The organism is Salinifilum ghardaiensis (assembly GCF_054491345.1).
Genome location: NZ_CM137101.1, coordinates 2,974,056 through 3,031,050, shown reverse-complemented (window position 1 = coordinate 3,031,050; position 56,995 = coordinate 2,974,056). Strand labels below are relative to the sequence as shown.

Sequence of the window (56,995 nt, the reverse complement as noted above, 5' to 3'; positions counted from 1 at the left end):
AGTCCCGTCCGGACGTCGCCTTCGACTCCGAGCACATCGACGCGCTGTGCGCCAAGGTCGTGCTCGACCCGGCCCGGTTCGACGTGATCGTCGGCTCGAACCTGTTCGGCGACATCCTCAGCGACCTGTGCGCGGCCGTCGCCGGCAGCATCGGCATCGCCCCGTCGGCCAACATCAACCCCGAGCGGGAGTTCCCGTCGCTGTTCGAACCGGTGCACGGCTCCGCCCCGGACATCGCCGGTCGGGGCGTGGCCAATCCGCTCGGTGCCATCTGGACGGTGGCGATGATGCTCGAGCACCTCGGGCACCCGGAGGCGGCCGCGGAGGTCGAGCGGGCGATGGCCGCGGTGCTGGCCCGCACATCGGTGCGCACGCCCGACCTCGGCGGTTCGGACGGCACCGCTGCGCTCACCGAGGCCGTCGTGGAGCACCTCGGCGCGTGACGGCGGCGCCCGCGCGCCCGCCGCGGCGGGCGCGCGGGAAGACCACTTCGGACAGAGGGCGGGCCTCCGGTGCCCGCCGTCCGCTCCGTTGGAACCGGCCGCTACTCGGACGACGGCGCCTCGGCGCGGGCGAACGTCAGGGTCTCGCCCCTGGCCCCGCCCATCCAGAGGTCTTGGCAGGCCTCGGCCATCTCCTCCAGGCCGCGCACCACCGCGCCGAACACGTTCCCCGGGACCCAGCCCTGGTCGCCGTTGATGAGCAGGTTGTTGCGCCCGTAGAACAGCGCGAGGTCGACGATCTGCGAGCTCGTCGGACCCGTCGATTCCTCGTAGCCGTAGGCCGGGTTGCCCAGGTCGTCGGAGTCGAAGGTGAAGTAGCACAGGTCGCCGGGGATCGGCGTGACGGTGGTGTTCTCCTTGCCGACGGGTGCCTCGGCGAAGGCCGGGACCAGGTGGTAGATCTCGTTGCGCGCGTACTTGCCGTGGAACACCTGGCTGGACAGCGGTAGCGCGTCCCAGACCGCGCCGGCCGTCCGCGGGGCGACGTCGTCGAGCAGCCGGGCGAGGCAGCTCACCCCGCGCGCCTCGAGCCGCACCGTGATGTACCGGGCCATGCGTCCCTCCCCGATGAACGGATCCGTGTTGACGTCCTCGAAAACCCGCCGCACTAGCGGCTCTCCTGCGCTCGCGCCAACCGCGGCACCGCAGCGTTCCAGCGCGTGCGCCGCTCGTGGGCGCGGCCTGCGCGCAGCACCGCGCCGTCCGCGTGGCGCGGTCCCACGACCTGCATCCCCACCGGCAGCTCCGAGCTCGTCAAGCCGCACGGCACGCTGAGCGCCGGCTGCTGGGTCATGTTGAACGGGTAGGTGTACGGCGTCCAGCTCGTCCACAGCGCCGACGGCCACCCGTCCGGGCAGGGCTGGTCCGCCGGGAAGGCGGCCACCGGCGTGGTGGGGGTCACCAGCAGGTCGTACTCCTCGTGGAACGCGCCCATCAGCCGCCCGAGCTCCATCCGCACGGCCGTCGCGTCCAGGTAGTCCGCGGCGCTGTACCCGGCGGCTGCCTCGGCCTGCTCGCGCAGCGCCGGGTCCACCTCCTCGAGCGCCTGCGCACCACCGGTGCGGGCGTGCTGCTCCAGAACCTTGGCGGCACCGGAGAACCACAGCACGTGGAAGGCCTCCACCGGGTCGCCGAAACCCGGGTCGACCTGCTCCACCTCCGCGCCCGCAGCGGCGAGCTCCGCCACCGCGGTGCGGACCGCTCGCTCGACCTCGGGGTCGTTGGTGCCGAACCCGAGCGTCGGGGAGAACGCGATCCGCAGTCCTTCCAGCCCGCCGTCCTCATGGTCCAGGTCCTGCAGGAACGACGAGGACGGCTCCGGCAGCGCCGACCAGTCCCTCGAGTCGAACCCGGCGAGCACGTCCAGCAGCACGGCGGCATCGCGCACCGAGCGGGTCATCGGCCCGGCGTGCGCCAGCGTTCCGAACGGGCTCGCCGGCCACAGCGGTATGCGCCCGTACGTCGGTTTCAGCGCCACGGTGCCGGTGAACGCCGCCGGGATGCGCACCGATCCGCCGCCGTCGGTGCCCACCGACCACGTCCCCATGCCGAGTCCGACGGCCGCGGCCGAGCCCCCGCTGGACCCGCCGGCGGTCAGCCCGGCGTCCCACGGGTTCCCGGTCGCCCCGAACCGCTGCGAGTCGGTGACCCCCTTCCAGGCGAACTCCGGCGTCGTCGTCTTGCCGAGGAACACCGCACCGGACTCCCGCAGCCGGGCCACCGCGGGCGCGTCCTCGCGCCACGGTCCGGTCCCGTCGACGAGGCGGCTGCCCCGCAGCGTGGGTGCTCCCCGCTGGAGCAGGATGTCCTTGATCGACGTGGGCACCCCGTCGACGGGCCCCAGCGGTTCGCCGGCGCGCCAGCGCCGTTCCGAGTCCCGCGCCGCTTCCAGCGCGCCGTGCTCGTCGACCCGCACGAACGCGTTCACCAGCGGGTCGTACGTCGAGATCGCCTCCAGCGCCGCGCGCGTGGCCTCGACGGGGGAGAGCTCGCCCTCCCGGTAGCCGGCCACCAGCTCCGCGGCGCCCGCCCTGGCCAAGTCCTCGTTCATGATCGCTCCGTCCCGGTCTCCGCGCCGGACCCCGGCGGGGACGGCACGTACCCCCGTGCGAGGTCGACGACGTTCACCAGCTCCGAACCGTCCAGCCAGCGCAGCGCGTTGTCGGCGAACTGCCGTGCCAGCGCGTCGGTCCACCCGGCGACGTCGCCGGACATGTGCGGGGTGACGACGACCCCGGGAGTGGACCACAGTGGACTCTCGGCGGGCAGCGGCTCGGTCGCGAACACGTCGAGGGTCGCCGCGGCCGGTGAACCCTCGGTCACCGCCCGGATCAGCGCCGACTCGTCGACCACCGGACCGCGGGCGATGTTGACCAGGTGCGCCGAGGGGTGCATCGCGGCCAGCACCTCCTCGCCGACCAGCCCGCGGGTCTGGTCGGTCAGCGGGACGGCCAGCACCACGTGGTCGGCCCACCCGACGTGCGCCACCAGGTCGTCGCTGGCCACGACCTCGCCGAAGTCGCGGTCGTCGGAGCGCGCCGCGCGTCCCGCGCCCCGCACCCGCATCCCCACCGCGGTGAGCAGGCGCGCGATTTCGCGGCCGATCCCGCCGGTGCCGATGACGAGCGCGTTCTTCCCGCGGATCGTCTCGGTCTCGCGGTGCCGCCAGGTCCGCGACCGCTGCAGGTCGTAGTTCTCGTGCGTCCGCTTGGCGCGGTCCAGGACCGCGGAGAGGACGTACTCGGCGATCGGCCGGTCGAAGACGCCGTGCGCGTTGGTGACGACGACGTCGGAGTCCACCAGTTCGTCGAACAGCAGCGTGTCCACACCCGCGGCGGCGACGTGGATCCACCGCAGCCGGTCCGCGTGCTGCCACACGTCCTTGACGGCCGTCGAGAAGAAGTCCCAGAGGAACAGCGCGTCGGCACCTCCGATCGCCGCGGCGAGCCCGGCGGAGTCGGTGTAGCGGACCTCGGCGCGCTCCTCGACCGCTTCCATCCGCGGTGGCCGCTCGTCCGCCCGCGTGCACAGCACCGTGATCACTGGACTGGCGTGAGCCCTGGTCATTGCGGCGAGCCTAGAAACACCCAGTCGGATTGTCAACAATCCTTGGCTCCGGGGGGTGCGCGTGCTTACCGTCGCACGATGCGGTTCGTCGAACAGACCGGCATCGGGGTAGTGGTCCCGCACGACATGGCGCTCGACCGCGAGCTGTGGCGGTGGGTGCCCGAGGACGTCACGTTGCACCTCACCCGCACGCGCCGCCACGAGTCCGACGTCGGTGCCGAGATGATCGCGGCGATCAGCGACTCCGAGCTGGTCGCCGGAGCCGTGCGGGATCTCGCCACCACCGAGGCCGCCGTGCACGCCTACGCCTGCACCTCCGGCAGCTTCATCCGCGGGACCCCCGGTGAGCGCGCGCTCGCCGAGGCCATGCGGGCCGCCGGGGCGCCGGCCGCGGTGACCACCAGCGGCGCCGCGGTCTCGGCGCTGAAGCACCTCGGCGTGACTCGCGTCGCCGCCGCCACCCCGTACGACGACGAGCTCACCGACCTGCTCGGCAGCTACCTCCTGGGCAGCGACCTCGACCTGGTGGGGTGCACGAACCTCGGCCTGCGGAGCCACATCTGGCGGGTCCCGCACGAGACGACCGCGGACCTCGTGCGCCGCACCGACCGCCCCGAGGCCGACGGGATCTTCGTCTCCTGCACCAACCTCCCGACCTACGACGTCATCGCCGCGCTCGAGGACGAGCTGGGCAAGCCCGTGGTCACCGCGAACCAGGCCACGATGTGGGCGAGCCTGCGAGCCGTCGGGCGCCCCGCCGTGGGGCCGGGGCAGCGGCTCCTCGCCGACTCCGCTTCCGGATGAGCGGCAGGCTTGCCAGAGCTCCCGGATCATCTCTACGCTCGATTGTTGACAATCCGACTACCGAGAGGCAGGTGCCCTCCCGTGACCCGGACATCTGCGGGGGAGTCCCTCCCCGGTGCCGAGGCCGACGAGCACGAGATCAGGCTGCGGGCGGTGCGCGCGGCGATGGCCGAGCGCTCGCTGTCCGCGCTCGTGGTGACCGAACCGGCGAACCTGTACTACCTCACCGGGTACGACGCGTGGTCGTTCTACACGCCGCAGTGCCTGGTCGTGCCCGCCGAGGGGGAGCTCCAGTTCTTCACGCGCGCGATGGACGCCGGCGGGGCGAGCGCGATCTCGAGCCTCCCGGAGGAGCAGGTCCACGGCTACCCCGAGGGCCTCGTGCACCGCGATGACGCGCACCCGTTCGACTGGGTCACCGCCCGCGCCCGGGAGAGCGGAGCGCTCGTCGACAGCGCCGAGTCGCTGATCGCCGTCGAGAGCGATTCCCCGCACCTGCCGGCGCGGGCCTACCACGCCCTGCAGGAGGGGCTGCCCCGCTGCCGGTTCACCGACAGCCGCGAGCTGGTCAACTGGGTCCGCCTGGTGAAGTCCGAGCACGAGATCGCCCAGCTGCGCGTCGCCGGCAGCATCGCCGAGCGGGCGATGCGGGTCGCGCTCGAGGGCGTCGTCGCCGGGCGCCGGCAGTGCGACGTCGTGGCCGAGGTCATGGCAGCGCAAGCGTCGGGTACCGCGGAGCACGGCGGTGACTACCCCGCGATCGTCCCGCTGCTCCCGACGGGCGACGGTGCCGGGACGCCGCACCTGACCTGGTCCGACCGGACGTTCGTCGAGGGCGAGGCGACGACGGTCGAGCTCGCGGGCGTGTTCCGGCGCTACCACGCGCCGGTGGCGCGGACCGTGGTGCTCGGCGAGCCGCCGCGGCGGCTCGCCGCGACCGCCGGGGCGGTGCGCGAGAGCGTGCGCGCGGCCCTGGACTCCCTCGTTCCCGGGGTGACCGGGAGCGATGTGCACGACGCGTGCAACGCGGTGATCAGCCGGCACGGCCTGAGCAAGGACTCGCGGATCGGCTACTCCATCGGCATCGGCTACCCGCCGGACTGGGGCGAGCGCACCGTCAGCCTCCGCCCGGACGAGAAGACGGTGGTGGTCCCGGGAATGGCCTTCCACATCATCATCGGGATGTGGATGGACGGCTGGGGCTACGAGCTCTCCGAGCCCGTCGTCGTCACCGACTCGGGCGCCGAACGCCTCACCGACCTCCCCCAAGACCTGACCACCAAGAGGTGAGCCACGTGGTGCAGCCCCCGACCGGCCTCCCGACGGCGGCCCGAGCCGAGGATCTCGTCGGCTCGATCATCGACTCGAGCACCTCGCTGCTGAACGAGCGGACGCACGACGTCGTGCGCTTCGCGATGGGCAGCCCGGCGCCGGAAAGCGTCCCCTCGGACGTCCTCGCCGAGATCGGGGGGACGGCGCTGGGGGCCGACGCGGCCGACGCCTTCAACTACGGCGCCACCGAGGGCGATCCGCCGCTGCGCGAGGCCCTGCTGCAGACCCTGGCGGGCACCGGCGACGAGACGACCGCGGACCGGCTGACGATCACCTCCGGTGGCATGCAGGGCCTCGACCTGGCCTTCAAGCTGTTCGTCGACCCGGGCGACCTCGTCGTCGTGGAGTCCCCGACCTACACCAACGGCAGCGCCACCGCCCTGGCCTACGGCGCGAAGCTGCTCGAGGTGCCGGTCGACGACGCGGGGATGGTCGTCGAGAAGCTGCCCGACCTGGTGGAACGGGCCGGGCGCACACCGAAGGTGATCTACACGATCCCCACGTTCCAGAACCCCTCGGGCGCGACGATGTCGCTGCCCCGGCGCCGCGAGCTGCTCCAGCTCGCCCGCCACTGGGGATCGGTCCTGATCGACGACGACCCGTACGGTCTGTTGCGGTTCGAGGGCGAGCCCCTGCCCACCCTGCGCGAGCTCGGCGGCGGTGACCCGCACGTCTTCTCGGTGCGCACGTTCTCCAAGGTCATCGCCCCGGGTCTGCGCGTGGGTTGGGTGGACGCCGACCCGGCGCTGCAGCAGTTGCTGATCCACGCGAAGCAGACGATGGACACCTGCGCGAACCTGCCGGCCCAGCGCCTCGTCGCCGGGTTCCTGGCCGGCGGTCACCTGTGGTCGCACCTGGCGACCCAGCGGGCGGAGTACCGCCGCCGCAAGGTCGCCATGCAGCAGGCGCTCGACGAGCACCTCGGCGACATCGCCCGGTGGACCGACCCCGAGGGCGGGTTCTTCCTCTGGGTGACGTTGGACGAGGACTCGACCAGCGGGATCGACGCGCAGGAGCTGTTCGAGGTCGCGCTGGCCGAGGGCGTCGCGTTCATCCCGGGTCCCGCGCTGTCCCCGGCCGGGTACTTCGGCAACGCGCTGCGGTTGTGCTTCGCCTCGACCACCCCGGAGCGCAGCGAGGAAGGCGTCGTGCGGTTGCGCCGCGCGATCGATTCCCTGGCCGCCGGAGGGGGCCGCCATGCATGAGTCCTGCCCCGAACGCCCGGTGACGCCGGAGGAGCGGGCGGTGCTCGACCTGATCTCCGCCGAGGAGATCACCGAGCTGACCCGGGCGCTCCTCGCCGCGCCCGGCGAGAACCCGCCCGGCGGCGAGTCGGCCACCGCCGCCGTGCTGGCCGAGGCGTGCCGCAGCCGCGAGCTGCCCTGCGAGCTCACCGAGGTCGCGCCGGGGCGGCCGAACGCGTCCGCGCGGCTGGGCGGCACCGGTGAGCCCGCCGGACCGGGGCTGCTGCTGCTCGGGCACACCGACGTCGTCCCGATCGGCGACGGGTGGACCGTCGACCCGCTCGGCGGTGCGGTCCGCGACGGGCGGTTGTACGGCCGGGGAGCCACCGACATGAAGGGCGGTCTGGCCGCGTGCGTCGTCGCGATGTCCGCTCTGCGCGAGGCCGGGGCCGCGCTGTCCGGCCCGGTCGAGCTCGCCGCAGTCGTCGACGAGGAGGAGGACGGCCTCGGCATCCAGCACTACGTGGCCTCCGGCGACCGCGGCGGGTTCACCGGGTGCATCGTCGCCGAGCCCACGGGGTTGCAGACGATCACCGCCGCGCGGGGGGACGCCTACGCCGAGGTGGCGGTCCGGGGGCGCGCCGCCCACGCGGGCCGCCCCAGCGACGGGGCGAACGCGATCTACGGCGCGGCCGCCGTCATCGCCGAGCTCGAGACCTGGCACGAGGAGCTCGGCCGGGCGCCGCACCCGCTGCTGGGGCCCGCGAGCTGGAGCGTGGGGCAGGTGCGCGGCGGCACGGGCACGGCGGTCGTGCCGGCCGAGTGCGTCGTGCAGGCCGACCGCCGCCTGCTCCCGGGGGAGACGGGCGAGGACGTGCTCGCGGCGCTGACCGCGCGGCTGGACGCGCTCGGTCTGCAGGAGCGGGGACTGGGCGCGCAGGCGCGCATGACGATGGAGATGCCGGGGTTCGAGACCTCGCCCGAGGACGGGTTCGTCCTCGCCACCGACGGTGCGCTCCGGGCGGCGGGGGGACCGGGGCATCCGGTGGGCGGCTGGACCGCCGCGTGCGACGGCGGGTTCGTCCAGCGCGACACCGGCGTTCCCGTGGTGGTCCTCGGCCCCGGGTCGGTCGCCGAGCAGGCCCACACCGCCGACGAATCGGTCGGCATCGACGAGCTGCACCTCGCCGCTCGGGCGTACGCGCTCGCGGCGATGCGACTGCTCGCCGGTTGAGGACGAGTACGATTGACGACAATCAGACGAACCGCATCGGTCCGGAGGAGTGATGGCAGACCCGCAAGCGCCCGGCCCGGCAGCGCGACCGAGCGTGGGGCTTCTCTACCCCGGTCACAGCGCCGAGGACGACTTCCCCGCGCTCGAGGAGCGGCTCGGGGGCGGGGTGCGGCTACCGCTGGTGCACACCTCGGTGGGCGAGGACGCCCACCGGATCGACGCCCTGCTCGACCTGGGAAGCGACGTGCGGCTGCACGACGGTGCCCGGGAGCTGGTCACCGAGGGCCCGGGCGCGATCATGTGGGCCTGCACCTCGGGAAGCTTCGTGTTCGGGTGGGACGGCGCGCACGACCAGGTCCGGGGGATCGCCGAGGCCGTCGGCCTGCCGGCCTCCTCGACCTCCCTCGCCTTCGTCAACGCCGCGCGGGCCCTCCGGCTCCGCTCGGTCGCGGTGGCGGCCTCGTACCCCGAGGACGTGGCGGCCCGCTTCCGGGAGTTCCTCGGCCGCGGTGGTATCGAGGTCACGACCATGGTCAGCAACGACATCGTCACCGCCGCCGAGGTCGGCACCCTCGAGAAGGACGCGGTCCGCGCGCTGGTCGCCGCCGTTTCCGGCGACGGGGCCGAGGCCGTGCTGGTGCCGGACACCGCCATGCACTCGCTGGCGTGGTTGGACGAGCTCGAGGCCGCGGCCGGCAAACCGGTGCTCACGGCCAACCAGGTCACCGTCTGGGAGGGGTTGCGCCTGCTCGGACCGGTGCCGGAGCTGCCGGGCACGGGCTCCCTGTTCCAGGGGGGTGCCCGATGAACCGCTCCCGTCGCACCATCGAGCCCCTGGAGCGGGAGTCGACCCCGAGCATCATCGCGGACAAGCTGCGCACCGCGATCGGACGCGGCCACTTCTCCGCCGGTGAGCAGCTCGGGGAGGCGCAGCTGGCGCGCGAGCTCGGCGTCAGCCGGGGGTCGTTGCGCGAGGGCATGCAGCGGCTCACGCAGGAGGGACTGCTCGTCTCCATCCGCAACCGGGGCCTGTTCGTCGTCGACATGACCCCGGAGAACGTCCACGACATGTACGTCGCGCGGGCGGCGGTCGAACGGGCAGCTGCCGAGCAGATCTTCCGGCACGACCCGCGGGAGGCCGGTGACCAGCTGCTCGGGATCACCGAGCAGATGGCGCAGGCGGCCGAGCGCGCGGACGACGGCGGCGTCACCGAGGCCGACATCGAGTTCCACCAGCGGTTGGTGGACCTGGCCCGGAGCCCCCGGCTCGATCGGATCCACATGACGCTGCTGACCGAGACCCGGATGTGCATCCACGCCCTCGAGGAGACCTACAGCCACTCCGATGAGCGGGTGGCCGAACACCGCGGGATCGCGGAGGCGTTCCGGGACGCGAACCCGACGTTGTGCGACGCCCGTCTGGTCGCGCACATGGAGGACGCGGTGGAACGGCTCACCGGGGCTGCGGCCTCCCGACCGGACGCCTGACGGCCGGCGTCGGGGAGAGCGGTCCCGGCGTGCTGCGTCCCGGGGAAATCAGCGGTCCCGCCCGTGTCGCCCCCGCGTCCTGGACCGCTTCTGCCGTTCAATTGTCGACAATCCTACCGAAGGAGTTCCTCATGGCCGAGCTCTCGCAGGTGCTCAAGCAGGCGACCGGCGTCCTCGCCGCCCGCGGCGAAGGCGTCCACCTCTTCGACGAGCAGGAGCGCAGGTACCTCGACTTCACCGCCGGGATCGGCGTGACGAGCACGGGGCACTGCCACCCGCGCGTGGTCGAGGCGGCGCAGCGCCAGGTCGGTACGCTCATCCACGCCCAGTACACGACGGTCATGCACCGGCCGCTGCTGGACCTGGTCGAACGGCTGGGCGACGTGCTGCCGAGCGGGTTGGACCGGATGTTCTTCGCGAACTCGGGCTCGGAAGCCGTGGAGTCCGCGTTGCGGCTGACCCGCCAGGCGACCGGACGCCCGAACGTCGTCGTCTTCCAGGGCGGGTTCCACGGCCGGACCGTGGCGACCGCTTCCATGACGACCTCGGGCACGAAGTTCCGGTCCGGCTTCAGTCCCCTCATGGGCGGCGTTCACGTGGCGCCGTTCCCGAACCCCGCGCTGTTCGGGTGGTCGCAGGAGGAGTCGACCGACTTCGCGCTGCGCCAGCTCGACCACCTGCTGCAGACGGTCAGCGCACCGCAGGAGACCGCCGCGTTCGTGGTGGAACCGGTGCTCGGCGAGGGCGGGTACGTGCCCGGCAGCACCCGGTTCTTCGAGGGGCTGCGGGAGCGCGCGGACCGGCACGGGATCCAGCTGGTGGTCGACGAGGTCCAGACCGGGTGGGGCCGGACCGGGAAGTTCTGGGGCGGTGAGCACTTCGGTCTCCGCCCCGACGTGCTGATCACGGCCAAGGGGCTGGCCTCCGGTTTCCCGCTGTCGGGCATCGCGGCGCCGGCGGAGCTCATGGCCAGGGCCTGGCCGGGCTCGCAGGGCGGCACCTACGGGGCCAACGCCGTCGCCTGCGCCGCGGCGCTGGCGACGCTGGACGTCATCGAGGACGAGAAACTGGTGGACAACGCCGCGCAGCGCGGTGACCAGCTGGCGCGGTCCCTGTCCGAGGTGGCCTCGCGGCACGACCGGATCGCCGACGTGCGCGGACCGGGGCTCATGATCGGGACCGAGTTCCGCGACGCCGACGGCAACCCCGACGGGGCTGCCGCGGCGGCGGCGCAGCAGGAAGCCGCTCGACGCGGCCTCCTGCTGCTGACCTGCGGTCCGCGGGGCGAGGTGGTCCGCTTCGTCCCCGCCCTCGTCGTCCAGTCGGAGCACGTCGACGAGGCCGCCGGCATCTGGGAGGACGCCGTCGCCGCCGTCACGGGTTGACGGGCGACTCGTGCGCGAGCTCTGCCTCGGACTCCGGTGTTCCGGGGCAGTAGCTGCCGCGGATGGACTTCCCGGCCGTCTCCGTGACGAAGGAGATCGCCACCAGCCCGATGAGGCACGAGAAGACCATGTAGTAGGCGGGGAAGATGTTGCTGCCCGTCACCCCGATGAAGTAGTTGCTCACGTTCAACGCGGTGCCGCCGAACAACGACGTCGAGACGTTGTACGTGATGGCGAAGCCGGCGAAGCGGACCGCCGTCGGGAACAGCGCGGGGAAGGCCGAGGAGATGGTGCTCAGCTGGAGGGTGTAGACCAGCCCCAGCACGGCGAACGCCACGATCGCCCAGACGTAGCCCTGCGCCATGAGGGTGTACATGGGGATCGCGAGCACGATCATGCCGATCAACGACATGTACCACATCGGCTTTCTCCCGATCCGGTCGGACAGCGATCCGCAGAACGGGATGAACGCCATCATCACCAGCTGCCCGACCGAGACGAGGACGAGCGCCTCGGTCGCGCTCATGCCGATCTCCTCCTGGACGTACGTCGGCATGTAGGCGATCAGGGTGTAGTTGATGACGTTGAGCGCGATGACCAGGGCGAACAGCTGCGCCATCTGCGGCCAGTAAACGGCGAGGAGATCCTTCAGGCGGGTGGAGGTCTTCTCCTTCGTGAGGCTCTTCTCCTCCGTCTCGCGGAAGACCGGGGTGTCCTCGAGCTTCAGGCGCAGGTAGAAGCCGATGAGCCCCATCGGGCCCGCGAGGAAGAACGGCAGCCGCCAGCCCCACTCGTGCATGGCCCCTTCGCCGAGTCCGGCGAGCAGCCCGAGGCCGATGAGGGACCCGAGCGCGTACCCGCCGAGCGTGCCGAACTCGAGGAAGCTGCCGTAGAAGCCGCGTTTGCGGTCGGGGGAGTACTCCGCGATGAACGTCGCCGCGCCGCCGTACTCGCCGCCGGTGGAAAAGCCCTGGAGGAGCCGCATGCCGAACAGGGCGACGGGAGCGGCCATCCCGATGCTGTCGAACGAGGGGATCAGTCCGATGCAGAACGTGGAGGCCGACATCAGGATGATGGTCAGCGACAGCACCGCGCGGCGGCCGATGCGGTCGCCGAGCGGCCCCCACACCAGCCCCCCGAACGGGCGGGCGATGAACGAGACGGCGAACGCCGCCAGCACCCAACCGATGGTGTTCTCACCCTGGGGGAACAGTGCGGATTCGATGTAGAGGGTGAGAACGGCGTAGATCCCGTAGTCGTACCATTCCGTGGCGTTGCCCAGCGCGGACGCGCCGATCGCGCGCCGCAGCACCCCTTTCGGCAACTCGTCGGTGTCTGCTGTGCCACCGCTGGTTGGTTGTTCGGAGGCCATGATCACGCCCCTTGCGTGAGTCGATCAGCGAGGAAGCTCGTCGGCCGATCCGTGTGTTCACCCGCGATTTTCTGTTGTTTTGTTGACAATCGGACACAGTACAGACGATGGCGGTCGCGGACCAGGGTGCTGCCGATAAACGGTTGGTTGCGACGTTCGGGGGCGACGGGCGCAGCCGGAGCGGTCGAGCGCTACCGCCTCTCCGCGCGGGCGATGCCCGCCTTGCAGGCCTTCGCCACGCGGCGGTGGTGCAGCAGCCGGTCGACCAGCCCGAACGGTTCGGCGGCGCCGGGGACTTCGTCGCCGGAGCGCGGTGCGCCGTCGCCGGCCCAGACGTGCAGCGCTTCGCGGTGCACCGCGCCGCTGCGGTACCAGCGCTCCCAGCGCTCGAAATCGGGGCTGTGCCGGTGCCCGAGCACGAGCGCGGCTTCGCCCCGGCCGTCGAGCGCGGTGCCGTCGCGCGGCCACAGCTCGACGCGGGAGTCCTGCCCCGGGTCCGGCCAGTGCGCGGCGGTGACGACGGTGGTGCGGGGTTCGGTCTCAGCGGTGCCGGACGGTTGCCGCACGAGCAGCGCGTCCTCGGCGCGGGTGCGCGCCGGTAGCGCGGTCACGCGCGCGTTCTCGGCGAGCGTGACCAGCGCGCGCGGGACCCACCACCAGTTCTCCCGGCGGGCCATGATGCTGTCCGCGCGCAGTCGCGTCGGCGGGTGCTTCGCCGCTTCCTGCCCGAGGAGGTGCTCGACGAACTCCGCACCGTCGAGGTCCCACCGGACCTCGACGCGGCCGGTCGCCACCAGCGTCGCCGCGGGTTCGCCGCGCGTGTGGACGGCGAACGCGGCGCAGCGTGGCAGGGAATCCACTTCGTCCAGCTGGGACAGCGGCACGGCGGCGCAGGGCGCGCGCCGCTCGGGCCACGTCAGCGGCACGACGGGCATCCCGCGCGCCCCGCTCGGCGTGGTCCACAGGATCTCCGCCGTGGCGGCCTGAGACCAAGCCGCAACCATCTCCTCGGCCATGAAACCTATGTCTCGGCGCTGTGAGTTGCTACCTTCTCAGGCGAACTCTAGCCGGTCCTCCCAGGACGACTGCGCCGGGCCGAGGCGCGCGAGCGCGGTCCCGGGGGGATTCCCGACAACCGCAGTGCGATACGAGGAATTCCATGCCCGCAGTCGTCGTGCTGGTGGCCGCGATCGCGGCACTGGCACTGGCCTACCGCTACTACTCGGCGTACCTGGCCAAGCGCGTCTACGCGCTCGACCCGAACGCCGTCACCCCGGCCCACACCTACCAGGACGGGGTGGATTTCGTCCCCACCAACAAGCACATCGTGTTCAGCCACCACTTCATCTCGGTGGCGGGCGCCGCGCCGATCGTCGGTCCGGCGACGGCGGTGTTCTGGGGGTGGGGCCCGGCGCTGCTGTGGGTGGTGTTCGGCACGATCTTCGCCGCCGGAGTGCACGACTTCGGCTCGCTGGTGATCTCGGTGCGGCACCGCGCGCGCAGCATCGGCACGTTGACCAGCGAGATCATCACGCGTCGCGCGCGGACGCTGTTCCTGCTGATCATCTTCTTCCTGCTGACGATGGTCAACGCGGTGTTCGCCGTGGTCATCGCGCAGCTGTTCACGGAGAACGCGGAGGCGGTGCTCCCGGTCCTGCTCACCGTGCCGTTCGCGATCGGCGTGGGGCAGTACGTCTACCGCAAGCGCACCACGGCGCTCGTGCCCGCCGTGCTCGCGATGGTGCTGATCTACCTGAGCATCCCCGTGGGGCAGATGTGGCCCATCACGATCGATCCGCTGGCGGGTGCGATCGGCCTCGACGCCGAGACGCTGTGGATCGTGCTCATCTTCGCCTACACCTTCTTCGCCTCGCGGCTGCCGGTGTGGACGTTGCTGCAGCCGCGCGACTACATCAACCAGATGCAGATGGTGCTGGCGCTGGCCGTGATCATCCTCGGCGTCGCCGTCGGTTGGAACAGCATCGTCGCCCCGGCGGTCAACGACGTGCCCGCGGACTCGCCGCCGTGGTTCCCGCTGCTGTTCGTCACCATCGCCTGCGGCGCCGTGTCCGGGTTCCACAGCCTCGTCGGCTCGGGAACGACGGCGAAGCAGCTGAACAAGGAGACCGACGCCCGCTACGTGGGATACCTGGCCTCCTCCGGCGAAGGGCTGCTGGCCCTGTGCGCCATCCTCGCCTGCACGGCGGGCGTGGCGGCGACGACCGGGGAGTGGAACCAGCTCTACGCCAACTTCGACCAGGCCTCCGACGGGGCCACCGGCTACTTCGTCGACGGCGTGGCCCAGTTCGCCACCAACCTCGGCGCGCCGGTGGGCATCGGCACGATCTTCGCCTCGCTGGTGGTCATCAGCTTCGCCGCGACCAGTCTGGACACCGCGGTGCGGCTGCAGCGCTACATCGTCCAGGAGATCGCCGAGCTGGCGCGGATCCGGCCGTTGACCCGCAACCTGACCGCGGCGACCTTCGTCGCGGTGCTGCTTCCGCTGGTGATCGCGCTGCTCCCGGGGGATTTCGCGTTCGGCACGCTGTGGCAGCTGTTCGGCACCACCAACCAGCTCACCGCCGGCCTGGCGCTGGCCGTGATCGCGGTGTGGGTGACCAAGAGCGGCCGCAATCCGGTCGCGATCCTCGTGCCCTGGGTGTTCCTCGCGATCATGACCTCGTGGGCACTGGTGGTCCAGTTCGGCCAGTTCCTCGCGGCGGACGATCCGCTGCAGGTGTTCTTCCTGGCTCCGCTGGACGCGGTCATCTTCCTGCTGGCGCTGTGGATGGTCGTCGAGGCCGCGATCGCCTTCCGGCGCGCGTGGCAGTTGCGCACCCGCGGCGAGTCCGCCGTCAGCGCCACCGAGGAGTCGTAGCGGCGCGGTTCCGCCGCTCTTCCGCGGCACCTCCCTCGGCCGGCCCGGCTGCGCCCGGGCCGGCCTTTCGTCGTCGCGGGCCGTGCCGGGGCGGGTGCGCGGGGCGCGCAACCATCCGCGATATCGCTCTCTGTTTGCGCACTTCGCGCACGCGGCGCGGTGCGTTGCGAGTGTCGCCCGTTCGGTGACCGGTCCGCTCGCCCCCCGGGGTTCTGCGTCCCCCGGCGGGCGAGCGAACGGGCCTGCGGTGCGGTACCGAGAACGCGTGGGGTGCGTGAGAGGGGCCGGCGCCAGTGCTCGCTGCTGGGGGAGCGTTCCGGAGCGAGCGGGTCGGGTGGGGCGCGCGCGGACCGGGTTGCGCGAATTGTGCTGTAAATATTGCGTGAAGTACGCAACAGTGCGAGGGTGATCTCCGCAACGCAGATCGCGAAACACCGGCACGCCGAAGGAGTCCCCGCATGACCGCGACCAGCGACGGGGTGCTGCGTCCCACCGACGATCCCGGCCGCTGCGAGGCGTTCCTGGCCGCGCCGGCGCCCCAGTCGCACGCGGCGAACCTGATGCCGCTGCCCAGCGGTGCCCTCGGCTGCGCGTGGTTCGGCGGGACGCAGGAAGGCCTGCCCGACATCAACATCTGGTTCGCCCGCCTCGAGGGCAGCGCGTGGTCCGACCCCGTGCAGGTCTCGGCCGATCCGCGGTGCTCCGAGCAGAACCCGGTGCTGTTCTGCGCACCCGACGGGGCGCTGTGGCTGCTGTACACCGCGCAGCACTCCGGCCACCAGGACACGGCCGAGGTGCGCGTGTCCCTCTCGCACGACGAGGGGCGCAGCTGGTCGGAACCACGCACGCTCGTCCCGGCCGGGGACGGCTGCGGTGTCTTCGTCCGCCAACCGGTCGTGGTCGGCGCGTCCGGCCGGTGGATGCTGCCCGTGTTCCACTGCGTCCGACCCTCGGTGGGGCGCTGGCGCGGCGACGAGGACACGAGCGCGGTGCTCGTCTCCGACGACCGCGGTGCCACCTGGCAGCACCACGACGTCCCCGGCAGCACGGGATGCGTGCACATGAACATCGTTCCGCTGCCCGACGGCGCGCTGCTGGCGCTGTTCCGCCGCAGGCAGGCCGACGCGATCCACCGGAGCCGGTCGGACGACGGCGTGCGCTGGAGTCAGCCGACCCCGACCGGCCTGCCGAACAACAACTCGTCGATCCAGGCGACCGCGTTGCACGACGGTCGGTTGGCGCTGGCTTTCAACCCCAGCAGCGCCGCCGACGCGACCGCCCGCCGCGCCTCGCTGTACGACGAGATCGACGGGGACGCCCTCGCGGACCGCGGGCCCGCCGAGGGGCCCGCGGGCACTGCCTTCTGGGGAGCCCCGCGCGCCCCGATGAGCCTCGCGCTGTCCGAGGACGGGGGCGAGACGTGGCCCGTGCGCCGGGATCTGGAGAGCGGTGACGGCTACTGTCTGACGAACAACTCGCGGGACGGAACCAACCGCGAACTGTCCTACCCCTCGGTGGTGCAAACAGCCGACGGGTACCTGCACCTCGCGTACACCCACCACCGCCGAGCCATCAAGCACGTGCGCGCGGTCCCCGACTGGGCCGGCATGTGAACAGCAGTCGCGCAGCGGAGCGTCAATGCGTCACGAGACCAACGGAGAAACCGCCTCCGCGGCACCGGGCACCGGTGCGTCCCCGGCCGCCGAACCGCCGAGCACGGTCGCGGAGTACCTGAAGAGCCTCGGCCCGGGCATCGTCGTGGTGATGTCCTGGCTCGGCACCGGCGACTTCATCAGCGCCTCGGTGTCCGGGTCGATGTACGGCTACGCCCTCATCTGGACGCTGCTGGTCGCGGTCCTGTCGCGCTACGTCATCGTCTCGTCGATGTCGAAGTACCAGCTGTGCAACGCCGTCGGCGACGAGACGATCATGGACGGCTACGGGCGCGTGTGGAAGGGCTTCCCGATCTACCTCGGCGCGACCACCTGCGTGCTCGGGTTCGTCTACGTCTCGTTCCTGCTGCTGGCCGCGGGCACCGCGCTGGACCACCTGTTCCGCGGCGCGCTGCCGCTCGGCGCGTGGGGCATCCCGTTCTGGGCCGCCGTGACGACCGGAGCGGCGCTGTGGCTGGCCTCGCGCAGGAGCGGCCACTTCCGCGGGCTCGAGATCGTCGCCCAGATCACCATGGGCGTGCTCGTGGCCTGTTTCCTGCTCGCGCTGTTCGGCACGGGCGTCGACTTCGGCCGGCTGTTCGGCGGCCTGCTGTTCGACATGCCGCCGGGGCGGGCGGGTTACATCACGGCGGTGAGCACCGCGGTGGGGCTCATCGGAGCCGTCGGCGGTTCCGCCTCGAACCTGCTGTACCCGTACCTGATGCACGAGAAAGGCTGGCGCGGGGCGCGTTTCCGCAGGATGCAGCGGATCGACCTGCGCTTCGGCACGTTCGTGATGTTCGCGCTCGTGCTCGCCGTGTGGGTGGTGGCGGCCGAAACGCTGCACGGTACGGGCGAGGGAGTGTCCTCGGCGGACGGTTTGGCGAACATGATGGAGAAGGCGATCGGTCCCTGGGGGCCGCCCATCATGTGGCTTGCGGTGTTCTTCACGGTCTTCAACAACATCGTCACGCAGCCGCGCGTGTTCGTGCGCATGTTCGTCGAATCCCTGCACAAGTCGCGGCCGGAGCGCATGCGGCGGTTGCGGGGCAGGCGCGAACTGGGCGGGGTCCCCGACAAGGAGATGTTCCTGCACGACCCGCTGTTCTGGACGATCCTCGCGTTCATCACGACCGTGCCGATCGTCTTCTCGGCGCCCGGCATGCCCGGCATGGTCCTGATCACGCTGCTCGGGAACTCGTTCAACGTGCTGACAGTGCCCGCGATCATCATCGGGTTGATCGTGATGACCTCGCGGCGCGACCTCATGGCGCGGGGCCACGCCAACCGGTGGTGGGAGAAGGCGCTGCTCGTGCTGATCGGAGCCGTCGGCCTGTGGGCGACCTACGAACTCATCACCGGTCTCGTCGGGGCGCTCCCCGGCGCGTGATCCCGCGGGCACGGGCAGGATGGCCGCGGCCGTGGAGCGCAGGTGCCTGAACTGGCCGCGGAGTCCGCGGGTCGGCTCGCTCCCGTCCGGAGCGAGCCGACCCGGCGGTCGGAATGCTGTTGCGCGTCACCGGCTTCCGGCGGTCTCGCCCGTGCGCGCGCGGCGGGCGCGCAGGAGCAGCGGCACGACGAGCGCCGCGACGAGCAGCCCGTACAGGGTCAGCGCGACGGGACTGTGGAAGAGGAAACCGACGTCGCCCTGGCTGATCGCCATGGCGCGGCGCAGTTCCGTTTCGGCCAGCGGGCCGAGGATGACGCCGATGAGCACCGGTGCGATCGGGAAACCGTACCGCCGCAGCAGGAATCCGAGCAGTCCGACCGCGTACAGCAGCACCACGTCGGCGATCGAGGACTTCGCCGTGTACACGCCGAGCGTGGCGAACACGACGATGCCGGCGTACAGGTAGTGGCGCGGTATGCGCAGCAGTTTCGCCCACACGGGTGCGAACGGCAGGTTCAGCACCAGCAGCATCGCGCTGCCCAGGAACAGGCTCGCCAGCAGCGCCCACACCAGGTCGCTCTCCTCGCTGAAGAGCATCGGCCCGGGGCGTATGCCGTACTGCTGGAACGCGCCGAGCATGATCGCGGCGGTGGCCGAGGTCGGCAGTCCCAGCCCCAGCAGCGGGACCAGCGAGGTCGCCGTCGTCGCGTTGTTCGCCGCTTCCGGCCCGGCGACACCTTCGATCGCGCCGCGCCCGAACTCGTCGTCGCCGCGGCGGGCGGCCAGCCGGTTCTCCGCTCCGTAGGACAGGAAGGTCGGGATCTCCGAGCCACCGGCGGGGATCACGCCGAACGGCACGCCGAGCGCGGTGCCGCGCAGCCAGGGGCGCCAGGAACGGCTCCAGTCCTGCCGGGACAGCCACGGCCGGCCCGAGGTGACCGTCTCGTCGGCCGGGGTGCGCTCCGCGGTGGAGGCGACGTGCAGGACTTCGCCGATGGCCAGCATCCCCACGGTCACCACGACGATGCTGATGCCGTCGAGCAGCTGGGGGGATCCGAAGGTGAACCGCACCGCGCCGCTCTGCTCGTCGATGCCGACGAGGGCGAGCGCCAGGCCCAGCCCCAGCGCGGTGAGCCCGCGCAGCTTGTCGCCGGAGACGATCGCCGAGGTGGCGACGAAGGCGAAGACCGCGAGCGCGAAGAACTCCGCGGGCCCGAAGCTCACCGCGAGGTCCACCATGACCGGGGAGAAGAACACGACCACGGTCACCGCGATGATGCTGCCGACGAACGAACCGAGCACGGCCGCGGCGAGCGCCTGCGGGGCCTTCCGGTTCTTGGCCATGGCGAAGCCTTCGAAGGCGGTGGCCATCGACGAGCTCTGGCCCGGGGTGTTCAGCAGGATCGCCGTGGTGGCGCCGCCGAACTGCCCGCCGAAGTACACGCCGGCGAACATGATGAACGCACCGGTCGGCTCCAGCGTGAACGTCAGCGGCACCAGCAGGGCCACCGCCATGGCCGAGCCCAGTCCGGGCAGGACGCCGACGGCGGTGCCGAGCACGACGCCGAGCAGGCACAGCAGGAGGTTCATCGGCGTGGCCGCCTCGGCGAACCCGCCGAGCAGCAGCGAGATCGTGTCCACGTCACATCACCCCGCCGAGCACGCCCGCCGGCAGCGTGATGCCCAGGCCCGCCGAAAATCCCAGCTGCGCCGCCGAGGAGAGCACGAACGCGATGCCGATGTCGCGCAGCACGTGCCGGCCGCCGAGGGCGTAGGAGACGCCGGCGAACAGGCCGGCGCCGGCGATGAGCCAGCCCAGCGGTTCCAGCAGCAGCACGTGCAGCACGAGCGTGGCCACGACGATGCCGAACGGTTTCCAGTCCATCCCGGGAGCACCGGCCGCTTCGGACGGCGCGGACTCGTCGGCGTGCTCCTGCTCGGTCGGGGGCGCCGGCGCGCGCAGGTGCTGCAGCACCAGCAGGGCGCTGAGCACCAGCAGCAGAACGCCCACGAGGACCGGGAAGAACTGCGGGCCGAGGTAGCCGCTGGTGCCGGGAACGTCCATGCTCGCGGTGCGGACCAGCAGCGTCGCCGCGATCGCCGCGACGAGCAGCGCGACCACGAGCTCGCCCCGCGGTTTCGCGCGGCGCGTGACCGGTGTCGTCGCCGCCGGTGACGGTGCGGTGCTCATGCCAGTCCCAGCTCCTCACTGATCTCGGTGATCCGGGCGGTCTCGCTGGCCACGAACCGCTCGAACCGCGGGCCGGTCAGGAACGTGTCCTGCCACTCCTGCTTGTCCAGCGTGTCCTGCCACTGCCGGGTGGCGTGCACCTGCTCGACGAGCCGTTGCAGCTGTTCGCGCTGCTGGTCGGACAGGCCGGGCGGGGCGACCACGCCGCGCCAGTTCGCCAGCTCCACGTCGACGCCCTGCTGCCGGAACGTCGGGATGTCGATGCCCTCGACGGGACGGCCCGCCGAGAGGCCCAGGGCGCGCAGCTGTCCGGACTCGATCTGGGAGGCGAACTCGTCGTAGCCGGACACGCCGGCGTCGAGGCTGCCGTTGAGCATGCCCGCGACCGCTTCGCCGCCACCGGGGTAGGCGATGTAGTTCAACTCGCGCGGGTCGGCACCACCGGCGTCCATGAGCATGCCGGCGAGGAGGTGGTCGGTGCCGCCGACGGAGCCCCCGCCGACCGCGATGGATCCTGGATCGGCCCGCCACGCCCGGAGGAGGTCGTCGAGCGTGCGGATCGGGGAATCGGCCGGCACGGTGACGACTCCGTAGTCGTCGGCCAGGCGTGCGATGGGGGTGACGTCGTTGAGGTCGTACGGCGATCCCGTGGCCGCGATGGTGCCCATCATGACGGTTCCGGTCATCATCAGCGTGTCGCCGCGGCCGGGTTGGTTGGCCACTCTGGACAACCCGATCGTGCCGCCGGCACCGGGGATGTTCTGCACCTCGGTGGTGCCGACCAGGTCGCGGTCGTCCGCGACGGACTGGATCTCGCGGCCGACGCTGTCCCAGCCGCCGCCGGGTGCCGCGGGCACCGTGATCCGCAGGCGTTCGCGCGGTCCCGCGCCCGCCTGGGCACCGGTGCGCGCGTCCGCGACGCCGAGCGCTACCAGCGCGACGCCGAGGACGGAGGCGGCGGTGCGCACCACGAGGCGTTTCGCGCGGGGGCCGGGTGCCGGTCGCGGTCGCTCCGGTTGATCGGTCGTGGTCACTCCGAGCTCCTTCGCGTGCGTCGTCGGGCGCGGGACGAGCTGGCGTCGGTCCGCCTGGCGGACTACTAGGTCCGACAAGCGGACAGCGTGCTACTTTAGCGGGGAAGTAGCTGTGTGGCAACGATCACGGAGGGGGTGATCGCATGTCCAGTGCCGCCGCGGTTCCCGGGGAGCCGAGGGCGGACGCGGGCGTGCGCAGCGTGCTGCGTGCGCTGGACCTGCTCGGGCTGTTCACCGAGGAGCGCCTGTCCTGGACCGTGCGCGACCTGACCGCGGTCAGCGGGCTGGCCAAGACCACGGTGCTGCGCCTGGTGTCGACCCTGGAGCGGCGCGGCCTGCTCTGGTCCGAGCCGGACGGGCGCATCACCGTCGGTCCCGGGCTGCTGCGGTGGTCGAACCTGGCCCGGACCGCGTGGCAGGTGCCGGAGTCCGCGCGCGGCACCATGCGCGAACTCGCCGCCGCGACGGGGGAGACGGTCAACCTGTACGTGCGCGCGGACCGCTCCCGCATCTGCATCGAACAGCAGGAGGGCACCGGCACCGTGCGGCACCTGGTGCGGGTCGGGGACGAACTGCCGCTGTGGGCGGGTGCCGCGAGCAAGGTCCTGCTGTCCGACGTGGACGACGAGGTGCTCGCCGCGGTGCTCGAGCACGACCCGCGCCGGCGTGCCGCGTCCGCGGTGCGCGCGGAGATCACCGCGGCGGCGCAGGCCGGGTTCGCGGTCAGCCACGGCGAGCGCGAAGTGGGCGCCTCCGGGGTCGCAGCGCCGGTCGTCGACGAGCACGGCCGGGTGCTCGCCGCGCTCGCCGTCGGCGGGCCCACTCCGCGGTTCACCGAGCGGGCGGTGGAGGAGTTCAGCGGCGCGGTGATCGACGCGGCCGCGCGGATCTCCCGGATCGGGTTCGGAGGGGAAACGTGACCAGTGGACTGCTCGACGGCGTGCGCGTGCTCGACCTGACCAACGTGCTCGCCGGACCGTTCGCCAGCTACCAGCTCGGCCTGTTCGGGGCCGACGTCGTCAAGGTCGAAGCACCGGGAGGCGGGGACCTCGCCCGCCAACTCGGTGCGGACGCCGAGCTCAACGAAGCGCGGCTGGGCGCGTCGTTCCTCGCGCAGAACGGCGGGAAGCGCTCCATGACGCTCAACCTGAAGAGCCGGGAGGGCGCCGAGGTCTTCGCCGGACTGGTGCGCGGCGCCGATGTCGTGCTGGAGAACTTCCGGCCCGGCGTGCTGTCCCGGCTCGGTTTCGACGGGCAGCGGCTGCACGAGCTCAACGCGAAGCTGGTCTGCTGCGCGATCTCCGGGTTCGGCCAGCACGGCCCCATGGCCGACCGGCCCGCCTACGACCAGATCGTCCAGGGTCTCTCGGGCATGATGAGCGCGACGGGAAGCAGCGGCACCGCCCCGCTGCGCGCGGGCTACCCGGTCGCGGACACGCTCGGCGGCATGACCGCGGCGTTCGCCGTGTCCGCGGCGCTGCTGCGCGCGGAGCGCACCGGCGAGGGGGCGACCCTCGACCTGTCCATGATGGACACCGCGGTCACCGCGATGGGGTGGGCCGTGTCGAACTACCTCATCGCCGGCGTCGAACCCCGGCCGATGGGCAACGAGAACGCCACCGCGGCACCGTCGGGAACGTTCCGCACCGCGGACGGCTTCCTCAACATCGCGGCGAACAAGCAGGAGCAGTTCGAGTCGCTGTGCACCGAGATCGGCCGGCCCGAGCTGGCCACCGACCCGCGCTTCGCCGAGCGGGAGGAGCGCAAGACCAATCGGGAGCTGCTGCGCTCCGAGCTGGAGCGCGGACTGCGCACCGGCACGGCACTGCACTGGGAGCAGGCCCTGTCGGCGCGCGGTGTTCCGGCGGCGCGCGTGCTCGACGTGCCCGACGTCCTCGAGCTGGAGCAGATCGCCGAGCGGGAACTCGTCCACGCCCTGCCGCACCCCGCCGGCGGCGGGCAGGAGGTGCACGTCCTCGGCAGCGGCGTGCGGGTGGACGAGCAGGCCTGCGCCCCCGCGAGCGCGCCGCCCGCCCTCGGCCAGCACACCGCGGAACTGCTCGGCGAACTGGGCTACGCGCAGTCCGACATCGACCGGCTGCGGCGGGAAGGAGCGGTATGAGCGGTGACCCCTCCGCGCACTGGGCGACGGACCTGGTGCGCATCCGACCGGGCGAGATCGCCCTCGGCGGCTACCCGATCGAGCGGCTGATCGGCGAGGTCTCCTTCGTCGACGCGATCTGGCTGATGCTGCGCGGCGAGCTCCCCGGGCGCGGCGCATCGCGCTTGCTCGAGGCCGCGCTGACCGCAGCGGTGGACCACGGCCCGCAGGCCCCCTCGATCGCCGCGGCCCGGATGGCCGCCACCTGCGGCGTGGGGCTGAACAACGCGGTGGCCACCGGGGTGAACCTGCTCGGCGACGTGCACGGTGGTGCCGGCCAGCAGTGCATGGCCCTGCTCGACGACGTCCGGGAGCGGGTGGGTGCCCGGGGAGCCGACCTCGGCGGCGTCGTGCAGGAGGTGCTCGACGAGCACGACTACGTCCCCGGTTTCGGGCACCGCTTCCACCCGCGAGACCCCCGGCGCGACCCGCTGCTGGACCTCGTGCAGGACGCGGTTGCCGACGGAACCGTGCCGGGTGAGCACCTGGCTGCGGCACTGGAGCTCGAACGGCGGATCGCGGCGCGGACGAGCGAACCCGTGCCGATGAACATCGACGGCGCGACCGCGGTCGTCTACGCCGAGCTCGGATTCCCGCCGGAGCTCGGACGCGGGCTGTTCGTGCTGTCCCGCTCGGTCGGCATCCTCGCGCACGCCTGGGAGGAACGGGGCAGCGGCACCCGGATCAAAGGACCCGTCCCGCGCTCCCACCTCGCCGACTACACCGGTCCCGCCCTGCGGGATCCGGTCGACTCGGCGGAGTGATCGCCGGTTCCTCGGCGGAGGACGCCTCGGCGGTGGCGTGCCGGGTGTTCCGGTGCGCGGCGAGGTGCGGGCCAGCCCCGCTCGCCGTCCGCGGGTTCGCCGCGGACCGCGATCCGTTCCCCGGCGAACGCGGGGCTGGGGAACCGGAGCGGGAGCTCTCCACCTGCCGCGCGGCCCGTCAGTCCGCGAGGAAGCCGGTGACCAGCGCACCGGCCGCAGCGCGCCGTTCGCGGAAGTACGCGTGCCGCGCGCCGGGCAGGAGGTGCACCCGGGAATCGGGGATGCGGGAGGCGAGCAGCGCGGCGTTCTCGGCCGGGGTGAGCCGGTCGTCGTCCCCGTGCAGGATCAGCGTCGGCGCGGTGATGCGCGGCAGCGCGTCCCAGGCGTCGTGCCTGTTGCTGGCCACCAGGTGGTTGCGCTTCGCCCGGGGCGGCATGGCGGGGTCGCCGAGGACCGGGTGCGGTCCGGGGTTCCGGGCCAGCCACCCGGGCGTGAACATGAGGTCCAGCAGGGCCTCCCGCGCCGCGTCCGGATCCGACTGGGCCAGCGCGCGCCGCACCGCCGCGTCGCGCTCCACCGCGTGCCGCCCGCCCGGGGAGGTGCAGCCGAGCACCAGGCGCCGAACGCGCTGCGGGTGCTCCGCGGCGAGCCACTGGGCGACCCGGCCGCCCATCGACGTCCCGTACACGTCGGCGCGCTGCACTCCCAGGTCGTCGAGCACGGCGACGACGTCCGCGGCGAACCCGCGCGTCGAGTAGGGCTCCTCGGGAGCGCCGCTGCCGCCCGTTCCGCGGTAGTCCACCGTGACGGTGCTGCGGATGCCGTGGAAGTCCTCGCGCACGCCGTCCCACCAGCGGTGGTCGTTGCCCTGCCCGGCCAGCAGCACCAGCGGGGAGCCGGTGCCGCGGTGCTGGTAGGCCAGCGCCGTGCCGTCCGCGGCGTGCGCGGTCGCGCGGGTCCCGTCCTCGGCGCGAGTCATCCCGTTCCTCTCCGGTCAGTGCCTGCGCACGCCGTCCTCTCGGCGGAGGCCGTGGTTTGGAGAATGCTCGGATCGGCTGTTGAGGGTGGGCAGCTGGGAGAAACCTCCGACTCCCAGTCGCCCCCGACTTCCCGCTCCGAACAGCGGGCCGGAGCAGCACCTTACGGGGTTGTCCTCGCGAGGCGGCGCCGGAGGAACCGCGATGGGGCGTTCTGCATGCGCGGGAGGAAGCGGCTGCGCCGCTTGCCTGGCGGGCCGGTGCGGCCCGAGCACGGCCGCCGATTCGCGCGGTCACTTGTCAAACCTCCGCGGGCAGCAGGCGGTCCAGGTTCTCCTGCGCCAGCTCCGCGAGGTTCGGCTCACCGCCGTGGTCGCGCCAGATCTCCACGGCGACCCGGAAGGCCGTGGTCGCCGCGGCGGCGCCGAGCCGCACCCGCGCGTCGTCGCGCGGGCGCCCGCTGCGTTCGGCGAGGAACCCGGCCAGCAGCGCCTCGAATTCGGCGAGCGCGCTGAGGAACGGGCCTGCCAGCGCCGGCACCTCCGTCAGCAGCCGCACCCGCTGCAGCTGGCGCTCCCGGTCGTCGTCGAAGAGAGGGTCGAGCAGGCGGAACGCGGCGCACACCGAGTCCCGGTACGGCTCGCCGTCCGGCCGCCGGTGCAGTTCCTCCTCGGCGAGCGCGTAGGCGTCGCGCGAGCGGCCGAGCACGACGTCCTCCTTGGCGGTGTAGTAGCGGAAGAACGTGCGCCGGGAGACCAGGGCCTCCTCGCAGACGGCGTCGATGGGCGTCGCGTCGTAGCCGTTCTCGGTGAACAGGCGGATCGCGGTGTCCTCGATCGCGGCTCTCGTCAGTGCCTTCTTGCGCTCGCGCAGGTCCATGGTGCCCGGATCCTCCCCTTCTCGCCCGAAACATGCTACCGCATTGACAAGTGGCACGGTGTGTCATTTCCTGGACGTGCCTCGGACACGCCCCGGGGTGAGTCGCGTCCGCAGGGAGGGAGCACGAGGATGGCATCCGGGTTCACCGTCGACGAGGTCGATTTCGAAGCCTTCTACCAGGGGAAGTCGCCGGTGGAAGGAGTGGAGGTGCCGTTCGGCCGGGTCCCGTGGGACATCGGCGAGCCGCAACCGGCCGTGGTGGCCGCCGCCGACGCCGGGCAGCTGCGCGGCGCCGTGCTCGACGCGGGCTCCGGCACCGGGGACAACGCGATCTTCCTCGCCGACCGCGGGATCGCGGTGACCGGGGTCGACGGGTCCGAGACCGCTGTGGCCACGGCCCGCCGGCGGGCCGAGGAGCGCGGCGCTGACATCGACTTCGTGCACGCCGACGTCACGACGATGGACGGCGTGCCGGGCCCGTTCGACACGGTGCTGGACAGCGCGCTGTACCACTGCCTCGACCAGGAGGAGCGCTCCGCCTACTCCGCGGCGCTGCACCGGGTGACCGCCCCGGGCGCCGAGCTGCACGTGTTCTGCTTCGCCGATCGCGGCGAGGGCTTCCGGATGGCGGATTCGATGACGGTCAGCCCCGCGGACCTGCGCGAGCACCTCGGCGCCCACTGGGACGTCCGGGAGATCGCGGAGACCGAGTACACCACGGCGTTCACCGTCGAGGAGCTCGAGCGGACCGGGCTGGAGGCGCTGCGCCAGGCGGGGATGACCGTGAACCCGGAGGTGGCGAGCACCGATGAGCGTGGCCGGATCCGCGGGCGGATGTGGCACCTGCGCGGCGTGCGCCGCTGAGCGGGCGGCAGACGTCAGCGCGCGGTGCGCCGGGCCGTGCGCGCTGACGTGCTCGCACGAGCGCCCGGCGGTGGTGTCCGGACCGGGGGCGGTCACCGTCACGGGGCGGGCGGTGCGGAGCGCAGACCTCCGAGCAGGCGGCGCAGCACCGCGGCGTATTCGGCGCGCAGCCGGGCCTGGTCCGCCGCCTCGGGTGATCGCGGGCCTTACAGCCGGAACAGGCGCGCCGCGTTGTCGTGGCAGACCGCCCGCAGCCAGTCGGGGCCGAGGTCCAGCCGGGCCAGCGCCTCGAGGGCGTGCGAGTACGGGTAGGGGATGTTCGGGAAGTCGGTGCCCAGCAGGATGCGGTCGCCCAGGGCGGACAACCGGGGCAGCAGCGCGCGCGGGAACGGCGCCTCCTCCTCGATGAAATCGGTGAACACCATGGTCGTGTCCAGCAGCACGCCCGGGTGCTCCGCGGCCAGGTCGAGGAACTCGCGGTACTCCGGCATGCCCAGGTGCGCCACCACCAACCGCAGCCGCGGGTGCCGGGAGAGGAGGCGCCGGATCGGCTCCGGTCCCGTGTGCGTGCCGGGTCGGGGGCCGGATCCGCAATGCGTGACCACGGGAACGCCCGCCTCGGCCAGCTGCCCCCACACCGGGTCGAGCACCGGGTCGTTCGGGTCGTAGTCGCCGACCTGGATGTGCGACTTGAACACGCGGGCGCCGCTGCCGAGCGCCCGGCGGACGTAGTCCGCGGCCCCGGGCTCCGGGAAGAACGTCGCGGTGTGCAGGCATTCCGGTGTCCGCGCGGCGAAGTCGGCGCTCCAGGAGTTCAACCATTCCGCCATGCCCGGTTTGTGCGGGTACACCATGGAGGTGAAGGCGCGCAGGCCGAATCCGCGCACCGTCTCCAGGCGCGCGTCCTCGTCCTGCCGGTACCGGACCGGCCACGGTCGCCCGACCAGCGGCCCCGCGGCGGCGAAGTACTCCCAGACCTTCGCCAGCACCCGCTGCGGCATGAAGTGCGTGTGCACGTCGATGAGGCCGGGCAGGCCCAGCTCCCACCAGAACCGGTGCACCGCGGTGCGCTCGTCCGCGTCCACCACCGTCCGCTCCTCCCGTCGTCCTGCGCGCTGCCGCCGCGCAAACGGTCCCTCCCGGCAGTCTCCCAAGCCGCGCAGCGCGGCGGGACGCTGCCCTGCGAGCGCTGCGGAACCGCCCGGTGTGGGCGGGGCGCACCTGCGCTCGCCGCCCGAGCGGTGCCGGATCCCGCTTACGCTTCGGGTATGGCCACTGAATCGCACGGCCCGCCGCGCAGGGCGGGCGACCCCGTCCGGGCGGGGGTTCCGGAGCACGGTCGCGTTCCGCGCTACTACGCGGTCAAGACCGCGCTGCTGGGGCTGATCGAGGACCTCGAGGAAGGCGCGGAGCTGCCCCCGGAGCGGGAGCTCGCGGAGCGGTTCGACGTTTCGCGGGTGACGCTGCGCCAGGCCGTCGGTGAACTGGTGCTGGAGGGGAAGCTCCTGCGCAGGCAGGGGAGCCGGACGGTGGTGGCGGGGCCGAAACTGCTGCAGCCGTTGGCGCTGGTCAGCTACACCGAGGGGATGCGCGCGCAGGGCATCGAGCCGGGGCGCACGCTGATCACCGCGGAGGTGGTGGGGGCCGACGAGCAGCTCGCGGCGGACCTGGGACTGGCCGCCGGCGGGGAAGTGGTGCACCTGGAGCGCGTGCTGCTGGCCGATGGCGAACGCGTCGGCCTGGAGTCGACGTACCTGCCGCGCCGGCGGTTCCCGGACCTGCTCGGCGAGTTCGATCCGGACAGCTCGCTGTACGCGTTCCTGCGGGAGAAGCTCGGAGTCGTCTTCGACGAGGCGGAGGAGCGGATCGAAACGGTGCTGGCCACCCCGCGGGAGGCGTTGCTCATCGGCACGAACCCGTCCGTGCCGATGATCCTGCTGCACCGCGTGTCGTGGTCCGACGACGGGGAACCCGTCGAGCGCGTCCGCTCGCTGTACCGGGGCGACCGGTTCTCCTTCGTGACGCGACTGCGTCCCGGAAACGGCCCCGGCCCCGGAAACGGCCCCGGCTCCTGAGTCAGGGCAGCAAGCCGGTCTCGCGCGCCGCGTTGAGGGTCTGCACCCTGTTGTTCGTGCCCAGCTTGCGCATCGCGGCCTGCAGGTAGGCCCGGACCGTTCCGGGAAGGATCTCGAGCCGTTCGGCGATCTCGCTGTTCTTGCAACCCTCGGCTACCTGGGTGAGCACCGCGAGCTCGCGCGGGGACAGGTGCACCGCCGGTGTTCTCGTGACGCGCTGCAGCGGGCTGCGCATCCGCGCGCAGACGTCCTGCAGCCGCTGCTTGAGCTCTTCGTCGGTGACCGCGTCGGCGATGGCCACGAGCTCGTCGTGCGCGCTGCGCAGGCGCTGCAGGGCGGGAACCGCCCCGCCCGGGGCCTCTCCCGCGGTCCCGGGCGCTTCCGGGGTCGCGCTCGGCGCGGCCTGCGCGGTGTCGGCGATCCCGCGGGCGCCGGTGCGCACGGCCCACCGCGCGCACCGGCGCACGGCGAGGTCGGCGGCGCGCACCGTCCGGTCGCCCAGCGGGACGTCCTGCCGCAGCGCCCCGTAGATCACCGCGCGGACGTCCTCGCCGACCGTCAGCGGGACGGCGAAGATCGCGCGCAGCCCCTCGGTCCGCACCGCGGGGTCGTAGTCGTGCGTGATGCCCCGGGCCAGGGTGTAGTCGCGCACCCACACCGGGCTGCGCATGCTCATCGCCTTGCCGCCGAGGCCGAGTCCGCTCCGGATCTCCAGGTCGCGCAGGACTTCCGTGCGCGCGCCGCAGGTGCGGGTGATGGTGAACCCCGCCGACTCGGGGGTGGTGATCCCGCCGAAGCTCGCGTCGACTTCGGTGGCGGCTCGGATGTCGGCGAGCACCTGCTCGAGCCGGGCGTGATCCAGTCCTCTGGGCTGGTGGTCCATGCCTCCCCCTGCACCGCCGGCGGCAGCTGCTCCGGTGCAGCTGATCCCACGAGGGTCCGGGAAGACTACCCAGCGCACAGGGACGTGTCGAGATCCGTTGGCAGCAGCGCGCGACCGGCCTCCGGCGGGACGGAGCACCGGGGGTTGCACCGCTCCGACCGCGGCGGAAACCCCTCCGGCGCCGCACTACTGACGAACGTCAGTAGTGCGGCGCCGCGTCGGAGCCCATCCTCACCTGCGATCTGTTGCCCCGTGCGAGCTCGCGGACACCCGCCGTGTCGTGCGTGCTGAAAGGAACGATCGATGGCACAGGACTCGCAACCGCCGCACCTGGGGGACGGGCGATCCGATCTGGGGCGGCGCCGGTTCCTAGGCTACCTGCTCGCCGCTCCGACGCTCGTGTCGGCGGCGGAGCTGGTGGCGGGGAGGTCCGGTCCGGAGGCCGCGGCCGCGGTCCACTCCCCACCGCAGCCGGCGGAGATCTACGACCTCAACGACATGCTGACCGATGCGGCCCGGCCCACTTCGAACCTGATCACGGTGCAGGTCAACGACGACGGCACGGTATCGTTCGCCCTGCCCCGCGCGGAGGTCGGGCAGGGGATCACCACCTCCACGGCGATGATCATCGCGGAGGAGATGGACCTGCCGGTGGAGAAGGTCCGCATCAGCCTCGCCGATGCCCGTCCGGAGCTCGTGTTCAACCAGCTCACCGGAGGGTCGAACACGACGATCGCGACCTACAACCCGATCCGCGTCGCCGCCGCCATCGCCAGGGGGAGCCTGCTGCGAGCCGCCTCGGCCCAGCTCGACGAGGCCGTCGCGAAGCTGACCCCGCACGGAGGTGTGATCAGCGCTCCGGGCGGCAGGAGCGTCGACTACGGGGAACTGGCGGAGAAGGCCGCGGCCGGGCGGACGCGGCAGGTTTCCGCGCAGTTGAAACCCTCCGCCGATTTCTCGGTGATCGGAAAACCGCAGAACCGCATCGATGCGCGCGACATCGTCACCGGTCGCAAGAAGTTCGCCACGGACCTGCACGTCCCGGATGCGCTGCCGACGATGGTCTGCCGCCCGCCCAGGCTCAACGCGCCCGTCGAGTCGGTGGGCAACCTCGACCGGGTGCGGCGGATGCCGGGCATCACCGACGTCGTGCCCGTGTCGACCGGCGTTGCCGTGCGCGGGAAGACCTTCGGCCAGTGCATCGACGCCGTGCGCGCGCTGGAGGTCTCCTGGGGCGCGGGCAGCGTCGACGGCGAGTCCGACGCGAGCGTGCTGGAGAAGCTGAAATCCGGCGAGGTTCCGCTGGCCGTCCCGGACGTGGACCCCGCGGCGAAGACCCTGGAGGGCGAGTTCACGTTCTACTTCAACAGCAACAGCGCGCTCGAGCCGAACAGCGCGATCGCGGACGTCAGACCCGACCGCGCCGAGATCTGGAGCGGGTTGAAGGTACCGATCGCCGCGCAGGGGCTCATCGCGGAGAAGCTCGGGCTGCCGCAGAACGCGGTCGCGGTCCACGTCACCGAGGGCGGCGGGTCGTTCGGGCGGAAGCTGTTCCACGACGCCGCGATGGAGGCCGCCGAGATCTCGCAGGAGCTCGGCAAACCGGTCAAGTTGATGTGGCACCGCACCGACGACTCCCGCCACGGGCGCACCCACCCGATGAACACCTCCCGGATCCGGGTCTCCTACTCGGGGGAGGACGTGCTCACCTACGAGCAGCGGCACACCAGCGTGGCCACCGATTTCACCCACGGGTTGGGCGAGATCGTCACCGCGATGGCCTCGAAGCTCCCGCCCGGTGTCGCGAACCTGACGCTGTCCGAGACGATCTTCGCCACCACGCAGCACGTGCCCTACGAGTTCGGGGTGGCCGACCAGCTGCTCAACGAGGTGTTCACCTACGACGACTTCCCGACGGGCAGCATGCGCAACGTCTACTCGCCGAACGTGACCTGCGCCCGGGAGCTGATCGTGGACCGGCTCGCCGGTGAGATGGGCGAGGACCCGCGCGATTTCCGCCGCCGGTTCTTCAAGGACGACCGCGCCCGGGCGGTGCTCGACGAGGTGGCCGAAGCCGGGGAGTGGGGCAGGGAGATGCCGGCCGGCACGGCGCAGGGCATCGGGTTCCACGCCGAGTACTACGGGGTGAACGCCGTGCTGGTGGAGATCGACTGCCGCCCGGAGACGACGGGGCGGCGGATCCGCGACGCGGTGACCGGACCGCGGGTGACCAGGGCGGTGTCCGCTGTGGACGTCGGGCTTCCGGTGAATCCGCGGGGGCTGGAGGCCCAGATGATGGGGTGCCTCATGGACGGCATCGCGCTGGCGCTGACCTCGAGCCTGCACCTGCAGGACGGCCTGTTCCTGGAGGGCAGTTGGGACGACTACTTCTACACCCGGCAGTGGAACGTCCCGCCGGAGACGAACATCATCGTCATGCCGCCCACCACCGGCGAGCCCGGCGGTGCCGGCGAGCTCGGCGTCGCCTCCTCGATGGCCGCCGTGGCCTGCGCCTACGCGCGGGCCGTCGGCGAGATGCCCACCAGATTCCCCATCAACCACGACACGCTCGGGTTCGACCCGAAGCCGAAGGAACCGCCGCTTCCGCCGTCGCCGACGGACGGGCTGAAGTACGCGTACTGAGGAGGAACTCGTGCCCGAACACTCTTTCATCCTGAACGGCGAGCGCGTCACCGTCGACGTCGAGGACGACGTGCGGGTGCTGTGGGTGCTGCGCGACCTCCTCGGCATCACCGGGCCGAAGTACGGGTGCGGCATCAACGTCTGCAAGGCCTGCACGAGCCACTACAACGGCAAGGCGTTCAACCCGTGCTCGGTGCCGGTGTCGGCGATCGGTGAGGACGACGAGATCACGACGATCGAGGGGCTGGCTGACGCGGTCGGCGGGGACCTGCACCCGATGCAGGACGCCTGGCTCGAGCAGGACGTCTCGCAGTGCGGCTACTGCCAACCGGGGCAGATCATGGCCGCCGTCGCCAAGGTCAGGCAGGCGCGGGCCGAAGGCCACGAGGTCCGCGACTCGGACCTCGACGAGATCCGCAACATCTGCCGGTGCGGCACGTACCCCCGCATCCGCGAGGCCATCAAGAAGGGGGCCGGGAGGATGTAGCAGCAGGACGCCGCCGCAGGATCCCCGCGGCGGCCCGCACCTCAGCGCCGACCCCCGCGATGATCCGGAGCACGAGCTCCGCGTCGTGTCGCACCTGCATCAACGCCGGGTCGACGGCATCGTCCTCGCGCCGTCGGCAGACCCCGAACGGACGGTGCGCTACCTCGCGGAGAACAACACTCCCTGCGCTCTCGCCGACCGCGTGCTCGGCGCCGGCCACGACCAGGTGTGCGCCGAGAACACCGAGTCGACCGCGGAGCTGGTTGATCACCTGGCCGGCCTCGGCCACAGCCGCATCGCCTTCATCGCCGGGATCACCGGCCTGAGCACGACCACCGAGCGGCTCGCCGGCTATTGGGAAGGGTTGCGGCGCAACGGCATCACCGCTGTTGCGGACCTGCACCGGGAAGGCTCCTCCGAAGTCGAGTCCGCTCGCCGGGCTGCTGAGGACCTGCTGCGGCTGGAACAGCCACCGACAGCGATCATCACCGCGAACAACGCGATGACCATCGGCTGCATGCACGGGATCCGCAACCTCGGTTGGGCCGTTCCCGACGACGTGGCGCTGGTGGCCTTCGACGACTTCCCCTGGGCCGAGTTGTTCGCACCGCGGTTGAGCGTGATCTCCCAGCCGAGTCACGACATCGGGGCCGAGGCGGTGCGGCTGCTCATCGACTGCCTCGACGACCCCGACCGCGCACCCGTCGAGCGCAGGCTCGAGTCGCGGTTCGTCCACCGCGACTCGTGCGGGTGCCGCCGCTGACCAACGCCGCGGCACGGGCGCACCGCCGCGAGGGACTCGCCGTGGAAGGACCTCGCCGGGGCCCTGGTCCGCCCGGTGGGGCCGCGGCGGCGGTGCGGCGGCACCTCGTGCGACCTCGGGGCGGGAAGGCCCGAGCGCCGCTCAGCGCCCGGGCTCGTCGAAATGCCCCCGCAGTGAGCGCCGGGCACCGTCGAGGTGCTCGCGCATCCGCGTCACCGCGCCGTCCGCGTCGCCGGCCGCCAGGGCGTCGAGCACCGCGGTGTGCTCCGCGGCGATCCGGTCGTGGCCGAGGGTGTGGCGCGTCTGCACCATGCACAGGTGGATCTCCCCGCGGATGGCCTGGTACAGGCGGGTGAGGCGGGGGCTGCCAACCGCGTCGACGAGCAGCTGGTGGAACCGCAGGTCGGCTTCGGCGAACGCGCTCGGCGAATCGGTGTCGCGCAGGGCGCTGAAGTCGGTGACGGCGCGTTCGGCCGCACGCACGGGTGCGGTGCCCCGGGCGCCGAGCGCCCGCACGACTTCGAGTTCCAGCGGGGTGCGCACCAGGAAGACGTCCTCGACGTCCGCGGGTCCGAGCTGCGGCACGGTCGCGGGCTTGTTGGCTTCGCGGCGCAGCAACCCCTGCTGGACCAGTGTGGACAGGGCGCTTTTGGCAGTGGGGCGGGAAACTCCGTAGTCCGCGGCGATTTCGTTCTCGGCCAGGGTCGTGCCGGCAGTCAGTTCGCCGTCGAGCACCCGCTCGCGCAGCGAGGCGATGAGCGCGTCGACGACCGACACCGTCGCCAGTGGTTGTCCCGCAGTGCGCGCCATGGCGCCTCCTCGACGATCCGGTCGTGCCTCTCCGGAGCCCCCGCGAACACCTGCTCGAGCTGTTGACAGTTCGACAGGCAGAGGTCATTGTCTGGCAATCGTACGTGAGCTGAGCCACCACGTCTGCCGCTGCTGGACGATCGAGGAGGGCCGATGGAGGCCTACGAGCAGACCTACGCCCCGCTGTGGGGGTCGCTCGGGTGGAGCGCGCTGATCGCCGCTCTGCCGCTGCTGACGCTGTTCGTGCTGCTCGGAGGGATGCGCTGGAAGGCCTGGAAGGCCTCGCTCGTCGCACTGGCCGCGGCCGTCGCCGTGGCCGTGCTCGGCTACGGCATGCCGCCGGTGCAGGCCGCGCTGGCGGGGACCGAGGGTGCCGCGTTCGGACTGGTGCCGATCCTCTGGATCGTGCTCAACGCGATCTGGATCTACAAGCTGACCGAGCTGACCGGCTGGGACGGAGTGCTGCGCCGGGCTTTCGGTTCGCTGTCGGACGACCAGCGGATCCAGGCGGTGATCATCGCCTTCTGCTTCGGCGCGCTGCTCGAGGCGCTGGCCGGGTTCGGCACACCGGTGGCGGTGTCGGCGGCGATGCTGGTCACGCTCGGGGTGCGGCCCATCCGCGCCGCCGCGGTGGCGCTCGTGGCCAACACCGCCCCGGTGGCCTTCGGCGCGGTGGGCGTGCCGATCACCACGCTCGGCGAGGTCACGGGTCTGGACGCGGCCGAGCTCGGCGCCGTGGTCGGCCGGCAGACGCCGGTGCTGGCCGTGGTCGTTCCGCTGATCCTCGTGTTCATGGTGGACGGTCGGCGGGGGCTGCGGCAGACGTGGCCGGCGGCGCTGCTCGGCGGTGCGGTCTTCGGCGTGGCGCAGTTCCTCGCCGCCAACTTCATCGCCTACGAGATCGCCGACGTCGTGGCGGCGTTCGCCGGCGCGTTCGCGGTGGTCGGCCTGCTGCGGGTGTGGCAGCCGAGCGAGCGGCTGGCCGTGACGCGGCAGGTGCCCGTCGTCGCCGGCGGGGACGGCACGGCGCCGAGCGAGGAGTTCGACACCGCCATGGACCGGCGCGAGGGGAAGGGCTCCGCGCTGCGGGCCTTCGCGCCGTACTTGATCGTGGTGGGCCTGTTCGCGGTGACCACCTTCGGGGCGGTGTCGGACTGGCTGTCGGAGCACGCCACGTGGGAGTTCGCGTGGCCGGGTCTGCGCGTGCTCGACAGCTCCGGTGCTCCTGCCTCCAGCACCGCTTTCGAGTTCGAGCTGTTCAACGCGGGCACGGTGCTGCTGGTGGCGGGCGTGCTCACCGCCCTGATCTACCGCGTGCGGGCGGCCCGGGCGCTGCGCAGTTACGGCGACACCCTCGGGCAGTTCCGGTGGACCATCGTCACGGTCTCGTCGGTGCTGGCGCTGGCCTACGTCATGAACTTCTCCGGCCAGACGGTGACGCTGGGGCTGTTCCTCGCCCAGGCCGGCGGCGTGTTCGCCCTGCTGTCCCCCGTGGTCGGTTGGCTGGGCGTGGCCGTTACCGGCTCGGACACCTCGGCGAACTCGCTGTTCGGGTTGCTGCAGATGACGGCTGCCCAGCAGACGGGACTGTCGGAGCAACTGCTGGCCGCGGGCAACAGCTCCGGAGGCGTCGTGGGGAAGATGATCTCGCCGCAGAACCTGGCCATCGCCGCTGCCGTGGTGGGGTTGGAAGGGCGCGAGGGGGAGCTGCTGCGCCGCACCGTCGGCTGGAGCCTGGCGCTGCTCGCCGGCGTCTGCCTGCTCGTGGCGCTGCAGGCCACCCCGGTGCTGGGCTGGATGCTGCCGTGATGGCGGTGTTGTGGATACCACCTTTCCACTCTAATGATAATGGTACCCATTTTCACATATGCTACGAGCATGGATCTTCCCGAACCGGCGGCACCGACGGCAAGCCTGCCCACCTTCCCGCACGCGGCCGACCTCCTCGACGAGCTGCGCCGGCTCAACGACCGGCTGCAGCAGACCGACCTGCGCCCCTCCGCGGAGACCGACGCGCTCTTCGGCCGACTGGTCGAGCTGTGCACCTCGGCCGATGAGCGGACGGCCGGCGAGGTGTTATCCCGACCGGATTCCACCGCGCTGCTGCACTCCCTGCGCCGGCTCAGCGCTGAAGGGGAGACACGGCTCGAACAGCACTGGGCGCGCGAGCTGCTCGGGTCGGCCGCACCGTGGGCGGTCCTGAACCGGTTCCCGTACCTGGACAACTACCACGACCTCGTCCGCGTCGAACGCGCCGCGGCCGCCGCCGTCGGTGCGGGCGAACCGCGCTCGGTGGCCTTCCTCGGCGCGGGGCCGTTGCCGTTGACCGGTCTCGTGCACGCCCACCAGCACGGAGCGCGCGTGGTCCACGTCGATTGCGACGAGGGGGCCTGCACCCTGGCCGCCGGGGTCGCCCGCGCGCTGGGGTTGTCCGACCGGGTCGGCACCGTGCACGCCGACGCGGTCGCGGCGGCGCAGCGCGACGACGTCGCCCACGCCGATGTCGTCGTGCTGGCCGCGCTCGTGGGCGAGGACGGCAGTTGCAAGAGGTCCGTGCTCGACGCGCTCGCCCGGCGGCTGCACCCGCGGACGACGCTGCAGGTCCGCTCGGCGCACCGCATGCGCGCCGCCCTGTACCCGGTGATCTCGGCGGACGAGCTGCACGGGTTCCGCCCGCTGCTCGAGGTGCACCCGTGCAACGAGGTCGTCAATTCGGTGCTCGTGGCGCGCCCCGCCTGATCGGCGAGCACGTCGGTCTCGCCCGCGGGCGAGACCGACGTGCTCAGCCACGGCCCGCGCGCGTCAGGCCGGCGACGACGCCGAGCAGGAGCAGTCCCACCACGGGCACGGCCACCGTCCACGGGGCGATTTCGGCGTAGTCGAGCGATTCCGAGAGCATCGCGCCCCACTCGGGCGAGTCGTGCGAACCGGCCAGGCCGAGGAAGCCGAGGCTGGCCAGGGCGAGCGCGTTGTGCGGGATCCTGATCAACGCGTGCCGGGACACGGCCGGGAGCACGGACGGGATCAGGTGCCGCACCAGGATCGTCGCGGTTCCCGACCCGCTGGTCACCGCCGCCTGCACGAACCCGGAGGCGCGGACCTCGGCGGCCAGGGTGCGGCTGTGCACCGCCAGCGGGATCCACGCCACGAGCCCCACGGCCACGGCTGAGCTGAGCAGACCCGGGCCGGTCACCGCAACGAGGATGATGCCCACGAGTACCGGGGGCATCGCGTTGAGCACGTCGGCCACCCCCGCGCGCGAGCGGGTGCCGAGCGTGCCGGCGAGCACGCCGACGACCAGCGCGACGAGGCTCACCGCGAGCGCCACGCCGATGCTCACCAGCGCCCCGTGGGCGAATCGGGCGAGCATGTCGCGGCCCAGCTCGTCGGTGCCGAAGGGGTGCGCCCCCGTCGGCGCGCTCAACCGCTGTTGCAGCACGACGGCGTAGGGGTCGCGCGGCAACCCGACCGCGACGGCCGCGCACAGCACGGTGGCCACGGCCAGCGCCCACCGCGGAGCACCCCGCGCACCCCGAGCGCTCGGGGACATGCCCGCGGTGCGCAGCGCCGGCCCCAGCAGCGCCCGGTGCGCCAGGATGCCCAGCGCTCCCAGCCCGAGTCCGAGGAGGACGAGAACCGCCACGCACGCCTGCACCAGCGGCAGGTCCTGCGCGAGCACTCCCTCCAGCGCGGTCGCGCCCAGCCCGGGGATGGTGAAGATCGTCTCGATGAGGATCCCGGAGCCGAGCAGTCCGACGAACAGCAGCACCACCTGCGGCAGCGCGATCGCGACGGCGCGGTGCGCCAGCGCGCCGGCCAGGGCCGTGCGGCGGAAACCGGCGGCGCGCCACGTGCGCACCCACGGTTCGGCCAGCGTGCTGTCCACGGCGGAGGACAGCACGCGGCTGAGCACGCCGGCCGCGGGCAGGCCGAGCGCCAGGGCCGGTAGCGGGATGTTGCCCGGACCCGACCACCCGGACGTCGGTGCGAGTCCCCAGTGGACGGACACGACCGTGAGCAGCACCGCCGCCACGAGGAACTCCGGCAGCGCCGCGAGCACTGCGCCAGCAGTCGCCGCGCCGGTGCCGGTCGGCTCTCCGGTGCGGGCGGCGCGCCACAGGCTCGGGGCGAGCACCAGCAGCGCGCCGACGAGGCAGACGGCACTGGCCGCCGCCGCCAAGGTCGCCGAGATGCCCAGCGCCTGCACCACCCCCGGTGCGACGGGGGCGCCGGTGATCCAGGACCGGCCGAAATCGCCCTGCAACGCGCCCGCCAACCAGTTAACCGTACCGGTGAACGGGTCGTCCGGGATGCCGGCCTGCTGCCGGATGCGTTCCAGTACGGCGGGATTGAGCTCCCGCTCGGCCGATCGGGCGCGCAGGATCGTCTGCGCGGGGTCGTCGCCGCTGAGCCACGGCAGCGCGCCGACGAGGAACGCCAGGCCGGTCAGCGAAGCGAGAACGACCAGCGGCCCCCGCAGTGCGGGGGCCGCTGCGGCAAGGCGGAGCGCGGAACTCACGCACCGACCTCCGTTTCCTCGGTGATCAGACGGCGGTCGAAGCTGTCCTCGGCGACGCCGCGCACATGCTGCTGCAGTCCGATGCGGGTGCGCTCGTGCGCCAGCGGGAGGACCGCGTCGGTGCCGAGCACGCGTTCGGCGATCCGCGTCGCGTCCTTCTTGCGCTGCTGCGGGTCGGCCCGCTTCGCCTCGGCCACGGCGGCGTCGATGGCCGGGTCGCACAACTGCGAGAGGTTGTAGCTGCCCTCGCACGTCCAGTCCGTGCTCAGGTAGCTCACCGGATCGCCGGTGTCCACGCCGTACGAGCGGGTCCCGATCACGACGTCGTAGGCGCCGCTGAGCAGGTCCGACTCCATCGTGGAGTACTCCTGGACCACGACGTCCTCGACGCGGAATCCGGCGGAGCGCAGCTTTTCGGCGACCACGCTCGCCGTCTCGGGCAGTTCCGGGCGCTCGTCGTAGGTCGCGACCCGGATCGGTTTCCCCTGCGGCTCGTCCGGAGGCGTCTCCCCGCGCTGCGGATCGTCCTCCGCCCAAGGACTGGCGGGGCCGAACAGGCCGCGAGCCGGGTCGGCCTGTCCGGAGTAGACGGACTCGGCGATCGCCCGCCCGTCCACGGCCTCGCGCGCGGCGGCTCGCAGGCCGGGATCGGTGAACGGCCCCTGCTGCGTGTTCAGGTGGGTGCTGATCAGCCGCGGCAGCGGAAAGTCGAGCACCTTGTGGTCGGACAGTGTGGCCGTTTGCGAGGCCGGAACGGCGTCGACGACGTCGACTTCGCCGGCGCGCAGGGCCTTCACCCGGGTCGAGCCGTCGGCGATGAACCGCACGTCCACTCCTGAGGACTTCGGCGCACCGTCCCAGTACTCCTCGTTGGCGCTGAGCGCCGCGCCCGTGCTCCCGTGCACCTCGTCGAGCACGTACGGTCCGGTGCCCGCCCGCACCGGATCGGGGGCCTCCGGGTCCTCGCGGTAGGCGGCGGGGGCGAGGATGGCGAGTTCCGGCGCCGAGAGCCGGTGCGCCAGGATCGGATCGGGCCGCTCGGTGGATACTTCGAGAGTGCGTTCGCCGGTGGGATTCGCGCTCAGCTCCACGCCGTCCAGCGAGCGGGGCGGCGTCGGGGCTTCGGCGGCGTGCCGGAGCGCGGCCGCGGTGTTCTCGGCGGTGAGCGGTGTGCCGTCGTGGAAGGTGACTCCGGGCCGCAGCGTCAGCCGCAGCGTGTCCGGCTCGGTGCGCTCCCAGCTTTCCGCGAGTCCGGGCTGCGGCGATCCGCTGTCGTCCATGACGGTGAGGGTCTCGGTGGCTCCGATCTTGCTCAGCAGCACGGCGTCGTCGCTGTAGGGCGACATGTCGGCGGCGGGTTGGAAGGCCAGCCCGACGCCGATGCGGTCGTCCGCGCCGTCACCGCCGGTGTTGGCGAAGCAGCCGGAGAGCATCAGCGCTGTTCCTAAGAACACCGCCGCGTCGCGGATGCGTTTCGTGCGCGCGAGCACGGGCGCACACCTCCTTCGGGTGGGGGAAACCTTTCGCACACTATCGAAAATGGTTTTCAAGTTGAAAGCCTGCAGGAGAGCGACAGCAGAGTGATCCCGCCCACGGCCGGCAGTGCGGCCAGCACGAGCCACGGCACCGGGGCGGCGGGATTGGGATGCGCGGCCATGTCCAGCAGGCCACCGGCGACCCCGCTGCCGATCAGCACGGCGAGCCCGCCGGCGGAGGCCAAGAAGCCGTAGTACGAACCGAGGTTGTCCTCACCCGCCAGCCGCGGCACCAGGTCCTGCGCCAGCGGTACCGCGAGCATCTGACCGCACGTCAGCAGCACGACGAACATCACCGCGGGCAGCACGTCGAACGGAGCCGGCTCCCACGGCGTCCAGGCGGCCACCGCGGCGAAGGCGGAGCTGAGCAGTCCGAAGCCGAGGGGCAGGGCCCGCGTCGCGCCCAGCCGCGAGCGCGCCCAGGTCGCCACCGGCAGCTGGCCGACCACGACGATGAGGGAGGCCAGCGCGAACATCCAGCCCAGCGCCGACTCCGCGCCGACGCGTCCGAGTTCCGCGGGAAGCGCCAGGTAGAGCTGATTGTAGCTGAGCAGGTAGGCGCTGTAGGCAGCGGCGAAGACGAGGAACGTGCGGTTGCGCGCGATCCGCGACCAGCCCTGCAGCAGCGGGCGGCGGCCGTTCCCGCTGCTGAGCGGCAACCAGCGCGCGTGCGCTGCGAGGACGAGCACGAACACGCCCGCCGCGATCCAGCAGGTCAGTCCGAAGTCGACGGTTAGGAGCGCGGAACCGAGCAGTGGTCCGGTGACCGATCCGATTTCGCCGAAGATGGCGAACAGCCCGAACAACTCGGTGCGGGTGATGGCACCCCGCTGCTCCAGATCGGAACCGTAGGAGGCCAACGCCGACTCCACGGCGGGGGAGAAAAGCGCGGCGGCGAATCCGATGAGGACGGTACCGATGATCACCGTGGAGAAGGCGGAAGCGGTTGCCAGCACCACGAAACCGAGGACGCGCAGGGCGCAGCCGGCGAGGACGGTGGGGCGCACGCCGTAGCGGTCGGCCAGGGCACCGCCCACGACGAACATTCCCTGCTGGCTGAACGTGCGCACACCGAGCACGATTCCGATCGCCCAACCGGCCATCGCCAGGTCCTCGGACAGGTGCACGGCCAGGAACGGGACCACGAGGTAGAACCCGATGTTGAACACCATCTGCGTGGCCAGCAGCAACCGGACGATCCCGGGTAGCCGGGCCACATGGCCGAGCAGGGACCAGCGCTGCACGAGCGCCTCACGCCGAGTGCTGGTAGTGGTCAAGGAGCAGCTCCTTCGGAAAGTCGCGGGGTTTCAAGCGGAATCCAGGCGCGGGATGGCGCTGATCAGGGCACGGGTGTAGTCGTTCCCGGGCGAGCGGAACACGTCCTCGGTGCGGCCCTCGTCGACGATCCGGCCGCGCCGCATGACCACCACCCGGTCGCAGGCTTCGCGCACCGCCGCGAGGTCGTGCGTCACCAGCAGCAGGCCGAGACCGTTGTGCTCGCACAGTTCGCGCAGCAGGCGCAGCACGTGCAACCGCACGGAGGCGTCCAGCGCGCTCACCGGTTCGTCGGCGAGGAGGAGCCGGGGTTCCGGGGCCAACGCGCGGGCGATCGCGATGCGCTGGCGCTGACCACCGGAGAACGAGTCGGGATACCGCTCGGCCACCTCCGGTGCCAGACCGACGGTCCGCAGCACCTCGGCGACGCGCCGGTCGTGCGGTCCGGGAACTCCGAGACCGCGCAGCGGTTCTGCGACGGCGGTGCCGACGCGCATCCGCGGGTTCAACGAGGACCAGGGGTCCTGCGGCACGGCCTGCACCTCGGAGCGGTACCACCGCAGCCCTCGCGCACGTCCGGTCCGCACCGCGCGACCGCCGTAGGTGACGCGGCCCTCGTCCGGGGTTTCGAGGCCGAGCAACAACCGCAGCAAGGTCGACTTGCCGCCGCCCGATTCGCCGACGAGCCCGACGCGCTCACCGGGGGCCAGCTGCAGCTCCACCCCGTCGACAGCGCGGACGCGGCGGCCGGGCCGGAGCGGTCCCGCGTGCGGATCCCGGTACGTGCGGAGCAGCCGCGTCGCCTGCAGGGTGCTCAAGTCGTGACCTCGCGATCCGCGTCGTCGTTGAGGGCCAGGGCGCTGTCGACGAGCGCGGCCGTGCGGGGGTGCTGCGGGCGGTGCACCAGTTCGCGCACGGAGGTGTCGTCGACGACGGCGCCCTCGTGCATCACCGCCACGCGCGAGCACAGCTGCGCCACGACCGGCAGGTCGTGCGAGATGAACAGCAGCGCCGGCCCGTCGTCACCGCTGGTGACCTCGTCGAGCAGGTCGAGGATCTCCGCCTGCACCGTCACGTCGAGCGCCGTGGTCGGCTCATCGGCCACGAGCACCGTCGGCCGGCAGGCCAAGGCCATCGCCAGCGCGACGCGTTGCCGCTGCCCGCCGGACAGCTGCGGCGGTGCGCACCGGGCCACGCGTGCCGGTTCCGGGAAGCCGACGCGGGAGAGGAGTTCGCGGGCGGCTGCGCGCGCTTCGGACGACCGCATGCCGCGGTGGGTCCGCAGCGGGGCGGCGATCTGACGCTGCACCCGCACCAGCGGGTTCAGGGAGGCCACCGCGTCCTGGAAGACCATGGCGATCGAGGAGCCGCGCAGTCGTGCCCACTGCGCTTCGGGCAGGCCCAGCAGCTCGCGTCCACCGAGCCGCACGCTGCCGGTGGTCCGCGCGCCGGGTGGGAGCATGCCCAGCAGGGAAAGGGCGGTCAGGGACTTGCCGGAGCCCGACTCGCCGATCACGCCGAGCCGTTGGCCGGGGTGCAGGCGGAAGTGCGCGTCGTCGACGAGCCTCCGGCCGCCGATGTCGACGGAGAGGGCCTCGACCTCGAGGGCGGGAGGCCGCTCGTGCGCCCCGTTCGTCGGAGTCGTGGCTGGGTGGGGCTGATCAGCTGTCACGGAACAATGATAATCATTTGCAAGAGCAGTGGAAGTGCGGCCTCCGGCTTCCCGCTCGCTTGGCCGTGCACCCTGCTGACCAGGTTGGAAGCGCTGTGCGTCCGGGCTTCTAGCGCCCGCTGTTCGGTTGTGTCAACCCGTCCGCTTCGTCGGCATGGGACCTGCGCCACATAGAATGCCCGCCATGGCACTTGTGGAACGTTCTCTGTTGGGCCCGGGGCCGTCGAACGCCTACCCCGAGGCGACCGCGGGTCTGGCGAGCCCGATGCTCGGGCATCTGGATCCCGAGTTCCTCGCGATGCTGGACGAGACCGGTGACCGTCTGCGGCAGGTGTGGGGGACGCAGAACCTGCGCACCCTCCCGCTCTCCGGGACCGGTTCACTCGGAATGGAAGCCGCCTTCGTCAACTTCGTGCGTCCCGGTGACGTCGTGGTCGTGGCGGTGAACGGACTGTTCGGGGAGCGGATGTGCGATGTCGCTTCCCGCTACGGCGCCGAGGTGGTCCGCGTGGACCACGCCTGGGGCCAGCCCGTGGACGTCGACCGCGTCCTCGAGGCGCACCCGTCGCCGTCCCTCGTCGCCGCCGTGCACGCCGAGACGTCCACGGGCGTGCGCAGCGACATCAAGCGGCTCGGTGCCGAGCTGCGCCGGCGCGACGACCGCGCGCTCCTGCTCGTCGACTCCGTGACCTCGATCGGTGGCGAGCCGATGCAGCTCGACGAGTGGAACGTGGACATCGCCTACGCCGGCACCCAGAAGTGCCTCGGCGTGCCGCCGGGGCTCGCGCCGTTCACGGTTTCCGAGCGGGCGTGGAACCGCCGGGTGGAGCGGCCGACGACCTGGTACCTGGACCTCGGGCTCATCGGTGACTACGTGACCGGCGGGTCCTCCGGAGGCCGCGCGTACCACCACACCGCCCCCACGGCGATGGTCGCGTCCCTGCACGGCGCGCTCGGGCGCGTGCTGGAGGAGGGCATGCCCGCCGTGGCCGAGCGGCACCGCTCGGCCGGGGAGGCGCTGCAGGCGGGCCTGCAGGAGATGGGCCTGGAGCTGTTCGCCGCGGAAGGGCACCGGCTGCACCAGCTCACCAGCGTGGTCGTGCCGGAGGACGTGGACTCCGCCGACGTGCGCAAGCAGCTGCTCACCGACTACGGGATCGAGATCGGCGGTGGCGCCGGTCCGTACGCCAACAGCGTGTGGCGCATCGGTCTCATGGGGCCGAACGCGTGCCTGAACCGCGTTGAGCTGCTGCTCGGCGCTCTGCGCAGGGTTCTCGGACGCTGACCTCGCGGTGGGCGCGGCGGGCCACCGGCTCGGCGGGGTCTGCCGCCGAGCCGGGCTCCGGCCTCCGCCGCAGCCGCGCGGAGGCAGCGCGGTCGCACGGGGCGGACCGGACCCGTTCGCGGGACCGGTGCGCCCCACGTCTGCGCCGGTCGCCGCCGGCTGCGCGCCGGGAGGCGACCGCTCACCGGCCGATGCCGGACGTCTCCGCGGCCTCGCTCGCAGCGGTGCGGCCGCGCCGGCCCCGCCAGTACCGCCACAGGCGTCGCGCGACCTCGCTGAGCAGCATCAGCGCGCAGGCCAACCCGATGCCGAACGCGAGGGAGGAGAGCCCGTCGCCGCCGAACGCGGCACCGCCGAGGTAGCCCACGAGCGTCCACCCGGTGGCCCAGAACCCGGCGGCGAGGACGTCGAACAGCGCGAACTTCCGCCACGGGTAGCGCACCCCGCCGAGGGTGAGGGTGGTCGCGGTGCGCACCCCGGGGACGTACCGGGACGCGAGCAGCACCTGCCCGCCGCGCTCGGTGAGGGTGGCATCGGCCCAGGCGAAGGCCGCCCGGCCGCGGGGGCGGGAGCGCAGGCGGGCAGCCAGCCACTGGCCGAACGGGCTGCGCCCGATCAGGTACGCGACGTGGTCGCCGAGGAACGCGCCCGCCGTGCCCGCGGCGATGATCGCCGGCAGGTCGGGGGAGTGGGAGCCGGCGAGCACGGCCGCCGTGACGAGGGCCGTCTCGCCCGGGACGACGGGGAAGAACCCGTCGAGCCCCGCGAGGGCGAGCAGCACCAGGTACACCCAGGGCGAGGCGATCACCTGCTCGAGCAGGTCCAGTGCGGCACCGCTCACGCGTCCGCCCCCTGCGCCCGGACCCCCGCGGGAAGGCGCGGGGGCGGGGCGGCCGCGGCGACCGGCGGCCGCGGCGGGGAGTGCTCGGTGCGTGCGGTGGTGGGACGGGCATCCATGCCACCAGTTCACCTGCCACCCCCGGCCGCGCGCATCCGGGCGCACCCGGATTTCCCCCTGAGCCGCCCCGCGTCGTGGGCTATGTCTCGGCGAGCTGCTCCCGGATGCGGTATTTGAGCACTTTGCCCGTGGTGTTGCGGGGCAGGGACTCGGTGAGCTCCAACCGCAGCGGGATCTTGTACCCGGCGATCTTGTCGCGGGCGAACTCCCGCAGCTCGTCCAGCGTGAGCGTGGCTCCGGGCCGCGTCGCGACCACGGCGGTGACCGCCTCGCCCCACGTGCCGTGCGGGGTGCCGAGCACGGCGACCTCGGCGACGGCGGGGTGGCCGTAGAGCACGTCCTCGACCTCGGCGGGGTAGACGTTCTCGCCACCGGAGATGATCATGTCCTTGACGCGGTCCACGATCCACACGTAGCCCTCGTCGTCGGTGGTGCCGAGGTCGCCGGTGTGGAACCAGCCCGCGGCGTCGATGGCCGCCGCGGTGGCCTCCCGGTTGCGCCAGTAGCCGGCCATCACCTGCGGTCCGCGCACGCAGACCTCGCCGGTCCCGCCGGCGGGCACGGGCGTGTTGTCCGAGTCGACCAGCCGCACCTCCGACAGCGGCAGCACCTGGTGGCCGGCCGCCCCGATCTTCACGTCCACCTCGTCGGTGCGCAGCACCAGCGCCAGCGGGGCCGTCTCGGTCAACCCGTAGCCCTGCGCGAACGGGACCCCGCGCTCGCCGAAGCGGTGGATCAGCGCCTCCGGCACCGGTGCCCCGCCGCAGACGAAGTAGCGCACGCTCGACAGGTCGGTCGTGGCGAACTCGGGGACCTGGCTCATGAACAGGAACATCGCGGGCACGCCGAACATCGTGGTCACCCGGTGCTCGGCGATGAGCTCCAGCGCCCCGGACGGGTCGAACGCCGGCATCAGCACCACGTGCCCGCCCTTCTGCAGCGTGATCAGCGTGGTGACGTTCAACCCGCCGATGTGGAACAGCGGCGCGCACACCAGCGACACGTCGTGCTGGCTGGTGTCGAAGGTCAGCAGCGCGTTGACGTTGTTCCAGAACAGGTTGCCGTGGGTGAGCATCGCGCCCTTGGCGCGGCCGGTGGTGCCCGAGGTGTACATGATCACGGCGACCTCGTCCGGTCCCGGGTGCACCGGGTCGCTCAGCGGTTCCCGCGCGGCCAGCAGCTCCTCGAACGTCTCCCACCCGGGCACCGGGGTCAGCGCGATCCGGCGCCGGGGGACCTCCCCGCTGGCCGCCGCGTCGACCACGGCGGTGCGGTCGGCGTCGGTGAGCACGGTGTGCACCTCGGCGTCGGTGAGGATGTGCGCGAGCTCGGGAGCGGCCAGCCGGAAGTTCATCGGGACGAACACGGCGCCGATCCGCGCGGCGGCGAACAGGGAGACGAGGAACGCCGGATCGTTCAGGCCGACGTAGCCGACCCGGTCGCCGTGCCGCACCCCGCCGTCGGAGAGCTCGGCGGCGAGCCGGTCGATGCGGTCGGCGAACTCGCGGTAGGTCAGGGTGGTGCCGGTGAAGGTGATCGCGGGCAGGTGCGGATTCGCGGCGGCTCGGCGGGGGATCCACGAGCCGAGGTCCATCGGGGGCTGCGCGGTGGTCATCGATGAGCTCCTCGCTGGGCGGGCGGCGGGGATCAGCGGTGCGGTCGGTGCTCGTCGCGGACGCGGTGCTGCTGGATCTTTCCGGGGGCCGTCTTCGGCGGGGCACCGGCGGAGGTGCACTGCTCGGGGAGCTGGGGCCGGTGATCCCGCGGCGGGCGCGCCGACCCTCGTGCGCTCCCTCCGGCGACTCCCCTCGGGAGTGCTGTGCGTTATATCACAATGAAGGTATCGCAGTTCCTCGGAAGAAACAATCAAGCACGCTTGATTTTTCTCGCTGAGCGGTGCCACGCTCCGATGCGTGACGGACACCGCAGCGCTGCTCGACGACCTGCGCGCCGAGGGCGAGGACCTCGACGCCCTGGTCGCCGGGCTGGCGCACGACCGGTGGGCACTGCCGACCCCGGCCCCCGGCTGGACCATCGCGCACCAGATCGCCCACCTGACCTGGACCGATGTGGTCGCGCTGGAGTCGGCCACCGACCCGGTCGCGTTCGCCGCGACCGTTGAGCGGGCGCGGCAGGACCCCACCGGGTTCGTCGACGAGGCCGCCGCCGAGCGTGCGCGCAGCAGGCCGGACGCGCTGCTGGCCGAGTGGCGCGCGGGCCGCGAACGGCTGATCGCGGCGCTGGGCTCCCTGCCCGCCGGCCGCAAGCTCGACTGGTTCGGCCCGTCGATGGGCGCGGCGTCGATGGCCACCGCGCGGCTCATGGAGACCTGGGCGCACGGCCAGGACGTCGCCGACGCGCTCGGCGAGCCGCGCACGCCGACGGCCCGGCTCGAGCACGTCGCCCACATCGGCGTGCGCACCCGCGACTTCGCCTACGCGCTGCACCGGCAGTCCCCGCCCGCGGAGCCGTTCCGCGTCGAACTCACCGGTCCGGCAGGCGAGCAGTGGACCTGGGGCCCGGCCGACGCCGCCCAGCGCGTGACCGGCCCGGCGCTGGACTTCTGCCTGCTGGTCACCCAGCGCCGCCACCGCGACGACCTCGCGGTGACCGCCACCGGCCCCGACGCGGCCCACTGGCTCACCATCGCCCAGGCGTTCGCCGGCGCTCCCGGGAGGGGCAGGAAGGCAGGGCAGTTCGCATGACGCAGCCCCGGCCGCTGGCCGCCGACCCCGAGCTCATCCGCATCGGCAACTGCTCCGGCTTCTACGGGGACCGGTTCGCCGCCATGCGCGAGATGCTCGACGGAGGCGAGCTCGACGTGCTCACCGGCGACTACCTCGCCGAGCTCACGATGCTCATCCTCGGCCGCCACCGGATGAAGGACCCGGACCTCGGCTACGCCAGGACATTCCTCCGGCAGCTGGAGGAGTGCCTCGGCCGCGCCGTCGAGCGCGGTGTGCGCATCGTCGCCAACGCGGGCGGGCTCAACCCCGCGGGACTCGCCCGGCAGCTGCGCGAACTCGCCGAACGGCTCGGCGTCGCGGCGCGGATCGCGCACGTCGAGGGCGACGACCTCACCGAGCGGGCCACCGAGCTCGGACTGGGCGAACCGCTCACCGCCAACGCCTACCTCGGGGCCTGGGGCATCGTCGAGTGCCTCCAGGCCGGGGCCGACGTCGTCGTCACCGGACGCGTCACCGACGCCTCGCTCGCCGTCGCACCCGCCGCGGCGCACTTCGGCTGGCAGCGCACCGACCACGACGCGCTCGCCGGCGCGGTCGCCGCCGGGCACGTCATCGAGTGCGGTGCGCAGGCCACCGGCGGCAACTACGCCTTCTTCACCGAGGTCCCGGACATGACCCGCCCCGGCTTCCCGCTGGCGGAGATCCGCCGGGACGGCTCCAGCGTCATCACCAAGCACGCGGGTACCGGCGGTGCGGTCACCACCGACACGGTCACGGCGCAGCTGGTGTACGAGATCCAGCACGCGAACTACGCCGGACCGGACGTGACCACCCGCCTCGACACCCTCGAGCTCGCACCGGCCGGAACCGACCGCGTGCGCCTCTCCGGCGTTCGCGGCGAAGCACCACCGCCCGAGCTGAAGGTCTCGCTGAACGCGCTCGGCGGCTTCCGCAACGAGGTGGACTTCGTCCTCACCGGACTCGACATCGACGCCAAGGCCGAACTCGTGCAGGAGCAGCTCACCAGCGGGCTGCAGCAGCAACCCGTCGAGCTGACCTGGACGCTCGCGCGGCTCGACCGCGCCGACGCGGAGACCGAGGAGCAGGCCAGCGCCATCCTGCGCTGCACGGCCCGCGATCCGGACGCGGACGTCGTCGGCCGCGCGTTCTCCAGCGCCGCCGTGGAGCTCGCCCTGGCCAGCTACCCGGGTTTCAGCCTCACCGGCGCCCCGGGCGAAGCCTCGCCGTACGGGGTGTTCACCCCCGGACACGTGGACCCGGCCGAGGTCGCGCACACCGCGGTGCTGCCCGACGGCAGCCGCGTGGACGTCCCGCCCGCGGCGGTGACGCGCGCGCTCGCACCGCCGCCCGAACCCGAACTGCCGCCGGCACCTCCCGCGGGGCCGTCCCGCCGCGTGCCGCTGGGCGCGCTCGCCGCTGCCCGCAGCGGCGACAAGGGCGGCGACGCGAACATCGGCGTCTGGGTGCGCACCGACGAGCGGTGGCGCTGGCTGGTGCACACCCTCACCGTCGAGCGGCTGCGCGCGCTGCTGCCGGAAACCGCCGAGCTGGACATCGACCGGACCGCGCTGCCGAACCTGCGCGCGGTCAACTTCGTCATCACCGGGATCCTCGGGCGCGGCGCCGCCGAGCAGGCCCGGTTCGACCCGCAGGCCAAGGGACTGGGCGAGTGGCTGCGGTCCCGGTACATCGACGTTCCCGAGGAGCTGCTGTGAGCACGTGGGACACCGACCAGCGGCGGGAGCTGCGCGCCACCGTCCGGCGGTTCGTCGACGGCGACGTGCTGCCGCACCAGGACGAGTGGGAGCGCGCCGGCGAGCTGCCGCGCAGCCTGCACCGGAGGGCCGGCGAGCTCGGCCTGCTCGGGGCGAGCTTCCCGATCGAGGTCGGCGGAGGCGGCGGGGACCTCGTCGACGCCGCCGTCATCGCCGAGGAACTGCACCGCGCGGGAGCCGCCGGCGGCCTGTTCGCCTCGCTGTTCACCTCCGGCATCGCGCTGCCGCACATGGTCCGGGCCGGCGACGAGGAGCACGTCGAACGCTGGGTGCGGCCCACGTTGGACGGTTCCAAGATCGGTTCGCTGGCGATCACCGAACCCGGCGGCGGATCCGACGTCGGGCACCTGACCACCCGGGCCGAACGCGACGGGGACGACTACGTCGTCAACGGCGCCAAGACGTTCATCACCTCCGGCTGCCGCGCGGACTTCGTGGTCACCGCGGTGCGCACGGGAGGGCCGGGCGCCGAGGGCATTTCGCTGCTCGTGGTCGACACGGACACCCCCGGCTTCACCGTCACCCGCAAGCTGGAGAAGATGGGCTGGAACTGCTCCGACACGGCCGAGCTGTCCTTCGCCGACGCGCGCGTGCCCGCGGCGAACCTCGTGGGCGCGGAGAACTCCGGATTCCTGCAGATCGCCCGCGCCTTCGTGACCGAGCGGCTCAGCCTCGCCGTGCAGGCCTACTCCAGCGCGCAGCGGTGCCTGGACCTGGCCGAGCAGTGGTGCCGCGACCGGGAGACCTTCGGGCGCCCGCTGATCAGCCGCCAGTCCGTGCAGAACACGCTCACCGAGATGGCGCGCGCGATCGACGTGGCCCGGGTCTACACCCGTCAGCTCGCCGAACGCGCCGCTGGCGGCGAGGAGGACCTCACGGTGGAGACCTGCTTCGCCAAGAACACGGCCGTGCAGGCCGGGGAGTGGGTCGTCGACCAGGCCGTGCAGCTGTTCGGCGGGCTCGGCTACATGCGCGAGTGCGAGATCGAGCGCCAGTACCGCGACATGCGCATCCTCGGCATCGGCGGCGGCACCAGCGAAATCCTCACCGGCCTCGCAGCGAACCGATTGGGGTACCGGGCATGACCGTTCTGCAGTCCGCACTGGACACCTCCTCCGCCGACTTCACCACCGCGGAGGAGGCGATGCGCACCAAGCTCGACGAGGTCGAGGCCGAGCACGCCAAGGCGCTCGCCGGCGGGGGAGAGGACAAGGTGCGGCGCCACCGCCGGCGCGGCAAGCTCACCGCGCGCGAGCGCATCGAGATGCTGCTCGACGAGGACTCGCCGTTCCTGGAACTGTGCCCGCTCGCGGCCTGGGGCAGCGACTTCCAGGTGGGCGGCTCGATCGTGACCGGCATCGGCGTGGTCGAGGGCGTGGAGTGCATGCTCGTCGCCAACGACCCGACCGTGCGGGGCGGCAGCAGCAACCCGTGGACGATGCGCAAGTCCTTCCGCGCCCACGAGGTCGTCATGCGCAACCGGCTGCCCGTGATCGCCCTGGTCGAGTCCGGCGGAGCGGACCTGCCGACGCAGAAGGAGGTGTTCGTCCCCGGCGGGCGCATGTTCCGCGACATCACCCAGGCCTCGGCCGCCGGCATCCCCACCATCGCGCTCGTGTTCGGCAGCTCCACCGCGGGCGGCGCCTACATCCCCGGCATGTCCGACCACGTGGTCATGGTCAAGGAGCAGTCCAAGGTGTTCCTCGGCGGGCCGCCGCTGGTGCGGATGGCCACCGGCGAGGACTCCGACGACGAGGCCCTCGGCGGTGCCGACGTGCACGCGCGGAGCTCGGGGCTGGCCGACTACTACGCCGTCGACGAGCCCGACGCCGTCCGCATCGGACGTTCCATCGTCAAGCGCCTCAACTGGCGGAAGAAGGGACCGGCGCCGCGCGCGGAGGTGGCGGAACCCCGCTACAGCAGCGAGGACCTGCTGGGCGTGGTGCCGGCGGACCTGAAGGTGCCGTTCGACCCGCGCGAGGTCATCGCCCGCATCGTCGACGGGTCCGACTTCGACGAGTTCAAGGCCCGCTACGGGTCCAGCCTCGTCACCGGTTGGGCCGAACTGCACGGCTACCCGATCGGCGTCCTCGCCAACCACCACGGCGTCCTGTTCTCCGCGGAGGCGCAGAAGGCCGCCCAGTTCATCCAGCTGGCCAACCAGACCGACACGCCGCTGCTGTTCCTGCACAACACCACCGGCTACATGGTCGGCCAGGAGTACGAGCAGGGCGGCATCATCAAGCACGGCGCGATGATGATCAACGCCGTGTCCAACTCGACCGTGCCGCACCTCTCGGTGCTCATGGGCGCTTCCTACGGCGCGGGCCACTACGGCATGTGCGGCCGCGCCTACGACCCCCGCTTCCTGTTCTCCTGGCCCAGCGCCAAGTCCGCCGTCATGGGGCCCGCGCAGCTGGCCGGCGTCATCTCGATCGTCAGCCGCGCGGCCGCCGAAGCGAAGGGCCAGCCGTTCGACGAGGAAGCCGACGCAGCCACGCGGGAGGCCGTGGAGAACCAGATCGAAGCCGAGTCGCTGCCGCTGTTCCTGTCCGGTCGGCTCCACGACGACGGCGTCATCGACCCGCGGGACACCCGCACGGTGCTCGGGATGTGCCTGTCGGCCATCCACAACGCCCCGATCGCAGGCGCCGAGGGCTTCGGCGTCTTCCGGATGTGAGGAGCTTCGGCCATGTCCGACGTCCCCGCCGCGCCGATCACCGACCTCCTCGTCGCCAACCGCGGGGAGATCGCCCGGCGCGTCTTCGCCACCGCCCGCCGCATGGGACTGGGCACCACCGCCGTGTTCTCCGACGCCGACGCGGCCGCCCCGCACGCCCGGGAGGCCGACGCCGCGGTGCGCCTTCCCGGCAACACCCCCGGCGAGACGTACCTGCGGCCCGAGGAGCTCGTGCGGGCCGCCCGCGCGGCCGGGGCCGACGCGGTCCACCCCGGTTACGGGTTCCTCTCCGAGAGCGCCGGTTTCGCCCGAGCCGTCGTCGAGGCCGGGCTGACCTGGGTCGGTCCGCCACCAGCGGTGATCGAGTCGATGGGTTCGAAGGTCGGGGCGAAGAAGCTCATGGCCGACGCCGGGGTCCCCGTGCTCACCGAACTCGACCCCGACTCGGTCACCGCCGACCAGCTGCCCGTGCTCGTCAAGGCCTCCGCGGGCGGCGGCGGGCGCGGCATGCGCGCGGTGCGCACGCTCGACGAACTGCCCGCGCAACTCGCAGCGGCCCGCCGCGAAGCCGAATCCGCCTTCGGCGACCCCACGGTGTTCTGCGAGCGCTACCTGGAAACCGGCAGGCACGTCGAAGTGCAGGTCGTGGCCGACCGGCACGGCACCGCGTGGGCGCTCGGCGAGCGCGAGTGCTCGCTGCAGCGCCGGCACCAGAAGGTGGTGGAGGAAGCCCCTTCCCCGCTGGTCGAGCGGCGCGAAGCCGCGGGCGACGACATGCGCGAGCGGCTGTTCACCGCCGCGCGGCGGGCCGCCGCCGCCATCGGCTACGAAGGCGCCGGCACGGTCGAGTTCCTCGCCGACGAGTCCGGGGAGTTCTTCTTCCTGGAGATGAACACGCGCCTGCAGGTCGAACACCCCGTCACCGAGAACACCACCGGTGTCGACCTGGTGCGGCTGCAGCTGCGGATCGCCCAGGGCGACGAGCTGCCCGCCGACCCCCCGCCGCGGCACGGGTGCGCGATCGAAGCGCGCCTGTACGCCGAGGACCCCGCGCAGGACTGGCGCCCGCAGAGCGGCGCGCTGCACCACTTCGACGTTCCGGACGCGGCAGGCGGTTTCGCCCCGCTCACCGACCCCGGCATCCGGCTCGACTCCGGCGTGACCGACGGCGACGTCGTCAGCATCCACTACGACCCGATGCTGGCCAAGGTCATCGCCAGCGGCCACACCCGGCGGGAGACCGCGCGCCTGCTCGCCGCGGCGCTGGCGCGCTCGCGGGTGCACGGGCTCGTGACCAACCGCGACCTGCTGGTGCGCGTGCTGCGCCACCCGGCGTTCCTCGCCGGCGAGACCGACACCGCCTTCTTCGACCGGCACGGGCTGGACGCGCTCGCGCGTCCGCTCGCCGACGAGCACGCGCTCGAGCTCTCGGCGATCGCCGCGGCACTGGCCGAAGCGACCGGCAACCGCCGCAGCGCCCGGGTGAACGCCCACGTCCCGAGCGGGTGGCGGAACCTGCCCGCGCAGTCGCAGTCCAAGACCTACACCGGCCCCGGCGGCACCGACGTCGAAGTGCGGTACCTGCACCGGCGCGGCGGGACCACCGTGGAGGGGCACCCCGGTCTCCTCCCGGTCGAGGCCGGTCCGGAGCGGGTGGTGCTCGACGTGCCCGGCGAGCACGGCCCGGTGCGCCGGGCGTTCGACGTGGCGCGCTACGGCGGGCTCGTCTGCGTCGACTCGCCGCTCGGCCCGGTCTCCCTGGGCAGGAAGCCGCGGTTCACCGACCCGTCCGCCCGCCTCGCCGCGGGATCGCTGCTGGCGCCGATGCCCGGCAGCGTCGTCCGCCTCGCCGCCGAGGTCGGCGAGAGCGTCACCCGCGGCCAGCCGGTCCTGCGGCTGGAGGCGATGAAGATGGAGCACACCATCGCGGCCCCCACCGACGGCGTGCTCACCGAGCTGCACGTGCGCACCGGCGAGCAGGTCGAGATGGGCGCGGTCCTGGCCGTCGTCGACGACACCACCGACGGGGCGGCGGACGATCCGGAACGCACCGCAGCGGAGGGACACCGATGAGCGTCACCGAAACCGACGAGCAGAAGGAACTGCGTTCCGCCGCGGCCCGGCTCGGGCAGCGCTACAACTACCTCGACTACGTGCTGCCGAAGGCCCGCGCCGGCGAGCCGCTGACCGAGCTGTGGCACGAGGCGGCAGCGCTCGGCTTCCTCGGCGTCAACCTCCCCGAGGAGTACGGCGGGGGAGGTGCGGGCATCTACGAGCTCGCCCTCGTGCAGGAGGAGCTCGCCGCGCAGGGCGCCGGGCTGCTGCTCGTCGTCGTCTCCCCGGCGATCTGCGGCACGATCATCGCCAAGTACGGCACCGAGCAGCAGCGGGCGCGCTGGCTGCCCGGGCTGGCCGCGGGGTCGGTCCGGATGGCCTTCGGCATCACCGAACCCGACGCCGGGTCCAACTCGCACGAGATCACCACCACCGCCCGCCGCGACGGCCAGGGCTGGGTCCTGCACGGGCAGAAGGTGTTCATCTCCGGCGTCGACCAGGCCGCGGCCGTGCTCGTCGTCGCCCGCACCGAGGACGCCGCCACCGGCAAGCTGCGGCCGGCGCTGTTCATCGTGCCCACCGACGCGGAGAACTTCACCGCGCAGCCGATGGACATGGACGTCATCGCCCCGGACAGGCAGTTCACGCTGTTCTTCGACGGGGTGCGCCTGCCCGGCGAGGCGCTCGTCGGCGAGCAGGACGCGGCGCTGCTGCAGCTGTTCGCCGGGTTGAACCCGGAACGCGTCCTCGGCGCGGCCATGGCCGTCGGCACCAGCCGGTACGCGCTGTCCCGCGCCGTCGACTACGCCAACGCCCGGCAGGTGTTCCAGCAGCCGATCGGCGCGCACCAGGGCATCGCGCACCCGTTGGCCCAGCTCAAGATCGACACCGAGATGGCCAAGCTCATGACGCAGAAGGCCGCGGTGCTGTACGACTCCGGTGATGACGACGGCGCGGCCGAGGCCGCGAACATGGCCAAGTACGCCGCCGCCGAGGCCAGCATCGCCGCGCTGGACCGGGCGATCCAGACCCACGGCGGGTCCGGTCTGACCGGCGAGCACGGTCTCGCCGCCATGCTCGGCATGGCGCGCATCGCCCGCGTGGCGCCGGTGAGCCGGGAGATGGTGCTGAACTTCGTCGCCCAGCACAGCCTCGGCCTGCCGAAGTCCTACTGAGGCGGCGGTGCTGCTGCCGCGGCGGGGCGGCGGGCTCCCGCGCGGCGCTCCGGGAGCTCGCCGCGCGGCCGCGGCGCCGGCGGAGCGCGTCCCGGGCCGGGCCGGCGGCCGTGCGAGGCGGTGACCGGGCGCGGTGCCCGCCAGGGCAGCATGGTCTGCGGAGCCAGGTCGGGATCCCGAGCGGATGCCGCGCACACGTCGCAGCGATGAGGAGGCAGCGGTGCCGCCGCGCGAACCGAAGCAGGACCGCAGCAGGGCGACGCGCCAGCGCCTGCTCGAGTCGACGGTCGAGTGCCTGGCCACCGAGGGCTGGGCGGCGACGACGGTGGCGGTGGCGGCGCAGCGGGCCGGTGTTTCGCGCGGTGCGGCGCAGCACCACTTCCCGACGCGGGAGGAGCTCATCACCGCGGCCCTGGAGGTGATCTTCGACAGCCGCATCGGGGAGCTCCGCGCCGAGAGCAGCGACCTGCCGACCGGCCCGGAGCGCACCGAGGCGGTCGTGCGGCGGATGGTCGACTACTTCACCGACCCGTTCTTCA

At 72.5% G+C, this 56,995-nt stretch carries 48 protein-coding genes and 1 pseudogene (2 of these 49 only partly in view); 29 read left to right on the top strand and 20 right to left on the bottom strand.

Annotated elements, in window-relative coordinates; all coding sequences use genetic code 11:
* Positions 1-443, top strand: the 3' portion of a protein-coding gene (locus tag ACVGV0_RS13805) for a tartrate dehydrogenase (protein ID WP_459156080.1). 619 nt of this gene lie to the left of the window's left edge; the window shows 443 of its 1,062 coding nt (coding positions 620-1,062); its start codon lies off the left edge, out of view; the stop codon is at positions 441-443.
* Positions 444-544: 101 nt separating this feature from the next.
* Here the strand turns inward: ACVGV0_RS13805 and ACVGV0_RS13800 are convergent, their stop codons facing one another.
* From ACVGV0_RS13800 to ACVGV0_RS13790, 3 genes are read right to left on the bottom strand one after another with little or no spacing between them, the layout of a single operon-like run.
* On the bottom strand, positions 545-1,057 hold the full coding sequence (locus ACVGV0_RS13800; protein WP_459156079.1) for a DUF3830 family protein: 513 nt from the start codon (positions 1,055-1,057) through the stop codon (positions 545-547).
* Between the two features lie 53 nt (positions 1,058-1,110).
* Entirely contained in the window at positions 1,111-2,553 is a 1,443-nt protein-coding gene (locus ACVGV0_RS13795) for an amidase (protein ID WP_459156078.1), read from the bottom strand.
* Positions 2,550-3,569, bottom strand: a complete 1,020-nt coding sequence (locus ACVGV0_RS13790; protein ID WP_459156077.1) for a D-2-hydroxyacid dehydrogenase — start codon at positions 3,567-3,569, stop codon at positions 2,550-2,552. The genes ACVGV0_RS13795 and ACVGV0_RS13790 overlap by 4 nt, the downstream gene beginning before the upstream one ends.
* Positions 3,570-3,647: 78 nt before the next feature.
* Between ACVGV0_RS13790 and ACVGV0_RS13785 the strand changes: the two genes are divergently transcribed.
* From ACVGV0_RS13785 to ACVGV0_RS13755, 7 genes are all read left to right on the top strand, one after another.
* Positions 3,648-4,373 carry a maleate cis-trans isomerase family protein gene (locus ACVGV0_RS13785; RefSeq protein WP_459156076.1) on the top strand — a complete coding sequence of 242 codons (726 nt, stop codon included), beginning with the start codon at positions 3,648-3,650 and terminating at the stop codon, positions 4,371-4,373.
* 81 nt (positions 4,374-4,454) lie between these two features.
* Complete coding sequence (locus tag ACVGV0_RS13780) at positions 4,455-5,663, top strand: M24 family metallopeptidase (protein ID WP_459156075.1); 1,209 nt, start codon at positions 4,455-4,457, stop codon at positions 5,661-5,663.
* Between the two features lie 5 nt (positions 5,664-5,668).
* Positions 5,669-6,910 (top strand): aminotransferase-like domain-containing protein, encoded by a 1,242-nt coding sequence (locus ACVGV0_RS13775; RefSeq protein ID WP_459156074.1) that lies wholly within the window; start codon positions 5,669-5,671, stop codon positions 6,908-6,910.
* Positions 6,903-8,123, top strand: coding sequence for a M20 family metallopeptidase (locus tag ACVGV0_RS13770; RefSeq protein WP_459156073.1), 1,221 nt, complete (start codon positions 6,903-6,905; stop codon positions 8,121-8,123). Before ACVGV0_RS13775 ends, ACVGV0_RS13770 begins: the two co-directional genes overlap by 8 nt.
* Positions 8,124-8,175: 52 nt before the next feature.
* A complete protein-coding gene (locus tag ACVGV0_RS13765) occupies positions 8,176-8,931 on the top strand; it encodes a maleate cis-trans isomerase family protein (protein WP_459156072.1) in 756 nt (251 codons plus the stop codon).
* On the top strand, positions 8,928-9,611 hold the full coding sequence (locus tag ACVGV0_RS13760) for a GntR family transcriptional regulator (RefSeq protein ID WP_459156071.1): 684 nt from the start codon (positions 8,928-8,930) through the stop codon (positions 9,609-9,611). The genes ACVGV0_RS13765 and ACVGV0_RS13760 overlap by 4 nt, the downstream gene beginning before the upstream one ends.
* 131 nt (positions 9,612-9,742) lie before the next feature.
* Positions 9,743-10,996, top strand: coding sequence for an aspartate aminotransferase family protein (locus ACVGV0_RS13755; protein WP_459156070.1), 1,254 nt, complete (start codon positions 9,743-9,745; stop codon positions 10,994-10,996).
* Here the strand turns inward: ACVGV0_RS13755 and ACVGV0_RS13750 are convergent.
* Together ACVGV0_RS13750 and ACVGV0_RS13745 are read right to left on the bottom strand one after the other, a co-directional pair.
* Positions 10,986-12,368: an MFS transporter gene (locus tag ACVGV0_RS13750; RefSeq protein ID WP_459156069.1), complete on the bottom strand. Its 1,383-nt coding sequence runs from the start codon at positions 12,366-12,368 to the stop codon at positions 10,986-10,988. The genes ACVGV0_RS13755 and ACVGV0_RS13750 overlap by 11 nt on opposite strands.
* 191 nt (positions 12,369-12,559) lie before the next feature.
* On the bottom strand, positions 12,560-13,384 hold the full coding sequence (locus ACVGV0_RS13745) for a hypothetical protein (protein WP_459156068.1): 825 nt from the start codon (positions 13,382-13,384) through the stop codon (positions 12,560-12,562).
* A gap of 143 nt (positions 13,385-13,527) precedes the next feature.
* Here ACVGV0_RS13745 and ACVGV0_RS13740 point away from each other — a divergent pair, with 143 nt between their 5' ends.
* From ACVGV0_RS13740 to ACVGV0_RS13730, 3 genes are all read left to right on the top strand, one after another.
* The gene (locus ACVGV0_RS13740) at positions 13,528-15,246 is read left to right on the top strand and encodes a carbon starvation CstA family protein (RefSeq protein WP_459156067.1); all 1,719 of its coding nucleotides are present in this window, start codon (positions 13,528-13,530) and stop codon (positions 15,244-15,246) included.
* A gap of 458 nt (positions 15,247-15,704) precedes the next feature.
* On the top strand, positions 15,705-16,859 hold the full coding sequence (locus ACVGV0_RS13735) for a sialidase family protein (protein ID WP_459156066.1): 1,155 nt from the start codon (positions 15,705-15,707) through the stop codon (positions 16,857-16,859).
* Positions 16,860-16,884: 25 nt separating this feature from the next.
* The gene (locus tag ACVGV0_RS13730) at positions 16,885-18,288 is read left to right on the top strand and encodes an Nramp family divalent metal transporter (RefSeq protein WP_459156065.1); all 1,404 of its coding nucleotides are present in this window, start codon (positions 16,885-16,887) and stop codon (positions 18,286-18,288) included.
* A 126-nt stretch (positions 18,289-18,414) separates the two neighbouring features.
* Here the strand turns inward: ACVGV0_RS13730 and ACVGV0_RS13725 are convergent, their stop codons facing one another.
* From ACVGV0_RS13725 to ACVGV0_RS13715, 3 genes are read right to left on the bottom strand one after another with little or no spacing between them, the layout of a single operon-like run.
* Entirely contained in the window at positions 18,415-19,929 is a 1,515-nt protein-coding gene (locus ACVGV0_RS13725; RefSeq protein WP_459156064.1) for a tripartite tricarboxylate transporter permease, read from the bottom strand.
* 1 nt (position 19,930) lies between these two features.
* On the bottom strand, positions 19,931-20,479 hold the full coding sequence (locus ACVGV0_RS13720) for a tripartite tricarboxylate transporter TctB family protein (RefSeq protein ID WP_459156063.1): 549 nt from the start codon (positions 20,477-20,479) through the stop codon (positions 19,931-19,933).
* Positions 20,476-21,513 carry a Bug family tripartite tricarboxylate transporter substrate binding protein gene (locus ACVGV0_RS13715; protein ID WP_459156062.1) on the bottom strand — a complete coding sequence of 346 codons (1,038 nt, stop codon included), beginning with the start codon at positions 21,511-21,513 and terminating at the stop codon, positions 20,476-20,478. Before ACVGV0_RS13715 ends, ACVGV0_RS13720 begins: the two co-directional genes overlap by 4 nt.
* Before the next feature lie 143 nt (positions 21,514-21,656).
* Between ACVGV0_RS13715 and ACVGV0_RS13710 the strand changes: the two genes are divergently transcribed.
* Genes ACVGV0_RS13710 through ACVGV0_RS13700 form a run of 3 tightly spaced genes read left to right on the top strand, consistent with a single transcriptional unit; the run spans position 21,657 to position 24,438 of the window.
* Complete coding sequence (locus ACVGV0_RS13710; RefSeq protein ID WP_459156061.1) at positions 21,657-22,433, top strand: IclR family transcriptional regulator; 777 nt, start codon at positions 21,657-21,659, stop codon at positions 22,431-22,433.
* Entirely contained in the window at positions 22,430-23,635 is a 1,206-nt protein-coding gene (locus ACVGV0_RS13705) for a CaiB/BaiF CoA transferase family protein (RefSeq protein WP_459156060.1), read from the top strand. The genes ACVGV0_RS13710 and ACVGV0_RS13705 overlap by 4 nt, the downstream gene beginning before the upstream one ends.
* The gene (locus ACVGV0_RS13700) at positions 23,632-24,438 is read left to right on the top strand and encodes a citryl-CoA lyase (RefSeq protein ID WP_459156059.1); all 807 of its coding nucleotides are present in this window, start codon (positions 23,632-23,634) and stop codon (positions 24,436-24,438) included. Before ACVGV0_RS13705 ends, ACVGV0_RS13700 begins: the two co-directional genes overlap by 4 nt.
* Before the next feature lie 178 nt (positions 24,439-24,616).
* Here the strand turns inward: ACVGV0_RS13700 and ACVGV0_RS13695 are convergent, their stop codons facing one another.
* Both ACVGV0_RS13695 and ACVGV0_RS13690 read right to left on the bottom strand, forming a co-directional pair.
* Positions 24,617-25,417, bottom strand: coding sequence for an alpha/beta fold hydrolase (locus ACVGV0_RS13695; protein WP_459156058.1), 801 nt, complete (start codon positions 25,415-25,417; stop codon positions 24,617-24,619).
* A 298-nt stretch (positions 25,418-25,715) separates the two neighbouring features.
* Positions 25,716-26,294, bottom strand: a complete 579-nt coding sequence (locus ACVGV0_RS13690; protein WP_459156057.1) for an acyl-CoA-like ligand-binding transcription factor — start codon at positions 26,292-26,294, stop codon at positions 25,716-25,718.
* A 129-nt stretch (positions 26,295-26,423) separates the two neighbouring features.
* Here ACVGV0_RS13690 and ACVGV0_RS13685 point away from each other — a divergent pair, with 129 nt between their 5' ends.
* A complete protein-coding gene (locus ACVGV0_RS13685; RefSeq protein WP_459156056.1) occupies positions 26,424-27,158 on the top strand; it encodes a class I SAM-dependent methyltransferase in 735 nt (244 codons plus the stop codon).
* Positions 27,159-27,364: 206 nt separating this feature from the next.
* Here ACVGV0_RS13685 and ACVGV0_RS13680 read toward each other — a convergent pair whose 3' ends face one another.
* Positions 27,365-28,246, bottom strand: coding sequence for an amidohydrolase family protein (locus ACVGV0_RS13680; protein ID WP_459156055.1), 882 nt, complete (start codon positions 28,244-28,246; stop codon positions 27,365-27,367).
* Between the two features lie 180 nt (positions 28,247-28,426).
* Between ACVGV0_RS13680 and ACVGV0_RS13675 the strand changes: the two genes are divergently transcribed.
* Positions 28,427-29,233, top strand: a complete 807-nt coding sequence (locus ACVGV0_RS13675; RefSeq protein WP_459156054.1) for a GntR family transcriptional regulator — start codon at positions 28,427-28,429, stop codon at positions 29,231-29,233.
* 1 nt (position 29,234) lies between these two features.
* On the opposite strand, the gene ACVGV0_RS13670 is transcribed toward ACVGV0_RS13675, so the two are convergent.
* Positions 29,235-30,116, bottom strand: coding sequence for a helix-turn-helix transcriptional regulator (locus tag ACVGV0_RS13670; protein ID WP_459156053.1), 882 nt, complete (start codon positions 30,114-30,116; stop codon positions 29,235-29,237).
* A gap of 303 nt (positions 30,117-30,419) precedes the next feature.
* On the opposite strand from ACVGV0_RS13670, the gene ACVGV0_RS13665 reads away from it, so the two are divergent.
* The 3 genes and pseudogenes from ACVGV0_RS13665 to ACVGV0_RS13655 form a co-directional block, all read left to right on the top strand.
* Positions 30,420-32,759 carry a molybdopterin cofactor-binding domain-containing protein gene (locus tag ACVGV0_RS13665; protein WP_459156052.1) on the top strand — a complete coding sequence of 780 codons (2,340 nt, stop codon included), beginning with the start codon at positions 30,420-30,422 and terminating at the stop codon, positions 32,757-32,759.
* 10 nt (positions 32,760-32,769) lie between these two features.
* Positions 32,770-33,246, top strand: coding sequence for a (2Fe-2S)-binding protein (locus tag ACVGV0_RS13660; RefSeq protein ID WP_459156051.1), 477 nt, complete (start codon positions 32,770-32,772; stop codon positions 33,244-33,246).
* 61 nt (positions 33,247-33,307) lie between these two features.
* Positions 33,308-34,009: pseudogene (locus tag ACVGV0_RS13655) on the top strand (substrate-binding domain-containing protein); the annotation flags it as partial.
* Between the two features lie 141 nt (positions 34,010-34,150).
* On the opposite strand, the gene ACVGV0_RS13650 reads toward ACVGV0_RS13655, so the two are convergent.
* Positions 34,151-34,819, bottom strand: a complete 669-nt coding sequence (locus ACVGV0_RS13650; RefSeq protein ID WP_459156050.1) for a GntR family transcriptional regulator — start codon at positions 34,817-34,819, stop codon at positions 34,151-34,153.
* 153 nt (positions 34,820-34,972) lie between these two features.
* Between ACVGV0_RS13650 and ACVGV0_RS13645 the strand changes: the two genes are divergently transcribed.
* The gene (locus ACVGV0_RS13645) at positions 34,973-36,628 is read left to right on the top strand and encodes an L-lactate permease (protein WP_459156049.1); all 1,656 of its coding nucleotides are present in this window, start codon (positions 34,973-34,975) and stop codon (positions 36,626-36,628) included.
* Positions 36,629-36,697: 69 nt separating this feature from the next.
* Positions 36,698-37,558: a nicotianamine synthase family protein gene (locus tag ACVGV0_RS13640; RefSeq protein ID WP_459156048.1), complete on the top strand. Its 861-nt coding sequence runs from the start codon at positions 36,698-36,700 to the stop codon at positions 37,556-37,558.
* Between the two features lie 43 nt (positions 37,559-37,601).
* Here the strand turns inward: ACVGV0_RS13640 and ACVGV0_RS13635 are convergent, their stop codons facing one another.
* The 5 genes from ACVGV0_RS13635 to ACVGV0_RS13615 are packed head-to-tail and all read right to left on the bottom strand — an operon-like array spanning position 37,602 to position 43,820.
* Complete coding sequence (locus ACVGV0_RS13635; RefSeq protein WP_459156047.1) at positions 37,602-39,338, bottom strand: ABC transporter permease subunit; 1,737 nt, start codon at positions 39,336-39,338, stop codon at positions 37,602-37,604.
* Complete coding sequence (locus tag ACVGV0_RS13630) at positions 39,335-40,828, bottom strand: ABC transporter substrate-binding protein (protein WP_459156046.1); 1,494 nt, start codon at positions 40,826-40,828, stop codon at positions 39,335-39,337. Before ACVGV0_RS13630 ends, ACVGV0_RS13635 begins: the two co-directional genes overlap by 4 nt.
* A 56-nt stretch (positions 40,829-40,884) precedes the next feature.
* On the bottom strand, positions 40,885-42,150 hold the full coding sequence (locus tag ACVGV0_RS13625) for an MDR family MFS transporter (RefSeq protein ID WP_459156045.1): 1,266 nt from the start codon (positions 42,148-42,150) through the stop codon (positions 40,885-40,887).
* A 30-nt stretch (positions 42,151-42,180) separates the two neighbouring features.
* Positions 42,181-42,942, bottom strand: coding sequence for an ABC transporter ATP-binding protein (locus ACVGV0_RS13620; RefSeq protein WP_459160012.1), 762 nt, complete (start codon positions 42,940-42,942; stop codon positions 42,181-42,183).
* 20 nt (positions 42,943-42,962) lie between these two features.
* The gene (locus tag ACVGV0_RS13615; RefSeq protein ID WP_459156044.1) at positions 42,963-43,820 is read right to left on the bottom strand and encodes an ABC transporter ATP-binding protein; all 858 of its coding nucleotides are present in this window, start codon (positions 43,818-43,820) and stop codon (positions 42,963-42,965) included.
* A gap of 184 nt (positions 43,821-44,004) precedes the next feature.
* Between ACVGV0_RS13615 and ACVGV0_RS13610 the strand changes: the two genes are divergently transcribed.
* On the top strand, positions 44,005-45,105 hold the full coding sequence (locus ACVGV0_RS13610) for a pyridoxal-phosphate-dependent aminotransferase family protein (RefSeq protein ID WP_459156043.1): 1,101 nt from the start codon (positions 44,005-44,007) through the stop codon (positions 45,103-45,105).
* A 181-nt stretch (positions 45,106-45,286) separates the two neighbouring features.
* Here the strand turns inward: ACVGV0_RS13610 and ACVGV0_RS13605 are convergent, their stop codons facing one another.
* Together ACVGV0_RS13605 and ACVGV0_RS13600 are read right to left on the bottom strand one after the other, a co-directional pair.
* Positions 45,287-45,946 (bottom strand): DedA family protein, encoded by a 660-nt coding sequence (locus ACVGV0_RS13605; RefSeq protein ID WP_459156042.1) that lies wholly within the window; start codon positions 45,944-45,946, stop codon positions 45,287-45,289.
* A gap of 196 nt (positions 45,947-46,142) precedes the next feature.
* The gene (locus ACVGV0_RS13600; RefSeq protein WP_459156041.1) at positions 46,143-47,678 is read right to left on the bottom strand and encodes an acyl-CoA synthetase; all 1,536 of its coding nucleotides are present in this window, start codon (positions 47,676-47,678) and stop codon (positions 46,143-46,145) included.
* Positions 47,679-47,976: 298 nt separating this feature from the next.
* Here ACVGV0_RS13600 and ACVGV0_RS13595 point away from each other — a divergent pair, with 298 nt between their 5' ends.
* The 7 genes from ACVGV0_RS13595 to ACVGV0_RS13565 form a co-directional block, all read left to right on the top strand.
* Complete coding sequence (locus ACVGV0_RS13595) at positions 47,977-48,768, top strand: TIGR03084 family metal-binding protein (RefSeq protein ID WP_459156040.1); 792 nt, start codon at positions 47,977-47,979, stop codon at positions 48,766-48,768.
* Positions 48,765-50,486 (top strand): acyclic terpene utilization AtuA family protein, encoded by a 1,722-nt coding sequence (locus tag ACVGV0_RS13590; RefSeq protein WP_459156039.1) that lies wholly within the window; start codon positions 48,765-48,767, stop codon positions 50,484-50,486. The genes ACVGV0_RS13595 and ACVGV0_RS13590 overlap by 4 nt, the downstream gene beginning before the upstream one ends.
* The gene (locus tag ACVGV0_RS13585; protein ID WP_459156038.1) at positions 50,483-51,631 is read left to right on the top strand and encodes an acyl-CoA dehydrogenase family protein; all 1,149 of its coding nucleotides are present in this window, start codon (positions 50,483-50,485) and stop codon (positions 51,629-51,631) included. Before ACVGV0_RS13590 ends, ACVGV0_RS13585 begins: the two co-directional genes overlap by 4 nt.
* A complete protein-coding gene (locus ACVGV0_RS13580) occupies positions 51,628-53,226 on the top strand; it encodes an acyl-CoA carboxylase subunit beta (protein WP_459156037.1) in 1,599 nt (532 codons plus the stop codon). The genes ACVGV0_RS13585 and ACVGV0_RS13580 overlap by 4 nt, the downstream gene beginning before the upstream one ends.
* Positions 53,227-53,238: 12 nt before the next feature.
* Positions 53,239-55,299, top strand: a complete 2,061-nt coding sequence (locus tag ACVGV0_RS13575) for an acetyl/propionyl/methylcrotonyl-CoA carboxylase subunit alpha (RefSeq protein ID WP_459156036.1) — start codon at positions 53,239-53,241, stop codon at positions 55,297-55,299.
* Positions 55,296-56,456, top strand: a complete 1,161-nt coding sequence (locus tag ACVGV0_RS13570) for an acyl-CoA dehydrogenase family protein (protein ID WP_459156035.1) — start codon at positions 55,296-55,298, stop codon at positions 56,454-56,456. Before ACVGV0_RS13575 ends, ACVGV0_RS13570 begins: the two co-directional genes overlap by 4 nt.
* A gap of 184 nt (positions 56,457-56,640) precedes the next feature.
* Positions 56,641-56,995, top strand: partial view of a TetR/AcrR family transcriptional regulator gene (locus ACVGV0_RS13565; protein ID WP_459156034.1) — the 5' portion only. The gene runs 332 nt beyond the window's last position; 355 of the gene's 687 nt are visible here — the first part of the coding sequence; the start codon lies at positions 56,641-56,643; its stop codon lies beyond the right edge, outside the window.

What these genes read in the sequence shown, in the direction of transcription:
- ACVGV0_RS13720 (WP_459156063.1), bottom strand. Translation starts at nt 20,479, where the DNA reads ATGAGCACCGCACCGTCACCGGCGGCGACGACACCGGTCACGCGCCGC.
- ACVGV0_RS13735 (WP_459156066.1), top strand. Translation starts at nt 15,705, where the DNA reads ATGACCGCGACCAGCGACGGGGTGCTGCGTCCCACCGACGATCCCGGC.
- ACVGV0_RS13730 (WP_459156065.1), top strand. Translation starts at nt 16,885, where the DNA reads ATGCGTCACGAGACCAACGGAGAAACCGCCTCCGCGGCACCGGGCACC.
- ACVGV0_RS13690 (WP_459156057.1), bottom strand. Translation starts at nt 26,294, where the DNA reads ATGGACCTGCGCGAGCGCAAGAAGGCACTGACGAGAGCCGCGATCGAG.
- ACVGV0_RS13610 (WP_459156043.1), top strand. Translation starts at nt 44,005, where the DNA reads ATGGCACTTGTGGAACGTTCTCTGTTGGGCCCGGGGCCGTCGAACGCC.
- ACVGV0_RS13675 (WP_459156054.1), top strand. Translation starts at nt 28,427, where the DNA reads ATGGCCACTGAATCGCACGGCCCGCCGCGCAGGGCGGGCGACCCCGTC.
- ACVGV0_RS13640 (WP_459156048.1), top strand. Translation starts at nt 36,698, where the DNA reads ATGGATCTTCCCGAACCGGCGGCACCGACGGCAAGCCTGCCCACCTTC.
- ACVGV0_RS13740 (WP_459156067.1), top strand. Translation starts at nt 13,528, where the DNA reads ATGCCCGCAGTCGTCGTGCTGGTGGCCGCGATCGCGGCACTGGCACTG.
- ACVGV0_RS13700 (WP_459156059.1), top strand. Translation starts at nt 23,632, where the DNA reads ATGAGCGGTGACCCCTCCGCGCACTGGGCGACGGACCTGGTGCGCATC.
- ACVGV0_RS13665 (WP_459156052.1), top strand. Translation starts at nt 30,420, where the DNA reads ATGGCACAGGACTCGCAACCGCCGCACCTGGGGGACGGGCGATCCGAT.
- ACVGV0_RS13760 (WP_459156071.1), top strand. Translation starts at nt 8,928, where the DNA reads ATGAACCGCTCCCGTCGCACCATCGAGCCCCTGGAGCGGGAGTCGACC.
- ACVGV0_RS13750 (WP_459156069.1), bottom strand. Translation starts at nt 12,368, where the DNA reads ATGGCCTCCGAACAACCAACCAGCGGTGGCACAGCAGACACCGACGAG.
- ACVGV0_RS13670 (WP_459156053.1), bottom strand. Translation starts at nt 30,116, where the DNA reads ATGGACCACCAGCCCAGAGGACTGGATCACGCCCGGCTCGAGCAGGTG.
- ACVGV0_RS13785 (WP_459156076.1), top strand. Translation starts at nt 3,648, where the DNA reads ATGCGGTTCGTCGAACAGACCGGCATCGGGGTAGTGGTCCCGCACGAC.
- ACVGV0_RS13695 (WP_459156058.1), bottom strand. Translation starts at nt 25,417, where the DNA reads ATGACTCGCGCCGAGGACGGGACCCGCGCGACCGCGCACGCCGCGGAC.
- ACVGV0_RS13645 (WP_459156049.1), top strand. Translation starts at nt 34,973, where the DNA reads ATGGAGGCCTACGAGCAGACCTACGCCCCGCTGTGGGGGTCGCTCGGG.
- ACVGV0_RS13580 (WP_459156037.1), top strand. Translation starts at nt 51,628, where the DNA reads ATGACCGTTCTGCAGTCCGCACTGGACACCTCCTCCGCCGACTTCACC.
- ACVGV0_RS13590 (WP_459156039.1), top strand. Translation starts at nt 48,765, where the DNA reads ATGACGCAGCCCCGGCCGCTGGCCGCCGACCCCGAGCTCATCCGCATC.
- ACVGV0_RS13570 (WP_459156035.1), top strand. Translation starts at nt 55,296, where the DNA reads ATGAGCGTCACCGAAACCGACGAGCAGAAGGAACTGCGTTCCGCCGCG.
- ACVGV0_RS13710 (WP_459156061.1), top strand. Translation starts at nt 21,657, where the DNA reads ATGTCCAGTGCCGCCGCGGTTCCCGGGGAGCCGAGGGCGGACGCGGGC.
- ACVGV0_RS13765 (WP_459156072.1), top strand. Translation starts at nt 8,176, where the DNA reads ATGGCAGACCCGCAAGCGCCCGGCCCGGCAGCGCGACCGAGCGTGGGG.
- ACVGV0_RS13685 (WP_459156056.1), top strand. Translation starts at nt 26,424, where the DNA reads ATGGCATCCGGGTTCACCGTCGACGAGGTCGATTTCGAAGCCTTCTAC.
- ACVGV0_RS13575 (WP_459156036.1), top strand. Translation starts at nt 53,239, where the DNA reads ATGTCCGACGTCCCCGCCGCGCCGATCACCGACCTCCTCGTCGCCAAC.
- ACVGV0_RS13745 (WP_459156068.1), bottom strand. Translation starts at nt 13,384, where the DNA reads ATGGCCGAGGAGATGGTTGCGGCTTGGTCTCAGGCCGCCACGGCGGAG.
- ACVGV0_RS13800 (WP_459156079.1), bottom strand. Translation starts at nt 1,057, where the DNA reads ATGGCCCGGTACATCACGGTGCGGCTCGAGGCGCGCGGGGTGAGCTGC.
- ACVGV0_RS13795 (WP_459156078.1), bottom strand. Translation starts at nt 2,553, where the DNA reads ATGAACGAGGACTTGGCCAGGGCGGGCGCCGCGGAGCTGGTGGCCGGC.
- ACVGV0_RS13790 (WP_459156077.1), bottom strand. Translation starts at nt 3,569, where the DNA reads ATGACCAGGGCTCACGCCAGTCCAGTGATCACGGTGCTGTGCACGCGG.
- ACVGV0_RS13755 (WP_459156070.1), top strand. Translation starts at nt 9,743, where the DNA reads ATGGCCGAGCTCTCGCAGGTGCTCAAGCAGGCGACCGGCGTCCTCGCC.
- ACVGV0_RS13600 (WP_459156041.1), bottom strand. Translation starts at nt 47,678, where the DNA reads ATGACCACCGCGCAGCCCCCGATGGACCTCGGCTCGTGGATCCCCCGC.
- ACVGV0_RS13650 (WP_459156050.1), bottom strand. Translation starts at nt 34,819, where the DNA reads ATGGCGCGCACTGCGGGACAACCACTGGCGACGGTGTCGGTCGTCGAC.
- ACVGV0_RS13770 (WP_459156073.1), top strand. Translation starts at nt 6,903, where the DNA reads ATGCATGAGTCCTGCCCCGAACGCCCGGTGACGCCGGAGGAGCGGGCG.